55 protein-coding genes, 1 tRNA gene and 1 pseudogene (1 of these 57 cut by a window edge) are annotated in these 55,006 nt (G+C 65.4%); 29 read left to right on the forward strand and 28 right to left on the reverse strand.

The genetic code is table 11. The annotated features are described in order from the left end of the window. From ACFPFW_RS03865 to ACFPFW_RS03880, 4 genes and pseudogenes are all read right to left on the reverse strand, one after another. A pseudogene (locus ACFPFW_RS03865) lies at nt 1–177 on the reverse strand (tripartite tricarboxylate transporter substrate binding protein); the annotation flags it as partial. Between the two features lie 299 nt (nt 178–476). Next, nucleotides 477–1,484 (reverse strand): NAD(P)H-quinone oxidoreductase, encoded by a 1,008-nt coding sequence (locus ACFPFW_RS03870; RefSeq protein WP_114957227.1) that lies wholly within the window; start codon nt 1,482–1,484, stop codon nt 477–479. Between the two features lie 174 nt (nt 1,485–1,658). Next, nucleotides 1,659–3,689, reverse strand: coding sequence for a penicillin-binding protein 1C (pbpC, locus tag ACFPFW_RS03875; RefSeq protein WP_114957226.1), 2,031 nt, complete (start codon nt 3,687–3,689; stop codon nt 1,659–1,661). Nucleotides 3,690–3,784: 95 nt separating this feature from the next. Then, a complete protein-coding gene (locus tag ACFPFW_RS03880; RefSeq protein ID WP_114957225.1) occupies nt 3,785–8,968 on the reverse strand; it encodes an alpha-2-macroglobulin family protein in 5,184 nt (1,727 codons plus the stop codon). A gap of 201 nt (nt 8,969–9,169) precedes the next feature. Here ACFPFW_RS03880 and ACFPFW_RS03885 point away from each other — a divergent pair. Continuing rightward, nucleotides 9,170–9,246: transfer RNA gene (locus ACFPFW_RS03885), tRNA-Pro, on the forward strand. Nucleotides 9,247–9,338: 92 nt separating this feature from the next. Here the strand turns inward: ACFPFW_RS03885 and ACFPFW_RS03890 are convergent. Genes ACFPFW_RS03890 through ACFPFW_RS03925 form a run of 8 tightly spaced genes read right to left on the reverse strand, consistent with a single transcriptional unit; the run spans nt 9,339 to nt 16,209 of the window. Continuing rightward, nucleotides 9,339–10,655 (reverse strand): MSMEG_0569 family flavin-dependent oxidoreductase, encoded by a 1,317-nt coding sequence (locus ACFPFW_RS03890; RefSeq protein ID WP_114957224.1) that lies wholly within the window; start codon nt 10,653–10,655, stop codon nt 9,339–9,341. Between the two features lie 10 nt (nt 10,656–10,665). Next, nucleotides 10,666–10,953: an MSMEG_0570 family nitrogen starvation response protein gene (locus ACFPFW_RS03895; protein ID WP_114957223.1), complete on the reverse strand. Its 288-nt coding sequence runs from the start codon at nt 10,951–10,953 to the stop codon at nt 10,666–10,668. Further along, the gene (locus ACFPFW_RS03900; RefSeq protein ID WP_114957222.1) at nt 10,946–12,103 is read right to left on the reverse strand and encodes an MSMEG_0565 family glycosyltransferase; all 1,158 of its coding nucleotides are present in this window, start codon (nt 12,101–12,103) and stop codon (nt 10,946–10,948) included. The genes ACFPFW_RS03895 and ACFPFW_RS03900 overlap by 8 nt, the downstream gene beginning before the upstream one ends. After that, nucleotides 12,100–13,074, reverse strand: a complete 975-nt coding sequence (locus ACFPFW_RS03905) for a sll0787 family AIR synthase-like protein (protein ID WP_114957221.1) — start codon at nt 13,072–13,074, stop codon at nt 12,100–12,102. The genes ACFPFW_RS03900 and ACFPFW_RS03905 overlap by 4 nt, the downstream gene beginning before the upstream one ends. Nucleotides 13,075–13,076: 2 nt before the next feature. After that, nucleotides 13,077–13,619 (reverse strand): MSMEG_0567/Sll0786 family nitrogen starvation N-acetyltransferase, encoded by a 543-nt coding sequence (locus tag ACFPFW_RS03910; RefSeq protein ID WP_379769509.1) that lies wholly within the window; start codon nt 13,617–13,619, stop codon nt 13,077–13,079. Continuing rightward, complete coding sequence (locus tag ACFPFW_RS03915; RefSeq protein WP_114957220.1) at nt 13,616–14,740, reverse strand: MSMEG_0568 family radical SAM protein; 1,125 nt, start codon at nt 14,738–14,740, stop codon at nt 13,616–13,618. The genes ACFPFW_RS03910 and ACFPFW_RS03915 overlap by 4 nt, the downstream gene beginning before the upstream one ends. Then, entirely contained in the window at nt 14,661–15,704 is a 1,044-nt protein-coding gene (locus ACFPFW_RS03920) for a Nit6803 family nitrilase (protein WP_114957219.1), read from the reverse strand. Before ACFPFW_RS03920 ends, ACFPFW_RS03915 begins: the two co-directional genes overlap by 80 nt. Nucleotides 15,705–15,726: 22 nt before the next feature. Then, complete coding sequence (locus ACFPFW_RS03925) at nt 15,727–16,209, reverse strand: MSMEG_0572/Sll0783 family nitrogen starvation response protein (RefSeq protein WP_114957218.1); 483 nt, start codon at nt 16,207–16,209, stop codon at nt 15,727–15,729. 230 nt (nt 16,210–16,439) lie between these two features. On the opposite strand from ACFPFW_RS03925, the gene ACFPFW_RS03930 reads away from it, so the two are divergent. Together ACFPFW_RS03930 and ACFPFW_RS03935 are read left to right on the forward strand one after the other, a co-directional pair. Next, a complete protein-coding gene (locus ACFPFW_RS03930; protein WP_114957217.1) occupies nt 16,440–17,822 on the forward strand; it encodes an aminotransferase-like domain-containing protein in 1,383 nt (460 codons plus the stop codon). A gap of 619 nt (nt 17,823–18,441) precedes the next feature. Beyond that, nucleotides 18,442–18,573, forward strand: a complete 132-nt coding sequence (locus tag ACFPFW_RS03935) for a hypothetical protein (protein ID WP_379769514.1) — start codon at nt 18,442–18,444, stop codon at nt 18,571–18,573. A 3-nt stretch (nt 18,574–18,576) separates the two neighbouring features. Here the strand turns inward: ACFPFW_RS03935 and ACFPFW_RS03940 are convergent, their stop codons facing one another. After that, a complete protein-coding gene (locus tag ACFPFW_RS03940) occupies nt 18,577–19,179 on the reverse strand; it encodes a LysE/ArgO family amino acid transporter (RefSeq protein WP_114957216.1) in 603 nt (200 codons plus the stop codon). Nucleotides 19,180–19,260: 81 nt separating this feature from the next. Here ACFPFW_RS03940 and ACFPFW_RS03945 point away from each other — a divergent pair, with 81 nt between their 5' ends. After that, entirely contained in the window at nt 19,261–20,145 is an 885-nt protein-coding gene (locus tag ACFPFW_RS03945; protein WP_114957215.1) for a LysR family transcriptional regulator ArgP, read from the forward strand. Between the two features lie 15 nt (nt 20,146–20,160). Here ACFPFW_RS03945 and ACFPFW_RS03950 read toward each other — a convergent pair whose 3' ends face one another. From ACFPFW_RS03950 to ACFPFW_RS03960, 3 genes are all read right to left on the reverse strand, one after another. Beyond that, complete coding sequence (locus ACFPFW_RS03950) at nt 20,161–20,760, reverse strand: cysteine hydrolase family protein (RefSeq protein ID WP_114957214.1); 600 nt, start codon at nt 20,758–20,760, stop codon at nt 20,161–20,163. A 15-nt stretch (nt 20,761–20,775) separates the two neighbouring features. Next, a complete protein-coding gene (locus tag ACFPFW_RS03955; RefSeq protein WP_162799690.1) occupies nt 20,776–20,946 on the reverse strand; it encodes a hypothetical protein in 171 nt (56 codons plus the stop codon). 105 nt (nt 20,947–21,051) lie between these two features. After that, entirely contained in the window at nt 21,052–21,273 is a 222-nt protein-coding gene (locus ACFPFW_RS03960; RefSeq protein ID WP_114957212.1) for a hypothetical protein, read from the reverse strand. A 139-nt stretch (nt 21,274–21,412) separates the two neighbouring features. On the opposite strand from ACFPFW_RS03960, the gene ACFPFW_RS03965 reads away from it, so the two are divergent. The 3 genes from ACFPFW_RS03965 to ACFPFW_RS03975 are packed head-to-tail and all read left to right on the forward strand — an operon-like array spanning nt 21,413 to nt 23,372. Further along, a complete protein-coding gene (locus tag ACFPFW_RS03965; RefSeq protein WP_114957211.1) occupies nt 21,413–22,153 on the forward strand; it encodes a glycosyltransferase family 2 protein in 741 nt (246 codons plus the stop codon). Next, on the forward strand, nt 22,150–22,467 hold the full coding sequence (locus ACFPFW_RS03970; protein WP_114957210.1) for a lipid-A-disaccharide synthase N-terminal domain-containing protein: 318 nt from the start codon (nt 22,150–22,152) through the stop codon (nt 22,465–22,467). The genes ACFPFW_RS03965 and ACFPFW_RS03970 overlap by 4 nt, the downstream gene beginning before the upstream one ends. Then, nucleotides 22,464–23,372, forward strand: coding sequence for an MBL fold metallo-hydrolase (locus ACFPFW_RS03975; protein ID WP_114957209.1), 909 nt, complete (start codon nt 22,464–22,466; stop codon nt 23,370–23,372). Before ACFPFW_RS03970 ends, ACFPFW_RS03975 begins: the two co-directional genes overlap by 4 nt. A gap of 47 nt (nt 23,373–23,419) precedes the next feature. On the opposite strand, the gene ACFPFW_RS03980 is transcribed toward ACFPFW_RS03975, so the two are convergent. After that, nucleotides 23,420–24,172: a DUF1499 domain-containing protein gene (locus ACFPFW_RS03980; protein WP_114957208.1), complete on the reverse strand. Its 753-nt coding sequence runs from the start codon at nt 24,170–24,172 to the stop codon at nt 23,420–23,422. 109 nt (nt 24,173–24,281) lie between these two features. On the opposite strand from ACFPFW_RS03980, the gene ACFPFW_RS03985 reads away from it, so the two are divergent. Together ACFPFW_RS03985 and ACFPFW_RS03990 are read left to right on the forward strand one after the other, a co-directional pair. After that, nucleotides 24,282–25,115, forward strand: a complete 834-nt coding sequence (locus ACFPFW_RS03985) for an aldo/keto reductase (RefSeq protein ID WP_114957207.1) — start codon at nt 24,282–24,284, stop codon at nt 25,113–25,115. A gap of 59 nt (nt 25,116–25,174) precedes the next feature. Next, entirely contained in the window at nt 25,175–26,161 is a 987-nt protein-coding gene (locus ACFPFW_RS03990) for a class I SAM-dependent RNA methyltransferase (RefSeq protein ID WP_114957206.1), read from the forward strand. Between the two features lie 362 nt (nt 26,162–26,523). On the opposite strand, the gene ACFPFW_RS03995 is transcribed toward ACFPFW_RS03990, so the two are convergent. Next, entirely contained in the window at nt 26,524–27,111 is a 588-nt protein-coding gene (locus ACFPFW_RS03995) for a histidine phosphatase family protein (RefSeq protein ID WP_114957205.1), read from the reverse strand. A gap of 89 nt (nt 27,112–27,200) precedes the next feature. Between ACFPFW_RS03995 and ACFPFW_RS04000 the strand changes: the two genes are divergently transcribed. The 3 genes from ACFPFW_RS04000 to ACFPFW_RS04010 all read left to right on the forward strand — a co-directional run bounded on the left by ACFPFW_RS04000 (nt 27,201) and on the right by ACFPFW_RS04010 (nt 30,275). Continuing rightward, nucleotides 27,201–28,178, forward strand: a complete 978-nt coding sequence (locus tag ACFPFW_RS04000; RefSeq protein ID WP_114957204.1) for a GlxA family transcriptional regulator — start codon at nt 27,201–27,203, stop codon at nt 28,176–28,178. A gap of 142 nt (nt 28,179–28,320) precedes the next feature. Continuing rightward, entirely contained in the window at nt 28,321–29,574 is a 1,254-nt protein-coding gene (gene frc, locus ACFPFW_RS04005) for a formyl-CoA transferase (protein WP_114957203.1), read from the forward strand. A gap of 62 nt (nt 29,575–29,636) precedes the next feature. Beyond that, the gene (locus ACFPFW_RS04010; RefSeq protein ID WP_114957244.1) at nt 29,637–30,275 is read left to right on the forward strand and encodes an HD domain-containing protein; all 639 of its coding nucleotides are present in this window, start codon (nt 29,637–29,639) and stop codon (nt 30,273–30,275) included. Nucleotides 30,276–30,461: 186 nt separating this feature from the next. Here the strand turns inward: ACFPFW_RS04010 and fabI are convergent, their stop codons facing one another. The 3 genes from fabI to ACFPFW_RS04025 all read right to left on the reverse strand — a co-directional run bounded on the left by fabI (nt 30,462) and on the right by ACFPFW_RS04025 (nt 32,900). Next, the gene (fabI, locus tag ACFPFW_RS04015; RefSeq protein WP_114957202.1) at nt 30,462–31,283 is read right to left on the reverse strand and encodes an enoyl-ACP reductase FabI; all 822 of its coding nucleotides are present in this window, start codon (nt 31,281–31,283) and stop codon (nt 30,462–30,464) included. An 85-nt stretch (nt 31,284–31,368) separates the two neighbouring features. Then, nucleotides 31,369–32,331, reverse strand: a complete 963-nt coding sequence (locus tag ACFPFW_RS04020) for a DnaJ C-terminal domain-containing protein (RefSeq protein WP_114957201.1) — start codon at nt 32,329–32,331, stop codon at nt 31,369–31,371. Between the two features lie 80 nt (nt 32,332–32,411). Beyond that, nucleotides 32,412–32,900: an RT0821/Lpp0805 family surface protein gene (locus ACFPFW_RS04025; RefSeq protein WP_114957200.1), complete on the reverse strand. Its 489-nt coding sequence runs from the start codon at nt 32,898–32,900 to the stop codon at nt 32,412–32,414. A gap of 42 nt (nt 32,901–32,942) precedes the next feature. Between ACFPFW_RS04025 and pdxH the strand changes: the two genes are divergently transcribed. Beyond that, on the forward strand, nt 32,943–33,584 hold the full coding sequence (pdxH, locus tag ACFPFW_RS04030) for a pyridoxamine 5'-phosphate oxidase (protein ID WP_114957199.1): 642 nt from the start codon (nt 32,943–32,945) through the stop codon (nt 33,582–33,584). After that, entirely contained in the window at nt 33,581–34,327 is a 747-nt protein-coding gene (locus tag ACFPFW_RS04035; protein ID WP_114957198.1) for an SDR family NAD(P)-dependent oxidoreductase, read from the forward strand. The genes pdxH and ACFPFW_RS04035 overlap by 4 nt, the downstream gene beginning before the upstream one ends. A gap of 38 nt (nt 34,328–34,365) precedes the next feature. Here ACFPFW_RS04035 and ACFPFW_RS04040 read toward each other — a convergent pair whose 3' ends face one another. From ACFPFW_RS04040 to ACFPFW_RS04055, 4 genes are all read right to left on the reverse strand, one after another. Further along, a complete protein-coding gene (locus ACFPFW_RS04040) occupies nt 34,366–36,741 on the reverse strand; it encodes a bifunctional diguanylate cyclase/phosphodiesterase (protein ID WP_114957197.1) in 2,376 nt (791 codons plus the stop codon). Nucleotides 36,742–36,864: 123 nt separating this feature from the next. Continuing rightward, the gene (locus tag ACFPFW_RS04045; RefSeq protein ID WP_114957196.1) at nt 36,865–37,842 is read right to left on the reverse strand and encodes a magnesium transporter CorA family protein; all 978 of its coding nucleotides are present in this window, start codon (nt 37,840–37,842) and stop codon (nt 36,865–36,867) included. A gap of 4 nt (nt 37,843–37,846) precedes the next feature. After that, the gene (locus ACFPFW_RS04050; protein ID WP_379769530.1) at nt 37,847–38,095 is read right to left on the reverse strand and encodes an exodeoxyribonuclease VII small subunit; all 249 of its coding nucleotides are present in this window, start codon (nt 38,093–38,095) and stop codon (nt 37,847–37,849) included. A gap of 3 nt (nt 38,096–38,098) precedes the next feature. Next, nucleotides 38,099–39,025 (reverse strand): histone deacetylase family protein, encoded by a 927-nt coding sequence (locus tag ACFPFW_RS04055; RefSeq protein WP_114957195.1) that lies wholly within the window; start codon nt 39,023–39,025, stop codon nt 38,099–38,101. A gap of 154 nt (nt 39,026–39,179) precedes the next feature. On the opposite strand from ACFPFW_RS04055, the gene ACFPFW_RS04060 reads away from it, so the two are divergent. From ACFPFW_RS04060 to ACFPFW_RS04085, 6 genes are all read left to right on the forward strand, one after another. Next, entirely contained in the window at nt 39,180–40,157 is a 978-nt protein-coding gene (locus tag ACFPFW_RS04060) for an L-threonylcarbamoyladenylate synthase (RefSeq protein WP_379769534.1), read from the forward strand. Between the two features lie 491 nt (nt 40,158–40,648). Continuing rightward, complete coding sequence (locus tag ACFPFW_RS04065) at nt 40,649–42,058, forward strand: FAD-binding oxidoreductase (protein WP_114957193.1); 1,410 nt, start codon at nt 40,649–40,651, stop codon at nt 42,056–42,058. 62 nt (nt 42,059–42,120) lie between these two features. Further along, entirely contained in the window at nt 42,121–42,642 is a 522-nt protein-coding gene (locus ACFPFW_RS04070) for a hypothetical protein (RefSeq protein WP_114957192.1), read from the forward strand. 20 nt (nt 42,643–42,662) lie between these two features. After that, a complete protein-coding gene (locus ACFPFW_RS04075; protein ID WP_114957191.1) occupies nt 42,663–43,073 on the forward strand; it encodes an NUDIX hydrolase in 411 nt (136 codons plus the stop codon). Nucleotides 43,074–43,084: 11 nt separating this feature from the next. Continuing rightward, nucleotides 43,085–43,621 (forward strand): TIGR02301 family protein, encoded by a 537-nt coding sequence (locus ACFPFW_RS04080; protein ID WP_114957190.1) that lies wholly within the window; start codon nt 43,085–43,087, stop codon nt 43,619–43,621. Between the two features lie 99 nt (nt 43,622–43,720). Then, nucleotides 43,721–43,984, forward strand: coding sequence for a hypothetical protein (locus tag ACFPFW_RS04085; RefSeq protein ID WP_114957189.1), 264 nt, complete (start codon nt 43,721–43,723; stop codon nt 43,982–43,984). A 3-nt stretch (nt 43,985–43,987) separates the two neighbouring features. Here the strand turns inward: ACFPFW_RS04085 and ACFPFW_RS04090 are convergent, their stop codons facing one another. Beyond that, entirely contained in the window at nt 43,988–44,626 is a 639-nt protein-coding gene (locus tag ACFPFW_RS04090; RefSeq protein WP_162799689.1) for a LysE family translocator, read from the reverse strand. A 137-nt stretch (nt 44,627–44,763) separates the two neighbouring features. On the opposite strand from ACFPFW_RS04090, the gene ACFPFW_RS04095 reads away from it, so the two are divergent. From ACFPFW_RS04095 to ACFPFW_RS04125, 7 genes are all read left to right on the forward strand, one after another. Then, the gene (locus ACFPFW_RS04095; RefSeq protein ID WP_114957187.1) at nt 44,764–45,357 is read left to right on the forward strand and encodes a hypothetical protein; all 594 of its coding nucleotides are present in this window, start codon (nt 44,764–44,766) and stop codon (nt 45,355–45,357) included. A gap of 87 nt (nt 45,358–45,444) precedes the next feature. Then, on the forward strand, nt 45,445–46,182 hold the full coding sequence (locus ACFPFW_RS04100) for a sensor histidine kinase (protein WP_114957186.1): 738 nt from the start codon (nt 45,445–45,447) through the stop codon (nt 46,180–46,182). A 127-nt stretch (nt 46,183–46,309) separates the two neighbouring features. Further along, a complete protein-coding gene (gene ygfZ, locus ACFPFW_RS04105) occupies nt 46,310–47,188 on the forward strand; it encodes a CAF17-like 4Fe-4S cluster assembly/insertion protein YgfZ (protein WP_114957185.1) in 879 nt (292 codons plus the stop codon). Beyond that, nucleotides 47,185–47,787, forward strand: coding sequence for a DNA-3-methyladenine glycosylase I (locus ACFPFW_RS04110; RefSeq protein WP_114957184.1), 603 nt, complete (start codon nt 47,185–47,187; stop codon nt 47,785–47,787). The genes ygfZ and ACFPFW_RS04110 overlap by 4 nt, the downstream gene beginning before the upstream one ends. After that, nucleotides 47,787–48,380, forward strand: coding sequence for an HD domain-containing protein (locus ACFPFW_RS04115; RefSeq protein WP_379769543.1), 594 nt, complete (start codon nt 47,787–47,789; stop codon nt 48,378–48,380). The genes ACFPFW_RS04110 and ACFPFW_RS04115 overlap by 1 nt, the downstream gene beginning before the upstream one ends. Before the next feature lie 156 nt (nt 48,381–48,536). After that, nucleotides 48,537–49,508 (forward strand): NUDIX hydrolase, encoded by a 972-nt coding sequence (locus ACFPFW_RS04120; RefSeq protein WP_114957183.1) that lies wholly within the window; start codon nt 48,537–48,539, stop codon nt 49,506–49,508. A gap of 96 nt (nt 49,509–49,604) precedes the next feature. Continuing rightward, nucleotides 49,605–52,283, forward strand: a complete 2,679-nt coding sequence (locus tag ACFPFW_RS04125; RefSeq protein ID WP_114957182.1) for a DUF2339 domain-containing protein — start codon at nt 49,605–49,607, stop codon at nt 52,281–52,283. Between the two features lie 48 nt (nt 52,284–52,331). Here ACFPFW_RS04125 and ACFPFW_RS04130 read toward each other — a convergent pair whose 3' ends face one another. After that, on the reverse strand, nt 52,332–52,757 hold the full coding sequence (locus ACFPFW_RS04130) for a DoxX family protein (RefSeq protein WP_114957181.1): 426 nt from the start codon (nt 52,755–52,757) through the stop codon (nt 52,332–52,334). A gap of 213 nt (nt 52,758–52,970) precedes the next feature. Between ACFPFW_RS04130 and ACFPFW_RS04135 the strand changes: the two genes are divergently transcribed. Together ACFPFW_RS04135 and ACFPFW_RS04140 are read left to right on the forward strand one after the other, a co-directional pair. Further along, the gene (locus ACFPFW_RS04135; protein WP_114957180.1) at nt 52,971–53,885 is read left to right on the forward strand and encodes a manganese catalase family protein; all 915 of its coding nucleotides are present in this window, start codon (nt 52,971–52,973) and stop codon (nt 53,883–53,885) included. A gap of 130 nt (nt 53,886–54,015) precedes the next feature. Continuing rightward, nucleotides 54,016–54,897 (forward strand): LysR family transcriptional regulator, encoded by an 882-nt coding sequence (locus ACFPFW_RS04140; RefSeq protein ID WP_114957179.1) that lies wholly within the window; start codon nt 54,016–54,018, stop codon nt 54,895–54,897. Here the strand turns inward: ACFPFW_RS04140 and ACFPFW_RS04145 are convergent. Further along, on the reverse strand, nt 54,894–55,006 hold the final stretch of the coding sequence (locus tag ACFPFW_RS04145) for a YdcF family protein (RefSeq protein WP_162799688.1). 475 nt of this gene lie beyond the right edge of the window; the window shows 113 of its 588 coding nt (coding positions 476–588); its start codon lies off the right edge, out of view; the stop codon is at nt 54,894–54,896. The genes ACFPFW_RS04140 and ACFPFW_RS04145 overlap by 4 nt on opposite strands.

Consider the following 55,006-nt stretch of genomic DNA (forward strand, 5'->3'; position numbering starts at 1 on the left):
CACGCCCTGAAGCATCCGCGCCATCTGGTCCGCGCCGCCGCCCGTCCCAGCCGGTACTATAAACTCAACCGTCTTCGTCGGCTCCCAGGCCAATGCGGCCACAGGCCCATAGGCCAAACCAGCCGCGGCCGCCGCTACCAGAAAACGGCCCGCAATACGCCCCTTGGTGCTATTCATAAGCGTCTCTCCCACCTGAACTCCGCATTATTGTTTCGCGTTTTAACGCGGAGCGGATTGTCCAATTTCGCGGCCGATGAAACCGGCAGCTGGCACTCAGTATATTGGCAGCGGCAAAGAAGGCAACATCTAGAGCGCCCAAATTATGAGCGTCCCAGAAAGCCAAGAACCTCATGGATTCAGAAGCTTAACGGAAGAGGCTGGCCTTGGTTTCAGCCCGCTTGGGTGCGGTGATCCGCCGCCCAAGCGGTGAAAATGGAGCAATTTCCCATTTTTGATCGTCGGCCGGATTCGAACCCTCAATCCCGGACCTTGAGCGCGATCTTGCCGATGTGCTGGCTCGACTCCATCAGCGCATGGGCGCCTGCCGCATCCTCGAACGGAAACACCTCGTAGATGCGAGGTTCGATCTTCCGGCTCGACAGCAGCGGCCAGACCTTTTCACGGAGCTGATCGGCGATCGCCTTCTTGTCGGCGACCGGACGTGACCGCAGCGTCGACGCCGTCAATGTCAGCCGCTTCAACATCACCGGGAAGAAGTTCAGCGTCACCTTCGGGCTCTGCAGGAAGGCGATGGACACGTGCCGGCCCTCGGTCGCCATGATCGAAACGGTCCGCGGAATGTAATCGCCGCCGACCATGTCGAGGACGACGTCGACGCCACGTCCGTTCGTCTCGGCCTTGATGACCTCGACGAAATCCTCGTCCTTGTAGTTGATCGCGCGGTCGGCGCCGAGCTCGACGCAGGCGGCGCATTTGTCGGCGCTGCCGGCCGTCGTGAACACCTTCGCGCCGAACGCCTTGGCGAGCGGGATCGCCGTCGTGCCGATACCCGACGAGCCGCCGTGGACGAGGAAGGTCTCGCCGGCCTTCAGGCGGCCGCGATCGAAGACATTGCTCCAGACGGTGAAGAAGGTCTCCGGAAGCACCGCGGCCTCGACCATGGACAGGCCTTCCGGGATCGGCAGGCACTGCTCCGCCGGGACCGTGGCGTACTGGGCATAGCCGCCGCCGGCCAGCAGGGCACAGACCTCGTCGCCGACCTTCCAGTCGGAGACGCCCTCGCCGAGCGCCGCAACCACACCCGCGACTTCGAGGCCGGGGATGTCGGATGCGCCGGGCGGCGGATCGTACTTACCCATGCGCTGCAGGACATCGGGACGGTTCACGCCGGCCGCATGGACCTCGATCAGGAGTTCGCCCTTGGCCGGAGCCGGCACCGGCCGCTCGGCGGGCTTCAGGGCTTCCGGACCGCCGGGAGCCGAAATCTCGATCGCGGTCATGGTGGTGGGCAGCGCCATAATCATCTCCGATGTGATGTCGGAGTGTCCGCTACAGGGATTTGGCGCGGATGGGAACCCGCTTCCGCTCCCTCATGTCTGGGCTTCACCCGGCAATCCAGCGGCAGCGCGCTGAATCGGCTTCTGGATGCCCGGGTCAAGCCCGGGCCTGAGAGAAGGACAGGTTGGTAGCAGGAGAATTCAATCGATCCTGACCATCGCCGTTGCGCTGCGCCCCTGCCCGTCGAGCACCGTCAGCCGGGTGAAGCCACGGCCGGGCGGCATCCACGACGACTCGCGGCGGCGCTGGCCCTGTACGATCGGGCGACCGTCCACCATCCAGGTGAAAGGCGGCGTGCCTCCGGCGGCCTTCAGTGCAAGCGGAGAGATGCCGGAGCCGCCGCCGAGATCGACCTTCACACCGTCCGCCGGATAGGCGATCGAGAGCGGGATATCTCCCGCCACGAGTTGGGGCAGGATCTCGCCGTGCGGCTGGAAACGGGCAAGCGCGGGCGGAAGCTCTTTCGGAATGAGGGTCGCCTCATAGGGCGCGGGCGGAAGCGGCTGCGGGCGCTGCTCGATCCGGCCGAAGGCATCGAACAGGATCGGCGCGGCGGAATTCCGACCAACAAGGCCGGGGCTCGGCGTTCCGTCGGGACGGCCGGTCCAGACCGCGACGACATAGCGGCCGTCGAAGCCGACGGCCCAGGCATCGCGGAAGCCGTAGGAGGTGCCGGTCTTGTAGGCGATGCGGCCGGGTTCGGCGCCGACCGGAGCCGGCGTTCCAAGCAGGATCTGTGCGATCTGCCAGGCCGCGACGGGATCGAGGAGGCGATGTCCCTCCCCGGCTTGAGGCTCGCGTTCGTAAAGCGGGACGACCTCGCCGCCACGCGCCAGACCGGTATAGAGCGTCGCGAGATCGAACAGGGTCGTGCCGACGCCGCCGAGGCCGATCGCGAGACCGGGAGCTTCGTTCAGGGGAAGTTTGAGATTGGCCCCGACGGCATGGATCCGAGCGGCAAGACGGGCCGGGCCGACCGCTTCCAGCACCGCGACGGCGGGCACATTGAGCGACATCTGCAGCGCCTGCTCGACATTGACCGTGCCCTTGTAATCCTCGCCGAAATTCTTCGGCGCATAGCGGCCGAAGCGGGTCGGACGGTCCTCGATGACCGTCTTCGGATGGGCGATGCCGTCTTCGAACGCCATGCCGTAGATGAAGGGCTTCAAGGTCGATCCGGGCGAGCGGACGGCGCGGGCCTGATCGACATGGCCGGCGCGGGTGCCGTCGAAATAATCGGCCGAGCCGACATGGGCGCGGACGGCGCCGGTAGCGTGCTCGACGACGAGGATCGCCATCGAATGGGCGGGGCCGAGATTGCGCGAGCGTTCCTTGGCGAGAAGCTCAAGCGCCGCCTGGGCGTCCCGGTCGATGGTCAGGCCGACGACGTTGTTCTGAGGCGTAGCGGCCTTGGCGGCGTCCTCGGAGGCGTGGGCGGCAAAAGCCGGGAAGGCGATGCGGCCTTGCGGAACGTCCTCGTCCTTTGCGTGCGCGATCTCCTCGCCAGTCAGCACGCCCTGCGACCCGAGCCTGTCTAGGACGCGATCACGCGCGGCGCGGGCGGATTTCGGATCGCGGTCCGGGCGGCGGGCTTCCGGGGATTGCGGCAGCGCGACGAGGAGCGCCGCCTCGCCGTTCGAGAGGCGCTGCGGCTCCTTGCCGAAATAGGCGAGCGAGGCCGCCCTCACCCCTTCGAGATTGCCGCCATAGGGCGCAAGGGTGAGGTAGAGGTCGAGGACGCGGTCCTTGCCGACCGCGCGTTCCAGCGCGACGGCGGAGCCTATCTCCTTGATCTTTCTGGTCAGGGTTCGCGAGCGGTCGGGTTCCAGCAGGCGCGCGGTCTGCATCGTCAGCGTCGAGCCGCCGGAGACGATGCGGCCGCTCTCCAGCGCCTGCCAGGCGGCGCGGACGAGGGCCATGGGATCGACGCCCCGATGGCCGCCGAACCGGCGATCCTCGTAAGCTCTTAGGAATTCGAGATATTTCGGATCGACTTCGGTCGCTTTCACCGGCAGCCGCCATAGGCCGTCCGGGGTTGTGAAGGGGCGGAGCAGCTTGCCGTTGCGGTCGACGACGAGGGTCGAATGGCTTTCGGCACGGGCGAGCGACGGCGGGTCGAAGGAGGCCAGCCAGACCGTTCCTGATGCGAACGCCAATGTGAACAGCGACATGAACGCAAGTGCACTTCGGCGCACTTTGTGCCCAAGGCGCCGTCGCGGCGGTTCGGCCGCGACGGTTTTTTCTTCGGGTTCGCGGTTTTGGTCGCTCACTTCGGCGCACCCACCTCGATCTTGCCGCTGGCCGTCCGGCCATAACGATCCGGACGGTACATGTCCTCGGCGGTCGCCGGACCTTGGACATAATGCCCGGGCGAGACGGCGCGGACCATATAGGCGGTGACCATCGGGTCGTCGGCCTGCTCGCCGCGCTCGAACGAGGCCACGAACTTGTCGTCGCGGAACTCAGTGTGGGTCGGCACCTCTTCCTGGTTCAGCCAGGAGAAGGTCGTGAGTTCCGCGGAGGAGACGAGACGCGGATTGTCGATCTCGAAGCCGGCCGGCAGGTGGTCGACGATCAGGATGCGGCCCGACTGGGCTTCCTTCTCGGTGACTTTGAGGGTGACGACCAGACGGGTGTTCTGGGCGATCTGGGCGGGATCGACCTCGGTGCCGTCGAGCTTGAAGTAGTGGCGCTCGATGGTCAGGCCGTGAGCTTCCTCGGCGGGAGCCTCGACCGGCGAGCCGCGGACGGTGATCGATGCCGAGATCTGGCCGTCGGAACCGTTCGAGACGGTGACCGGCTGCTTCAGTTCGTCGGCGCGGAGCGTCCGGTTATAGGCGCCCTTGTTCGGCTGGCCGTTGACGACGAGCGAGAGCTTGGAGGCCTCGACCTTCAGCGCCTGGCTGGCACGGAGCAGCCAGGCATTCTCCTGCGTCGACAGATGGCTCTTGTCGCCGCGCGCGGTCTCGACCTTTCGCGCCACCGCCGGGATGACCGACGCGACGGAGCTCTCGGCGGCGAGCGCGAGCACGCCGGCGGAGTCACGGAGACGGGTGCCGTAGTCGACGCGGGTCAGTTCGTCGATCTGCGGCTCCTTCAGCGCCTCGTCGGCGGCGGCGAAGACCTTGGTCGCGCGGGCCTGGTCGCCGGCGAAGGCGAGCGCCGCCGCGATCTGGGCGCGGGCAAGCGGCGAATTGATCTCCTGGATCTTGGATTCGCCGAGATAGCGCAGGTCGCCGATCATCGGACGGCCGTTGCGGGCCAGAACGTAATGGGCGTAGGCCGCCTCGTTCATTTCCTGATCGTCGTCCGGTTCGCCCCGGATCGCCAGAGTGTTGCGGATGCGGGTCAGCGCCTGCGACACGGCAAGCTCCGGCACCTGATAACCCTTCTCGCGGGCGCGGGTCAGGACGTCGGAGACGTAGGCGTCGAGCCATAGGTCGTCGTCGGACGGCGACCAGAGGCCGAAGCCGCCGGCCGAAGTCTGGCGCGACAGGATGCGCGCGATCATCTGCTGGGCACGGCCACGAGCGTCGTCGGCGAGCTTCACACCAAAATCATCGGCGAGGAGGATCGCGACGAGGCGGCTCGAAAGCTGCTCGGAGCACCCGTAGGGATAGGTTTCGAGCGCGCCGATGATGGAGGCCGGATCGAAGGTCGCGTTCGGACCGACGGCCAGCGAGATCGAGCCGGTGCCGGGAACGAAGTTCTTCAGCATGTCGGCCGAGACTGTCACGCTGCCGCTCTTCGGCGCGAGCTTCACCACCGTGCGGCTCGCCACCTCCGGATACGCCGGGCTGACATTGATGTCGAAGCTCTGACTGAGCGTCTGCCCGTCCGGCGTCTTCAGCGAGACGTCGATCGAGGAATGGCCGACGGCCGATGCCGTCAGCGGAACGTCGACCGCCAAGCGTTGTCCCTTGGTCAGTGCTAGCTTCTGGCCAGCGGTTCCGAGCTTCACTGCCCTGTCGGAGGTCGCGACCGTCAGTTCGTAATCGCCGGCGACACCCTCGACATTGTTGACGTCGAGGCGCAGGCGCGAGGCGTCGCCGAATGACAGGAAGCGCGGCAGCGAGCCCATCACCACCACCGGATCGGCGACGATGACGTCCTTCTCGGCATGGCCGAGCTTGCCCTTCGACCAGGCCATCGCCATCACGCGGATCTTGCCGTTGAAGGCAGGGAGATCGAGCGGAATCTCGGCATTGCCGTCGGCGCCGACCTTCACGATGCCTGAGAACAGAGCGAGCGGAGGCTGGGTCGGCGGTTCACCCATGCCGAGGCCCGAACCGTCGCCGCCGGTGCGAATCTTGCCGCGCGTCGCGCGCATGCCGTCGATGAGCTGGCTATAGAGATCGCGGACCTCCGCGCTCAGCTTGCGCTGGGCGAAGGCATCCTCATCCGGGGCCGGAGTCTTGAAATTGGTCAGGTTGAGGATGCCGACATCGACCGCCGCGACGATGAGGTTGGCCTCTTCGCCAGCCGCGATATTGGCGACCTTCACCGGGACGCGGAGCGTGCCGCGCGGCGCGGCCTTCGCGGGAGTCTGGAGAGCGACCGGCAGGACGTGCGGCGCCGGGTCGATGGTTGCATGCGCGACGCCGATGGCGCGGCCGGGCATGCGGCTCGCCTGGGCGTCGAGCGGACGGTAGACGAAGCCGAGCACATAGGCACCCGGACGCCAGTCCTCGGTGATGTCGAGCTCGACATTGTTCTCGCCCTGGACAACGTCCAGCGCGCGGGTCTGCAGCACATTGTTGGCGACGACCGCGACGGTTGCCTTGCCGGCAAAGCGTGCGTCGATGCGGAGCTTGGCCTTCTCGCCGGGCTGATACATCGGCTTGTCGAGCGCGATGTCGAGCGTGTCCGGGGTATCGGCGTCCTCATCCGAATACCAGCCTGAATCGAAGACGACGCTGGTGGCTGGGCCGGTGGCATCAGCGCTCGTCACGTCGAGGCGATAGCGGCCGTAATCCAGCTTGTGGGCGATCTTCGCCGGCTGGGCGGCGGCAACGTCGATCGTGCCGTCGCCGATCCGGCTCGCGGTGGTGACCGCCTCGTGCTGCCAGCCCGAACCTTCCGAATACCATTGATAGTCGGTACGCAAGCGCGACAGCTCCCATTTCAGGCCCTTGCCGTCGACCGGCTTGCCGTCTGCTCCGAGAAGGATGACCTCGAAATTCGCGGTCTCGCCTTCGCCGAGCGTGTCGAACAGCGGCTTCACGCCGATGCGCGGACGCGCGGAGTCGACCGGGAGCTTGAGGCTACGCTCAAGCGTGCGGCCGCCGGGCTCGCGCAGGCTGACCGAGATGCGGGCCTGGAGCGGCCGCTCGGTGTCGGGAAGCGTCGGGCGCGGAATGTCGACCGTCGCCTTACCCTGTTCGTCGGTGCGGGTCAGGCCATCGACCGGAACGCGGACCGGCGAGATTTCCTCGTCGGCGAGGCCGAACTTGTAGCCGGGGAAGCCGGGCAGATCGGAGCTCGTGGTCTGGATCGTGACTTCGCCTTCGAGCGCGAGATCGGCCGCCGGAGCGCCATAGAGCCAGCGTCCGTCGACGGCGAGCGGAAGGCCAGCTTCGGTGAAGGTCTTGGCTTCGGTCGCGACCGTCATTTCGAGCTTCTGCGGCATGTAGTCTTCGACGAGGAAGACCGCCTCACCGACAGGCGAGCCCTTCGGGTCTGCATAGGCTTCGACGCGCCAGGTGCCGGTGGTCGCGGTGTCGAGGATCGGCAGGTCGAGCGTGCGGCCGCCCGCGCCCTGATCGGCGACAACGATACGGCGGTCCTCGGCGCCGTCGGGGCGCTTGAGGATGAAGGTCAGCGGCATGGACGCGATGCCCATTCCGTCCTGGTCGCGCAGCAAAGTGGTCAAATGGACGGTTTCGCCGGGGCGGTAGACGCCGCGCTCGGTATAGACCAGCGCATCGAGCGGGCCCGGAGGCTGGCGGCCGTCGACGCCGCGATCCGACAGGTCATAGCCGGGCTGGTTGACCAGCAGGAAGCCGTAATCGCCCTTGGACGAGGCAGTGATGAAGGCAGGTGCGAGACCGCCCTCGCCCTTCGCTAGACCTGCATCGAAGCGGACATAGCCCGCTCTGTCGGACTTCGCGGTGGCCAGCACCTCATTGTTGCGGGCGACGAGCTTAACCTCCGCATCGGCGATCGGATCGGCCGAGGCGAGCGAACGGACGAAGGCGTGGATGCCGTCGCCGGCCGACAGTTCCGAAAGCCCGATATCGGAAACGACGAACCATTGCGTCGCCCGGTTCTCGTAATCCTCGTCCGGCTTGTCCGGGTTCCTGGCGACCATAACGTAGACGCCCGGTTCAAGCGTCTTGACGGTCTCGTCGATCGGGAAAGCGGTCGTAACTTCCTCGTTGAGCTTGCGCGAGACGTCGATCTGACCGGCGAATATCTCAGCGCCGGCATCCTGCTTGAGCTTGGCGATCTGATCGCCATCGAGCTGCTGCTGGAAATCGCCGTCGGTGATCTGCGGGCCAAGGCCGCGATCGCCGACGCGATAGATCTCGACACCGACGCGATCGAGATTGACCGAGACGAACGGGATGCCCTGCTGGCCGGTGCGCGGCAGAACGTAATTGCGGCCGGTGAAGCGGACCATCGGGTCGCGGTCGCGGACATAGACCGAGATCTCGTGGGGCTCCATCGTGTCCTCGCCGACAGAGGACGGCACGCCGGCGCGCACGGTGACGTTATAGGTCTCGCCGTGCTTCAGGCCGTCGATGCAGATCTGGTCGCCGGACCCCGTGACGGCCGGCTTCTCGATGCCCGAGACGGAGACGAAGGGCGCGTAGTCGATGCGGCCGCGCGGCAGATATTCGGAGAATTCGATGCAGGCGCGCGGCGAGGTCGCGTCCGATTCGACGTTGTAGTCGGTGACGCGGAAGCCGTGCTCGCGGCGCATCTCGGTATAGGCGTCGCGCACGTCCTGGCGGTCATCGAGACGCAAGCTCTCGGCATAGGCGTTGAGGCCCGGACGCCATTCGGAGCGGCGGCCATAGGCGTCGGCGAGGACGGCGAGCGCTCGGGCCTCAGACTTCGCGTCCTTCGACAGCATGTATGCCTGATAGGCGGCCGACTTGGCGCGGCGCGGGAACTCGTATTTCTCGTCGTCGCGCGGATCGATCTTGAGCAGCGAGACCGCATAGTTGCGCCAGGCCTGCTCGCTCGACGGATCGGCGGCGATGGCGGCGCCGAAAGCGGCGGCCGCGGCACGCCAGTCTTCCTTCTTCACTGCGGCGATGCCGTCCTTGATCCAGTCGGCGGCAGGCCGGTTGGCGGTCGAGACGTTGCCGGTGATCTGTCGCTCCAGCCTGGCCGCCTCCTGCGACATGCTCAGGAACTCGAAGGGTTTGGCATTCGCGACCGAGGCCAAGCCGATAAGGGCGAGTGCGGAGGCGGCGAAGAGGATGCGGCGCAGAAACGTCATGACTGCTCCCTAGGGGGTGTTGCTCGGTCCGGCGCCGCCCGCTCTTTCGGCAGGGGTCGCCTTGTTGGGCGGGAGCCTTAGACGAGCTTGATTTCACCCGTGTTTCGCCAACATTGCGTGCGGCGATCATGTCGCGAGAATGGCGAAAGGTTTCGGTTGCGGCTGTCCGCGCACCCCTCTATATGAGCCATCCACTGGCGACGGAGTGTAGCGCAGCCTGGTAGCGCACCACGTTCGGGACGTGGGGGTCGCAGGTTCAAATCCTGCCACTCCGACCAGCTGGTCTAGAGGGGGATGCCCGAGTCCCCCACCTACCTCTCTCCAGAATCAGCAACGATAGCCGCCGTCGTGGCCTCGGCGATACGCAGCGCTAGGCGACGGCGGAGGCGAGATTGTAGCCGTCGAGGCCGTGCCATGGGCGAGTTTCCTTGCGGCTCGCAACCGGAACCGCCGTCTTCTCGCGGCTCACGTCCGCGACATGATCGGCGATATAGGCTGCATCGCGCCCGACGCCGACGAAGCGGCCAGAACCCCATGTGTAGAGCCACGGCAGGCCCACGACGTACAGGCCCGGCTCCGGCGTGATGCCGCGCTCGTGCTTCGGGTAATTGTTCTCGAACACCGGCAGATCGACCCACGACCAATCGGAGGTGAAGCCGGTCGCCCAGACGATCGAGGTGATGCCGGCCTGAACCGAATCGAAGCTCTCGGCTCCGATCTCCGGCTGCCAGACCGGCCTGTAGTGCGCCTGCCCGGGCGCCTCGATGCCCTGACTTTCGATGTGCTTGTCGATCATCGTGCAGATGCCGTTGTAGACGGCGTCGGCGGCGTCGAGATTCTTCGTGAGGTCGTCGCCGAAAACTAGGCGGCCGTCTTCCAGACCCAGCAGTCGGCCGTGCAGAATCATGCCCTCCAGCGCGAACCTGCGCAGATCGATGTCGCGCCCGCCGTCGCGGCCGGTGAGATAATGATTGGCCTTGCCTCGCACGCCATCCTTCAGCGGGTGCTTGTCGACCGGCAGATCGTATTGGCCGAGATCGTCGAGCCAGTCGACCGCATCGCGGCCGCGATAGACGCGGGGGCAGCGAGGTGCGCTGCCGACGACGAGATGAACCTTGCGGCCGGCGAGATGCAGGTCCTCGGCGATCTGGCAGCCCGACTGGCCGGACCCGACGACCATGACCGCGCCCTCAGGCAACTGGCCGGGATTGCGGTATTCGGATGAATGGATCTGTTTGATCGAGGCAGACAGATCGTTAGCGAGCGCTGGAATCTTCGGCTTGTGATAGGCGCTGACGGCGAGCACAACCTGATCTGCGGTGACGGTGCCCTCCTGCGTCTCGACGCGGTAGCCGGAACCGTTCCTCGATAGCTTTTTGACGGCGACGCCCTCGCGGACCGGCGCATCGATCTTTTTCGCATAGTCCTCGATGTAGGAGACGATCTCGTCCTTCGGCATGAAGCCGTGCGGCTCCTTGCCGGGATAATGGTGGCCGGGCAGCCGGCATTGCCAGTTCGGCGTGACGAGGCAGAACGCGTCCCAGCGCTGGGTGCGCCATGAATGGGCGATGCGGTTCTTCTCGAAGATCACATGACTGACGGCGCGCTCCTTCAGTTCGTGGCTCATCGCAAGCCCGGCCTGACCGCCGCCGATCACGACGACGGGCCAATGTTCGGTCGCTCTCATAGCGTCCTCCTCATTCTTCGAAATTGCAGATGGTGACCCGGGCGTCCGGCTGGTTCGCGAAGGCCTTGCCGGTCGTCTCGATGCGGGCAAGTTGGTCCATCGCCGCCGAGCAGGCGAAGCCGTATTTCGCCCGGACGCGCTCGCTCGCGATCTCCAGCGCCTCGCGCGACTTGGCGAGGAAGTCGCCGAGCGGCACGGTCTGCCCCTCGGCGAAATAGTCCTTGATAACGAGCGAGGGCGAATAGCAGAGCTCCTCGCTGGCGTCCGGCCAGCGGACGCGAAAGCGCATTTCAGGCATTGGCGAACTCCAGAAGGCCGGCATAGACGGCCAGATGCTTCTCAGCGGTGCGGCTCCAGTCGTGCCGCGCGGCAACCTCGTGGCCCTTCGCGATCAGCCGCCCGCGCATCGGCACGGAAAGCGTGAGCGCGGTGGCATCGGCGATCGAGGAAGGGCTGGCCGGATCGCACCAGGCGACGTCGTCCGGGCCGAGGTATTCGGTGAAGGGCGCGATGCTCGACGTGACGACCGGAACGCCGCTGGCCATCGCCTCGAGCACGCAGAGGCCGAAGCCTTCCTTGAGCGATGGGAACAGAAGAGTCGTCGCAATGCGATAAAGCGCCGGCATGTCCTCGTCGGCGATCCTGCCGGCGAGGATCACGGCATCCCGCGGCAGGCCGGATGCCGATAGCGCGGTGTCGAAGGCCTTCCTGTAGGCCTCGTGGTCGAGCAGCGAGACACCGCCGGCAATGACGAGCTGCGCGCCCGGATAGAGGCTGTGCACTTGCCGGAATGCTTCCAGAATTCCGAGCGCATTCTTGCGCTCCTCGACCCCGCCGATCGACAGGAACACCGGCCCGCCGCGAAGGCCGAGCTTCGCCCTGAGCGCGTCTTCGCGGCCGTCGTAATCCGGAACGTAGCGGAGCGTATCGACGCCGTTGCCGACCACGGTCGAGTCGAGGCCCCAGTCGAAGGCCAATGTCTCACGCCAGAATTCGCTGACCACGACATGCCGGTCGGCCTCCCGGATCGCCCGTGCCTGAAGGACGGTAACGCGCGGGTCGGCGAAGGTATCGATGTGGTGGACGGTGCGAACGAAGTTCGGGATCAGCCCGCGCGCCTTCAGCGAGGCGAGAGCATTGCCCGAAATACCGTCCTGCGCATGAAAGATGTCGAAGCGACGGTTATCGGCATGCTCGAAATAGCGGAGATAGTCGGCGACACGGGTCTCGACCATGGACGCCGTGTCGTGGGCGTCGACGGCCGAGGCCGGGACGCTGACCGTCTCCGCGAGAGTCGGGCGGAAGAACCCCCTGCCCGCCTGATCGGGTGCATGGACCGTCACGTGATTGCCCAGCCGGACCAGCGCGTCGGCCAGGCCGAGCGTATGCACCACACCGCCGCGCGGATTGGTGGAATGCGCGAGAAGCGCAATGCGGAGACCGCTCATGTCAGCGCCCCGGTCGAGGCGCAGCCGATCAAGGGCGAGGTCGAGAAGTCCCAGATCGTCTCGGTGTCGGCGCCGTCGGTGACGTCGACCCTGGTGCCGGGACGGAAGGCGCCGATATCGGCGGCGGCGATGCCGCGCTTGCGGAAGCGGTCGAGCACCTTGCCGACATTGGGCGGCGAGACCGACAGCAGATAGCCGAAGCTCGGGAACGAGCGCAGCCAGCGGTCGAGCGACACGCCCTCCGGCTTCGGCACCGCATTGACGTCGATCCGGACGCCGACCTTGGAGCATTCGGCGAGCATCGCGGCGGTGCCGACCACGCCGCCCTGGCTGATATCCTTCGCCGCGACCGACAGTCCAGCCTCCGCGATCTCGGGCAGGATGCAGAGATCGCCCTGCAGCCGTTCGGGCGCGGCGCGGGTCGCGGCTTCCCAGTTGAGGAACGGCTCGCGATAGCGGCCGCGCAGGTCGACGGCGGCGATCAGCCGATCGTCCGGCGAGGCGTCGAAGCTCGTCAGCAACCTCCGCGCCCGGCCGAGAACCGCGACGGAAAGCTGGCCGCGATCGGTCTTCAGATTGCTGTGCCCACCGACGATCGGAATGCCATAGGCCTCGCTCGCCCCGCGCAGGCCTCGCAGCACCGGGTCGGCCGCATCCGCGCCGTCGGCCCAGATCGCGTTGACGACCGCGATCGGCCGTCCGCCCATCGCCGCCACGTCGGAGAGATTGACCATCACCCCGCACCAGCCGGCGAACCACGGATCGCCCTTCACGAACTCGTTCATGAAGCCTTCGATGGCGAGCAGCAGGAAGCCGTCATGGTCCGGGATCGCCGCGCAATCATCGCCCACCGCGATGACCGAGGAACCGGACAGGCCAAGCCGGTCGGCGACCGCCGCAATGTCCGCCTTCGCATGCATACCGCGATCGGCGCGAAGCACATCGGCGAGCTGGGCGAGACCGGCGCTCATCGTCAGGCTGCCTTTCGTGAAACGGCGTGGAAGCCCGTTTCGGCGTCCATGATCGGGGGATACCAGGCGAGGTCCGCTTCCATGTGATGATGGGCGCGACCGTGCAGGTCGAATTCGTGCAGCGTCTTCCAGTGCATCCGGCGGAACAGTAGCGCGTTCTGGCTCTGCACATTGGCGAGGAATTTGGTGCAGCCGCGCGCATGGGCGGACGACACCGCGAGCTTGATCAGAGATGCACCGAGCGCGCCGATCCGGCGGTAATCCGGCGCGACCGCCAGCCGCGAGCCCCACCACAGGCCAGGCTCCGCCTCGTGAATGCGCACGGTGCCGACGACGTCGTCGGCGACGACGCCCCAGAGCGACACGGCGACGATCGGGATCGCGATCTCATCGATCTCGTCCCGGTCATCGTCCGCGAACACGCCCTGCTCCTCGCAGAACACTTCGCGGCGAAGGCGCGCGGCGCCACGGCGCTCCCAGTCTTCGGTCGCGTATTTGACCTGGAAGCCCGAGGCGACGAACGGCTTGAACGGCTCGAAGATCACGAGGCGAGCCTCCGTTCGTAGGTCGAGAGCGCCGAGCAGGCACCGCATTTGCCGCAGCCGGCCTTGATGTCGGTGGCGCGCAATCCGCCACGCATGACCATCATCGACAGTGGCTTCAGGATCTCGTCCATGAAGGCCGGGCTCGGCGTCGGATGACTTTCGAGCGGCGTACCGGAGATCGGCACGAACGGGACGACGAAGGGATAGACGCCGATGGCAACGAGGCGCTCGGCCATGTCGAGCACGGCCTCCTTGGTGTCGCCGAGACCGGCGAGGATGTAGGTCGAGACCTGACCCTTGCCGAACACCGGGACGGCCGCTTCGAATGCGGAGAAGTAGCGCTCCAGCGGAACGCTCGCCTTGCCGGGCATGATCCTGTGCCGGACCTCCGGCGTCACCGCCTCGAGATGCATGCCGAGCGCATCGACGCCCGCATCCTTCATCCGCTGGAACCAGATATCATCGTCCGGCGGCTCGCACTGCGCCTGGATCGGCAGGTCGACCGCCGCCTTCACCGCGGCGGCGCTCTCGCAGAGGATCGCCGCGCCGCGATCCTTGCCGGGCGGGGTGCCGGTCGTCATCACCATATGCTTGACGCCATCGAGCTCGACGGCCGCCCTGGCGACCTCGGCGAGCTGGGCCGGCGTCTTCCTCTCGATGGTGCGGCCGGCCGCGAGCGACTGGCCGATCGAGCAGAACTGGCAGGTCTTGGTGCGGCTCTGATAGCGGATGCAGGTCTGCAGCACGGTCGTCGCCAGCACGTCGCGGCCGTGCAGGACGGCGATCTTCGAATAGGGAATGCCGTCCGCCGTGCTGCGCTCGTAGAAGCGCGGCCGGAGCGGGAACGAGACCTCGCCGAGATTGAGCCCCTCGCGGGTGATGCGGCTGCGCCCTTCGGCGTCCGGCCTCTCGATGACGTATGGGCTCTCGAAGGCCGGCGCGGTGTGCACCGGCACCATCACCGTCATGCCGTCGAGCGTCATCGCCTTGTGGTCGGACGGACCGGCCCCGCCGCGACGGCTCTGGACACCGATACCGGTGTCAGCGAGCCGTGCTCCGTAGGACTGCAATTCGTTGATCAGCTGCTCGGTCGGCATCGCCGTCGGCATTGTCTGTTTCATCGGGCACGCTCCCAAAGGCGGGATCAGGGAAAGCGCCGGCCTGCATCGGGGCGGTGGCGCGGTTGTCGAGATTCAAGCTGAGCAGTTCGGGCCGGGCGTAATGGCCGACCGAATCCATCATCCGCTTGCGCTTGACGATGAGGCTCATATCCAGGTCGGCGATGAGGATGCCCTCACCCTCGGTGAGCGGCGGCACGATATGCGAACCCTCGGGCGAAATGATCGCCGTCATGCAGCCGCCGCGCAGGCCCTTCCGCAGCTTCTCGTCGGGCGAGATCTTCGCGATCTGCTCCTCTGTCAGCCAGCCGGTCGAGTTGACGACGAAGCAGCCGGATTCCAGCGCGTGGTGGCGGATCGTCACCTCGATCTGATCGGCGAAGATCGGCCCGACCAGCGAGCCGGGGAATTGGGCGATGTGGATTTCCTCGTGCTGCGCCATCAGGGCGTAGCGGGCGAGCGGATTGTAATGCTCCCAGCAGGCGAGCGCGCCGACGCGGCCGACGGCAGTGTCGACCACTTTCAGCCCGGCGCCGTCGCCCTGCCCCCAGATCATCCGCTCGTGGAACGTCGGGGTGAGCTTGCGGCGCTTCAGCAGGATCGAGCCGTCGGCGTCGAAGACGATCTGGGCGTTGTAGAGCGAGCCGTGGTCGCGCTCGTTGACGCCGAGGACGACGACCATCCCGTGCCGCCTCGCGGCGGCGGCCACCGCCTCGGTCACCGGACCCGGCACCGTGACGGCGTTCTCGTAGAGGCGGATGTGCTCCCCGCCGGTCAGGACCGGCGGGTGCACGAACGAGAAATAGGGATACCAGGGCACGAAGGTCTCGGGGAACACGGCAAGCTGCGCCCCCTTGCCGGCGGCATCCGCCATCGCCGCGAGGACGCGGTCGAGCGTCCCCGTCGGCGTTTCGAGGTCGGGCGCGATCTGAACCGCGGCGACCCGGACCATGCGCTTGTCGCTCATGTCGTCCCTCCGTGCCGTCCGATCACACCGTCCAGGTGTGCATCATGAAGGCATCGTCCTTGCGGTGGAGCAGGATGAGATCGAGCACGTCGAGCGGGCTGATTGGCACGATGCCGGGGATCAGCGAGCCCTCGCCGTGGCCGTACAGCGCCTGCAGCGCAAAGCGACATGCATAGACCTTGCCGCCCTCCTCCATGAACTTGGTCAGGGTGTTGTTCATGTTCTGGTGGCCGGGGAAGGCCTCGTCGCCGAGCTTCGGGAAACCGCGCTGCACGCCGAGCGTGACGCCCGGGCCGTAGAGCAGGACCGAGGTCTCGAAACCCTTGCGGAGCAGGCGGGTGGCCTGCAGCAGGTTCACGAAGCCGATCGAGCCCTCGAAGGCGACGGTATGGAACGTGACGAGCGCTTTTTCGCCCGGTTTTGCCTTTACGTCTTCAAAGACCTTTTCTTCGTAGTCGACGAGAAAATCGCCTTTCTGGCGGGCTGGCACGGTAACGGCAGGCATCGAAACTCTCCCTCGCTTCATCCGAGCCGACGCTCGGAACACGCGAAAGAGAGGTGCAATCAATGTGCCAACATCGACTGCTTCTATATGCAGTCAAATATCCTATCAATTATCGAGATCAGCGCTCATGAAGCGGGCATCTGGCTGCTGAAAATTCACTCACGCGCGCTCTGGCGAAGCGGCGTGCAACAAATATACAGTCAATTACTGACTGGATTGATTGCACACATATGACGCTCACCGACTGGCTTCCCGACATCGCCGGAAGCGACCGCCCCCGCTACATCGCCATCGCCGACGCCATTGAAAGCGACATCGCTCATGGCAGGTTGCAAACAGCGGACCGTTTGCCGCCGCAGCGCAAACTGGCCGACCGGCTGAGCATCGATTTCACCACCGTCGCGCGCGGCTATGTCGAGGCGCAGAAGCGCGGACTGGTCGAATCCCGCGTCGGCCAGGGCACTTTCGTCGTCGAGCGGAACGTCGCGTCGAACCGCCCGGCCCGGCCCGAACGTGTCGACCTGTCGATGAACCTGCCGCCCGAGCCGACCGATCCGGGTCTTCTCGCCCGCATGCGGGCCGGCCTCGACGATATGAAGCCGGACCTCGTCTCACTGCTCCGTTATCAAGGTTTCGGCGGCGCGCCGGCAGACAAGGACGCGGCCTCGAACTGGCTCGGCCGCCGCGCGCTGGTGCCGGCGCAGGAGCGCATCTTCATCACCCCCGGCGCGCATCCGGCCTTGCTCGCGATCTTCACCATCCTCGCCAGACCGGGCGACGTCATCCTCTGCGAGGCGATCACCTATCCCGGCGCACGCGCAATCGCGGCGCAGCTCGGGATCAGGCTCGTCGGCCTGCCGATGGACGAGAAGGGCATCGACCCGGACGCCTTCGCCGACGCCGTGGCAAAGCATCGGCCGAAGGCGCTCTACCTGAACCCGACTTTGCAGAACCCGACCACGATCACCGTGCCGGAGGAGCGTCGAGCGGCGATCGCTTCCGTCGCGCGCCGCCTCGGCGTGCAGATCGTCGAGGACGACGCCTATGGTTTCATCCCCGCGCATGGGCCGCATCCGTTCGCCGCCATCGCTCCGGACCTGACCTGGCATGTAGCCGGCCTCGCCAAATGCGTCGGCGCGGGGCTGCGCGCTGCCTATGTCGTCGCGCCCGACGTCAAATCGAGCTGGCCGTTCTCTGCTGCGCTGCGGGCGGCGAATGTGATGGCGTCGCCGCTGACGGTCGCACTGGTCACCCGCTGGATCGAGGACGGCACCGCCGACATGATCCTGCGCTTCATCCGCACCGAGACGGCCGCAAGACAGGCCATGGCGCGCGAGATCCTGCCTGCGAATTCCTATTGGGCTGATCCGATGAGCTTCAATCTCTGGGTCCCGCTGCCGGAGCCGTGGACCCGCTCGGCCTTCGTCGGCCATATGCGCGGCATGGGCATCGGCATCGTCGCGAGCGACGTCTTCGCCGTCGACGGCACGCCGCCGGAAGCGGTGCGGGTCTGCCTCGGAGGTCCGGCCAAGCGGGAAGCGGTGCGCGGCGCGCTGGAATTCATGGCGCACGCGCTCTCGACCTCGCCGGCGATGGCGCTCACGGCACTTTGATCACGGCACTTTGATCGACTGGCCGAACCTCGGCGGAATGCTCGGCTCCTCTCGGGAAGCCGCTCAGGAAACCGTGTTTCGTGGACGACAAAAATGAAGAAATAGACGAGCAACGATTGAGGTGTATCGCCACTCCTGCCGGGCACCGTCGCGACACGGGAGCCCTGCTTACCCCCCATGAGTCAGGAGTGGGTCATGTCCAGTATCCAGTATGCTTACGTCGCGACTGTTCTCGGAAGCCTGTGCGCGGCAATGGCCGTCGCCCTCGCCGCCGTATGAAAGGCCCTTCCCGGGGCTGCTGTCGGCCCCGGATATTCCGCGTTCATCCAAACGATGAGAATTCGGGCAGATGCGATCACACTTTGGCCTCGCCCCCGCCGCCGACTCAGTGTTCAATCTTGGTTACGGACGGCTGGCCCGGGCTACGCAGTGGCGGGGTCACAACGAATTCCTCAGGGCCGCCGTCCGCCCAATCTTCCCATCGCTGAACCTGAAACCGTCCGGCCGCGACCAATGCCCGGGTGTCGTTCGCGAAAATTCTATAGCGACCATTACAATTATCGGTAACGACCCTATCTAGCGGCCAGCACTTACCAAACACGGCAACGGAGGAACGACGATGCTGATGAGAATAATCGTTCTGTCGACGCTGGCGATCGCGTTGAACTTCTATGTGACCGGGGGCTCTGCCCCCGCCCGCGCGGCCAAATCCGCCCCTGTGACCGAAGCCTCGGTCACGATCGTCCCGTAACGCCTACGAACGTGCGACCAGGCTGGCGGCCAGCGCGATCATCGTCGCTCCGATGACGAGGTCGAGCAGCCGCCAGGCCGCGGGCCTCGCGAACAGTGGCCGCAGCAGCGCCGCTCCATATCCCAGCGCGAAGAAGAAGCCGAACGACGCCGTCATCGCTCCCGCCGCGAACGATATGCGGGCGCCATCGTACTGCGTCGAGACCGAACCAAGCAGCACTACCGTGTCCAGATAGACGTGCGGGTTGAGCCAGGTGCAGGCCAGCACGACGAGGAAAGTCTGCATCAGGCTCGGCGGTGGACCATCAGCCGGTGTCAGCGCCGATTGGCTTTTCAGCGCCGACCACAGGCTCTTCATTCCGTACACCGCGAGGAATGCCGCTCCACCCCAGCGGGCGATGTTCTCGATCTCGGGAAACGTCGTCATCAGCGCGCCGAAGCCGCTGACGCCAGCCGCGATCAGCACCGCATCCGATAAAGCGCAGGTCAATACAACCGGAAAAACGTGCTCGCGCCGGAGCCCCTGGCGCAGGACGAACGCGTTCTGCGCGCCGATCGCGACGATGAGGCTGAGACCAAGCAGAAATCCTGAACCGAAAGCGAACATGTCCTCTCCTTATCCATGGGACATGGACGCTTTCATTTGATTAGGAAAGCTAAACTTCCTTCTGCTAGATTAGCGCTCCTAATGATTGACTATGCCCAGCTCGCCGCGCTTGCGGCCGTCGTCCGGACCGGCAGTTTCGAAAAGGCCGCCGAGCATCTGAACGTCACCCCCTCGGCGATCTCGCAACGGGTGAAACTGCTCGAGGAGCGTTCAGGACAGGTTCTCGTGATCAGGGGTCAGCCCTGTACCGCGACACCGGCGGGAGCACGGCTGTGCCGGCACGCGCAGGAGGTCAGCCTGCTGGAGCATGGGCTGCGCGACGACCTTCGCGGGGTCGTCTCCGGCGATACACCCGTCACCATTCGTATCGCAGTGAATGCTGACAGTCTGGCGACCTGGTTCATCCCGGCGATGGCGGCGGTGGACGGCCTCTTGTTCGACGTCGTGCTCGACGACCAGGATCACAGCGCCGAATGGTTGAAACGCGGCGATGTGAGCGCGGCTTTGACCTCGGTCTCCCATCCGATCCAGGGCTGCGGCAGCCGCTCCCTCGGAGCGCTGCGGTACCGGGCGACCGCCAATCCGGATTTCGTCCGGCGCTGGTTTCCGGAGGGCGTTACCGAAGACGCGCTCCGCCGCGCGCCCTGCCTCAGCTTCAACGAGAAGGACGAATTGCAGGCGCGCTGGCTGAAGCAGGTATTCGGCCGGCGGATCACCACGCCCGTCCACTGGCTGCCGTCTTCCCAGGCTTTCGTTGATGCGGCACTGGCGGGCCTGGGCTGGGGCATGAACCCGGAACATCTGGCCGGGCGTCATCTCCGGGCCGGGGATCTGGTCGAGATCGTCCCGGGCCAGCCGCAGGATGTCGGCCTGTTCTGGCAATGGTCGCGCGCGGTCGAGCCGGCCGTGAAGCCATTGACGGAAGCGGTCGTCGCAGCCGCGAGGGCGGCATTGGTGCAGGTCTAGGTCCGGCGCTCCCGATCACCAGAGGTCGAGCAAGGCTTCGCTGTCGACGGTCTCGACCTGTTCGGCATAGCGGCGGTTATAGAGGTCGAGAAGATTGTCGTGGCCTTCGTCCGATGCGCTGGCGAGAGCATCGGCCACCACGATCACGCGCCAGCCGAGATCCACGGCGGAGAGCACGGTCGAGAGGACGCAGACATCGGTCTCCGAGCCGGTGACGACCAGCCCGTCGACCTGCCGCTCGCGAAGCCACGCATCGAGGCCTGTCCCGGCGAACGCGGAATAGAAGCTCTTGTCGAGCACCGTCGCCGGAGGAACGAATTTGGCCAGTTCGGGCATCAGGTCGAGGAGATCGGCCGGGAGTTCCGCGCGCGTCGCCTGATGCCATTTGCGATAATAGAGCTGCCAGGTGCCGGGAAGGTCGTCGGCATCTCGGGGCGTGATAAAGCGCGTAAAGACGGTGCGCTCCGGATGCCGCTCGGCGATCCGGACGACCGTCGGTAGAACGCGCTCCATCCAGGGCGTGGGCCAAATCCCCCGGGACGAAAAGATGCGCTGCATGTCCACGCATAGATGAACCATGCGCGCGCCCAGGGGGCGCTTCAGCCTGTCCGCCATGCCGCTAATCGAGGATCATGGCCACCACGTATTGGGGCATGGCCGTTCGCGGGTCACCGTCGTCGGCGACCACGCACAAGACTTCAGGTCCTGCGTCATTTCCATGAGCGCCTGCTCCATCACAGTCTCGACGGAACGGGCCTTTTGCTGCGTCTTCTCGGTCTTCCGCTTTGTCGATTTCTTCATGCTCGACCTCCCTGCGCGGAAGCTAGAGCGCGCCGGAACCGGGGCGAGGTAGCGAGCCATGAAAATTACGATCGGTACGAAACCATGCCATGCGCGACTTGAGGTTCAGCTCTTCGCCGGCGCCTTGTTCTCGGCGTGGTCGCGCATCTGGTCGGTCTGGACCTGCTTGCTGTCGAGGCCGCGACCACCGGAATGTTGGCTCTTGTCGCGGTTCGACAGGACCATGTTCTCGGCAATGTCTTCGGGATTGAGGTCGGTCATCGCTCCGGTGCCGTCGCCCTTCCCCTGTGTTCCCTTGCCCATATGCTTGCGATCGGCATTGGCCATTGGAGTCCTCCCCTTCCGCTTGTCTCCTCTGAACAACGCCCCGTGCGCTCTCGGGTTCGCCGCCGAAGCGGCAATTGACGATCCCGCCCGGAAGTGACACATCCCTCGCGGCCCCGGGGAGGGTCGCAGGCCGGATGTCATGCAGCCCTCAGATTTCAATCTTGTTTCCGTCATCATTCCCGCGCGGAACGAGGCCGAGAACCTCGACTTCCTGATCGAGGAGATCGCCGGAGCTCTCAGCGGAAGAGCGTATGAGATCGTGGTCGTCGACGAGGCCTCCACCGACGACACGCCGGGCCTTCTGGCGCGCAAGGCGCGGGCAGGCCTTCCCGTCCGTCACATCCGCCACGAACGCGGCATGGGCCAGAGCGGCGCTATCCGCACCGGCGTGATCCATGCGCGTGGCTCGATCTTCGTGACCATCGACGGCGATGGCCAGAACAACCCGTCCTACATCCCAGCCCTCGTCACGACGCTCGAAGGTGCGAGCGCCGATGTCGGCATGGTGGCCGGCCAGCGGCGCGGCCGGACCGACGGCACGCTGAAGAAATACGCCTCGCGTTTCGCCAACAATCTGCGACGCTCGCTGCTGAACGACGACAACGAGGATTCCGGCTGCGGGTTGAAAGCGGTCAGGGCCGACATCTTTCGCATCCTGCCCTATTTCGACGGCTGGCACCGGTTCATGCCAGCCTTGATCACGCGCGAGGGCTACAAGATCCTGAGGCTCGACGTGGTCGACCGCCCCCGGCGGTTCGGCCGGTCGAACTACGGCATCCTCGACCGCGGCCTGCGCGGCGTGCTCGACCTGTTCGGCGTGTGGTGGCTGATGAAGCGCTTCCGCGGCCGGGCGGTCGCGACGGAGATCGAGACGAAATGATCGACACGTTGAGTCGCTGGGCCCACGAGGTCTTCGTCGGCAATTTCGACGCATGGGTCGTGCTGGGCTTCTTCGCCCAGGGCATGTTCATGATGCGCTTTGTCGTCCAGTGGATCGCCAGCGAGCGGGCGCGCCGCTCCGTGGTGCCGATCGCGTTCTGGTTCTTCTCGCTCGGCGGCGGCGTCCTGTTGCTGATCTACTCGATCCAGCGCGGCGACCCCGTCTATATCCTCGGCCAGGCGCTCGGCCTCATCATCTACATCCGCAATCTCTGGCTGATCGCCAAGCATAAGCGGTCAGACAAGGTGCTATGACCGAGACGTTGCGGTTTGATAGATCGCATCCGGGGCATTACGGCGCCTCGATCACGCTCTCTCCGCTCGTACGCCGCGTCGTCGCCAACAATCCCGGGCCCTTCACCTTCACAGGAACGGTGAGCCATATCGTTGGACGCGGACAGGTCGCCGTGATCGATCCCGGCCCGGACGATCCGGACCACATCGCGGCGCTCCTGGCGGCGACCGCCGGCGAGACGATCACGCATATCGTCGTCACCCACACCCATCGCGACCATACCGACGGCGTCGAGGCGCTGCGCGCGGTGACGGGAGCGACCGTCGTCGGCTGTGCCCAGCATCAGGCTGCCCGGCCGCTGCTTCCCGGCGAGGCCAATGCCCTCGATGCCAGCGCCGACAGAGGTTACCGGCCGGACCGCATATTGGGCGAGGGCGATGTCGTCTCCGATCCCAGCTGGACGCTTGAAGCCGTCCCGACGCCCGGCCACACCGCAAACCACCTCGCTTTCGCGCTTCGGGAGGAGAACGCGCTCTTTCCGGGCGACCATGTGATGGCGTGGTCGACGACGATCGTCGCGCCGCCGGACGGCTCGATGGCCGACTACAAGGCCTCGCTGCGCAGGCTGATCGCACGGAGCGAAGACATCTATTACCCGGCGCATGGCCCGAGCCTGACCAATGGCCGCCGGCACGCCGAGGCGCTTCTGAAGCACCGCGAACTCCGCGAGGACCAGATCCTCGACGCGCTGTCGGCAGGCCCGCGCACGATCCCCGACCTCGTCGCCTCCATCTATGTCGCCCTGTCGCCCAACATGTTCGGCGCGGCCGGCCTTTCGGTACAGGCGCATCTGGAGGAACTGGTGGGCCGTGGCGTGGTGCGGATGGATGCTGGGCCGAAGGTGCCGGTGTTCAGCCTGGCGTGAGCCGTCTCCCGGACCAGCGTGCGCTTCGCGCACTTGTCCGGGGAACGTCAGCGCGCCGCGGCGGCCAGGTCGGTCAGGAAACTCCGCACCCGCCGTGCATTCGAGCCGAGATCGGCCGAGCCCACCCGCGATGCCGAGCGCATGTCGACGCGAACGCCACCGCCTTCGGGGCGGATGTCGATGGCAATGTCTTCCGAGAAGCGGAGCAGCGGCGTCAGTGCCACGGCTTCGATATGGCGGCGGCCACGATTGTTGGCGCCGGAAACGAGAATGCGCCAGCCGCGCGTCTCGACGAGTTGGAGCGCCAGCGCATAGACCTCATCGACAGGCTGGGAGACGCGGAGCGGCGCGATGTCCGGATAGCCGGACAGCTGGGCCATCGCGGCCTTCTCTCCCGGATAGGCCAGCGGATTGTCGGTCGGACGGCGCTCGGCCGCGGCGAAGACGAATGCGGGTGGATCGCCCGGATCGGTCGCGACGTCGGTGATCTGCGGCAGGCCCCAGCCCATTACGAGATAGCCGAGCGGCACCGAGATGACCGCGAGTCCTGCGATGATGCCGATGGCGGCGGCTCCCGCGCCGCGATTGCCGCGCACCCAGATGACCGCGAAGGCGATCAGGCCGAGCAGGACGGCGAGGACGGCGAGGATCGCGCCGGCGCCGAGGCTGGCGACGCCCGAGTTGAAATCGAGCTGGCCGGAGCGTTGCGCGACGACGGCGATGATCGACACCGGAATCGCGAACAGCCCAAGCCGTCGCGACCACAGCGCGCTCGATGCGTAGGGTTCGTGCTCGATCATGCCGTTTCCGGTTTGGCCCATTCGCCGCGCCGCCGCAAGCGGATGGGTGCTTGCGCTACGAGTTTTGCGATGGCTTTAAAGCGTCACGCCTTTCGATACGGAGACAAGCATGAAGACCGTCGTTCTACCCGGTGGCGAAACCGTTCCCGCGCTTGGCCAGGGCACCTGGTACATGGGCGAGCGGTCGAGCAGCCGCGCGGCCGAGGTGGCGGCGATCCGCGAAGGCGTCGAGCTTGGCATGACGCTCGTCGACACCGCCGAGATGTATGCCGACGGCGGCGCCGAGGAGATGCTGTCCGAGGCGCTGAACGGTATCCGCGACAAGGTCTTCCTCGTCTCCAAGGTCTATCCGCACAATGCGAGCTCCAAGGGCGTGCAGGCCGCCTGCGAGCGCAGCCTGGAGCGCATGGAGACCGATGTGATCGACCTCTATCTGCTGCACTGGCGCGGCGGCGTACCGTTCGAGGACACGGTGCGCGGCTTCGAGGCACTGCAGAAGGACGGCAAGATAAGGCATTGGGGCGTCAGCAATCTCGACACCGACGACATGGAGGAGCTCCTCGACGTCGACGGCGGCGAGAACTGCCAGGTCAACCAGGTGCTCTACAATCTCAGCCGCCGCGGTCCGGAATACGATCTCCTGCCCTTCCTCGCGAAGAACGAGATCCCGGCGATGGCCTACAGCCCGATCGAGCAGGCGCGGCTGCCGAAGACCGGCGCGCTGGGTGACATCGCCCGAAAGTACGGCGTCGAGCCGTTCACCGTGGCTCTTGCCTGGCTGCTGCGCCGTTCCGACGTGATCGCAATTCCCAAGGCGGCGCGGATCGAGCATGTTCGCGAGAACCGCAAGGCGGCCGACATCGAGCTCGACGCCGAAGACCTCGCGGCGCTCGACCGCGCCTTCCCCCCGCCCACCCGTAAACGCCCGTTGGAAATGCTCTGAGCAACACCCTGAAGATCAACGAGATCAGCGCAGCGACGCCTGTCGCCGAACAATTGGCTATGAAGCGCGACGCGCTGGCCGAGGAATTGCGGCTGGCCGGCATCGAGGCGGAAGTCGAACCCTGCGTGGACGCGCAGGGCGCAGGCAGGCGTCGGGCGACGTTCCACGCACGGCGCGGCGAGGACGGCGTCCTGCGCGTCGGCTTCATGCAGCCGAAGACCCACAACGTGCTCGACCTCGCCGAACATCCCGAGCCGATCCTGTCCGAGGCGATCCAGAAATCGGTCGAGCCGGTGCGGACCCTGGCGCGGCTCCTGCTCGGACTGAAGAAGCCGGTCGACGCCGTGGTGACCTCGACGCTTTCCGGGCTCGATATCGACCTGCGCGGCGCCGGCAAGGTGCCGGAGAAGGTGCGGCTCGCGCTCGCCGAGACGGCGCAGCGGCTCGATCTGGCGCGGCTATCGCTGCACGGCGATCTCGTCGTCGAGGCCCGGCCGCCCATCGTCCGGTTCGGACGTGCCGAGGTGATCCTGCCGCCCGGCGGTTTCCTGCAGGCGACAGAAGCCGGCGAGGCCGCGCTCGCGGGGCTGGTGACAGAGGGCGTCGGGTCGGCGAAGCGCGTGGCCGACCTCTTCGCGGGCGTGGGAACGTTCGCGCTGCGCTTGGCCGAGAAGGCCTTGGTTCTCGCGGTCGAGCAGGATCGCACCGCGCTCGCCGCGCTCGACCGCGCGTGGCGGAAGACGCAGGGGCTGAAGCAGATCACGCAGGAAGCACGCGACCTGTTCCGTCGCCCGATGCTCGCCGCCGAGCTGAAGGACATGGACGTCGTGGTCTTCGACCCGCCGCGCGCGGGGGCCGATCACCAGGCACGGAACATCGCCGCTTCAAGGGTCAAGCGCGTGGTCGCCGTCTCGTGCAACGCGCAGACTTTTGCGCGCGACCTGAAGATTCTCGTCGATGGCGGCTTCCGGGTCGAGAAGGTCACGCCGGTCGACCAGTTCCGAAATTCGCCCCACACCGAAGCGGTCGCGGTGCTCGGCCGTTAAGGATTGGAGCGGAGCGGGAACGAACGCGGCACGAATCGCTGATTTGGCGATGTTCTTGTTGTGGTCCGTAGGGCACCTCCCGAAGCCTGAGCGAGACCCGCCCTGAATTCTGCTGGTTTGGAAGCGTTCGGCGGTTAAAAGCCTGCCCCAAATCGGGACGGCGCGCGTGTTCCGGGGCCGCGACGCGGAGCCCGGAACCCATATCCCGCAGTCTCCCGACTTCATCATCAGCACAGGGGCTATGGATCCCGGGCTCGGCTCCGCCGCCCCGGGATACCCTCAATCCGTCGACCAGTTCAGGAATTGGCCCCCGCCTACGTCGTCATCCTCCGGCTCGACCGGAGGATGACGGCGCCACAGCGCTAAATCCACCGTGCCTTGCCATCCTCGAACATCAGCGCCCTGCCCTGCTTGATGTCCTCGACCGGCAGATCGACCTGCGCCATTCCGGTCAGAAGGCCCAGCAGGACACGCGCGACCCCGCCGTGGGTGACCGCAAGCGTCGGCTTTTTCACATCCACAAGCCAATCGGCGATGCGGTCGGAAAGCATGGAATAGCTCTCGCCGCCCGGCGGGCAGAAGGCCCATTTGTCGGCTTTGCGCTTGGCCGCGAGGTCCGGGAAACTCCGCTTCACGTCGTCCCAGGTCGAGCATTCCCAGGAACCGAAGGTCAGCTCCTTGAGGCGCGGATCGAGGCGGTAATCCTTCGGGTCGACGCCCATCGCCGCGCGCATCAGCTCCATCGTGTCGCGGGTGCGGATCAAGGGGCTTGCGACGAAATCCCAGCCGAGCACTTCGGGGGCGTGCTGGAGAAGGAGACGGCCGACCGCCTCCGCCTGGTCGCGGCCGCGGCCGTTCATCCGGACGTCCTGCTGCCCCTGGAGCCTGCCCTCGAGGTTCCAGTCGGTCTCGCCATGCCGGACGATGCAGAGCGGATAATCGAGCGGCATGAAGCTTTTGACCTGCGGCGCGGGAAAATTACGGCGCCTGTCAAAGCACGGGACTTGCGGGAGGTACAGTCTCCGGGCGATCTGAATGCATGCGAAGTGTCGCGATTGTCGTTTTTCCCGGAGTCCAGGCACTCGATGTCGCCGGACCCGTCGACGTATTCGCCGAGGCCAACGGGTTCCTGCCCAAAGGCGACGGCTATGCGGTGACTCTCGTCGGCACCGAGGCCGGCCCGTTCCGCGCCTCGAACGGAATGCAGTTCGTGGCCGACATCACGCTCGACCAGACCGCCGAACGCTACGACTACGTCTTCGTCGCGGGCGGTCCGCTTCTGCCGGTGCAGCCGGCGAACTCCCTATTGTCGCGGTGGCTGGTCGTGATGGCGCGGCGCGCCGACGCGATCGGCTCGATCTGCACCGGAGCCTTCGCGCTCGGTCATGCCGGCCTGCTGAACGGAAAGCGGGTGACGACGCACTGGCAGAACGCGCCCGTCCTGGCGGAGCAGTTTCCGGATGCGAGCGTCGAATACGACCGCATCTTCCTGCGCGACGGGACATTGGTGACGTCCGCCGGCGTCACCGCCGGCATCGACCTCGCGCTCGCGCTCGTGGCCGAGGACCATGGCTCGAACATCGCGCTCCTCGTTGCCAAGCGGCTCGTCGTCGTCGCCCAGCGACAGGGTGGGCAGTCGCAGTTCAGCCCATACCTCAACGCCGCCGAGCCGGGATCGCCGATCGCTAAGGTGCAGGCGCATGTCATGGCGAACATCTCCGAGAGCTTCACCGTCGAGCGGCTGGCATCGGTGGCGGGGATGAGCGAGCGCAACTTCGCTCGGCAGTTCGCGCAGGCGGCGAAGATGACGCCGCATGAATTCGTCGAGGGCGCGCGCATTGACGCCGCGCGCAATCTGCTCGAAGGCACCGACAAGCCGCTGAAGACCATCGCCTTCGATTGCGGTTTCGGCTCGCCGGACCGGATGCGGCTCGTTTTCCTGAAGCGGATGGGACTGACGCCGGCGCAATACCGGGCGAGCTTCCACGCCGACGAGACGCCGTTTCCCGGCGCCTGAGCGCGCCGCACCCGTCGCTTTCTGCCAAACGCGCGCGCTTTACCGCCAACCGCGCGAGCGCGCCTTGAGAGCTCGTCATACGCGAGCGACCTGTCTCCCACGCCGCGACCACATCTGAGACGCGGCGGTGAGGAGCACTTCCATGACCAAGCCGCTCGAAGGCATCAAGATCATCGATTTCACCCACGTACAGGCAGGACCGGCCGCGACGCAGATGCTCGCTTGGTTCGGCGCCGACGTGATCAAGGTCGAGCGTCCCGGTTCCGGCGACGTGACGCGCTCGCAGCTTCGCCACATCAAGGATGCGGACGCGCTCTATTTCACGATGCTGAACTCGAACAAGAAGTCGCTGACGCTCGATACCAAGACCCAGAAGGGCAAGAAGGTCCTGGAGCGGCTGATCAGGGAATCCGACGTGCTTGTCGAGAACTTCGCGCCCGGCGCGCTCGACCGCATGGGCTTCACCTGGGAGCACATCCACGAGCTGAACCCGGGCATGATCGTCGCCTCGGTGAAGGGCTTCTCGGACGGCCACCATTTCGAGGACCTGAAGGTCTACGAGAACGTGGCGCAGGCGGCCGGCGGCGCGGCCTCGACTACCGGTTTCTGGGACGGCCCGCCCACCGTGAGCGGCGCGGCACTCGGCGATTCCAACACCGGCATGCACCTCGTCATCGGCATCCTGACGGCGCTGCATGCGCGCGACAAGAATGGCGGCAAGGGTCAGAAGGTCTCGGTGTCGATGCAGGACGCGGTGATCAATCTCGTCCGCGTCAAGCTGCGCGACCAGCAGCGGCTCGATGCGACCGGCATCCTCGAGGAATACCCGCAATATCCGCACGGTCAGTTCACCGATGTGGTGCCGCGCGGGGGCAATGCGGGCGGCGGCGGCCAGCCGGGCTGGGTGCTGAAATGCAAAGGCTGGGAGACAGACCCGAACGCCTATATCTACTTCACCATCCAGGGCCACGCCTGGCCGAAGGTGGCGGAAGCGATCGGCAAGCCGGAATGGATCGACGATCCGGCCTACAACACGGCCCTGGCGCGGCAGGACAAGATCTTCGACATCTTCTCCTACATCGAGGAATGGCTGTCGGACAAAACCAAGTTCGAGGCCGTCGACATCCTGCGCAAGTTCGACATTCCCTGCGCGCCAGTGCTGTCGATGAAGGAGATCGCCAACGATCCGTCGCTCCGCAAGAGCGGCACGATCGTCGAGGTGAACCATCCGGTCATCGGCAAGTACCTGACCGTCGGCAGCCCGATCAAATTCTCCGATCTCGACATCGACATCACGGCGTCGCCGCTGCTCGGCCAGCACACCAATGACGTGCTGAAGGACCTCGGCTACTCGCAGGAAGAGATCTCCGAACTGCACGACGAAAAAGCGGTCTGACCGCGCCAATCCAGGCGGTCGCGACGATGCGGCCGCCTCTCCTTCCCAAAGGAATCAACGAGATGACTTCGACCATTGGCGGGGTGAGCATCCCCGACAGCAAACTGGCGCGCGACGTGACGGAATTCGTCCGTGACAACGCCACGCCGCTCCTCTTCCACCATTCGAGCCGCGTCTATTATTTCGGCGCGCTCGCCGGAAAGCACCGCAGCCTGAAATTCGATCCAGAACTGCTCTATGCGGGCGCGATGTTCCACGACATGGGGCTGATGCATACGCATTCGAGCGCGCATGAGCGCTTCGAGGTCGACGGCGCCAATGCGGCGCGGGACTTCCTCAAATGGCAGGGCATCGCGCAGTCCGACATCGACACCGTGTGGACCGCGATCGCGCTGCACACGACGCCCGGCATTCCGCAGCACATGCATCCGGTCGTCGCGCTGGTGACGGCCGGCGTCGAGATGGACGTGCTGGGGCTGACATATCCGGACTATTCGGACGAGGAACGCGAGGCCGTGGTGCACGCGCATCCGCGCACGCCGCACTTCAAGGAAGACATCATCCAGGCCTTCTACGACGGCATCAAGCACAAGCCGGAAACGACCTTTGGCAACGTCAAGGCCGATGTGCTGGCGGAGAAGGACCCGCACTTCCATCGCGGGAATTTCTGCAGCGTGATCAGAGGGTCCGCGTGGAGGTGATTGAGTTCGTGTCCCGGTCCGGGTGCGGCAAAGCTGCGTCCCGAGAACCGGACCCAGCGTACCTCGCGGCGAAGCCGCACTGAATCTTGGTGCCTCTCCCAGCCGCTAAGCAGAAATAGCTGAAGCGCTTCGCGAGTATGCGCCGGGTTCTCGCGATGCGCCTCGCGTACGCGGACCGGGACACGGTTATTCCCTCACCGCGACCGAAATATCAGGCGCGTCGGGATGCTTCATGCCAACGATGTGGTAGCCGGCGTCGACATGATGGATCTCTCCAGTCACGCCGCGGCTGAAATCCGACAGGAAATAGAGTGCGGCATCGCCGACCTCGTCGATCGTGACCGTGCGGCGGAGCGGCGAGTTCAGCTCGTTCCACTTCAGGATGTAACGGAAATCGCCGATTCCCGACGCAGCCAGCGTCTTGATCGGGCCGGCGGAGAGCGCGTTGACGCGGATCTTCTTCTCGCCGAGATCGGCCGCGAGATAGCGTACGCTCGCCTCGAGCGCGGCCTTGGCGACGCCCATGACGTTGTAGTGCGGCATCCACTTCTCGGCGCCGTAATAGGTGAGCGTCAGCAGCGAGCCGCCGGTCGTCATCAGCTTCTCCGCCCGCTGGGCGATGGCCGTGAACGAATAGCAGGAGATGTTGAGCGTGCGGTCGAAGTTCGCGGACGTCGTATCAACGTAGCGGCCGTCGAGTTCGTCCTTGTCGGAGAAGGCCACGGCGTGGACGACGAAATCGAGCCCGCCCCAGGCCTTATCGATCTCGGCGAAGACGGCGTCGATCGAGGCGGGGTCGGTGACGTCGCAATGACCAGCGAGGAGCGCGCCGAGCTCCGCGGCAAGCGGCTCGACGCGTTTCTTCAGGGCGTCGCCCTGCCAGGTAAGAGCAAGCTGGGCACCCTGGCCGGCGCAGGCCTTGGCGATGCCCCAGGCAATCGAGCGGTTGTTGGCGACACCGAGAACGAGGCCTCGTTTGCCGGCCATCAGGCCCTGCGCGCTGGTCATAATGTCCGGTCCTCTTGGGGATGTTTCGCCCCTCATGGCACGGCAGGGATGGGGCTTCAAGCCGCGCTCGCGGACTTATACGGGGTTAGCTTGCCTTGCGCGGGTCATAGGGCGCGCCGTCACGCATGCGCTTGGCGAGCTTCTCCAGCTCGGCGTCCGGACCAGGCGGCAGGACGACGCGGAGCGACACCAGGAGGTCGCCCGTGCCGGCTATACCCTTGCCCTTCAGGCGCATGGTCCTGGCGCCCGTGGAATTCGGCGGGACCGTCAGTTCGACGGAGCCATCGAGCGTCGGCACGCGGATCTTGCCGCCGAGCACCGCCTCGTAAAGCGTGATCGGTACCTCCACCCGAACATTGTGACCGTCGGCGCGGAAATGCGGATGCGAGGCGATGTGGACGGTGACCAGAAGGTCGCCCGGCTCGCCACCCAGAGGCGAGGAATTACCCTGCCCCTTCAGGCGGATCGTCTTGCCTTCCTGGATGCCCGCTGGAATAGAGAATTCGAGTTCGCGGCCGGTCGGCAGCACGACGCGCGCCTTGCCGCCGATTGCCCAATCGGTGAACGGCACAGTGACCTCGGCGGAGAGATCGTCGCCCTTCGGCGCGCTCTGGGTGCGCCCCGCGGTTCCCGCGCCTGCGGCGAAGCCCGCGCGGCCACGGCCCCCGAGACCGGCGAACAGATCGGAGAAGATGTCCTCGGCCGAGAAGCCGCTGGACCGGCCGCTGCCGCCACTGCCGCCGGTCCAGGTATATTGCTCGAAGCCGCCGGCACCCGCCCCCGTTCCACGGCTGCCGCCGAACCCGCCGAAGCCCGAGAATTTCGGCTTGCCCTCGGCGTCGATCTCGCCGCGATCGAACTGGCCCCGCTTCTCGCTGTCGGACAGGAGATCATAGGCGTGCGAGAGCTCCGAGAAGCGCTCCTTCGCCTTCGGATCGTTCGGATTGCGATCGGGATGGTGCGTCTTGGCGAGCTTGCGGAACGCCTTCTTGATCTCGGCGTCGCTCGCGCCCTTCGGCACGTTCAGAACGTCATATGGGTCGCGCATCAGGCCAGTTCCCCGCCGCCCGTCTTATTCGTAGTCATATGTGCGCGATGTGGGAAACCTGTTGCCAAAATGCAACGGGTTTAGAGAGTGGTCTTGTTGGTCTGGGCGATGTCCCATTGACCATCGGCGGTCCTGCAGGCGCGACCGTTCAGACGAACTTCCTTGCCGTTCTCCAGGCGGGTCGCGACAAAGTCGCGGCAGGTCTGGCCGGAAGCGGTGATCGCCGGAGCGCTCGGGGCGAAATTGCCGCGTGCACCCGTCTCGGGATTGGCCCACGGAACCGGCGGACCGTCGGAGGTGCTGGTCAGGGCAAGACCCAGCGCTCCGCGCGCATAGTTCCAATCGGTGTTGTTGAGATCGGTCGTGCCGGCGCTGGCAACCTGGGTGCCGCTGACCGCCGCGCGGCCGGTCGCCGGGGTCGCGACGCTGCCGGTAACCTCGGGCTTCTCGGATTCGCCGGTCAGCGAACCCATCCGCATGCTGCATCCGGCTGAGAGGAGGCAGGCGAGAACGAGAACCGTTCCCTTCGCCGTCCAACCGGGACGGGACGACCGTGATGGTCTATACATGCGATCCGCCGCCAAGGGACACTCCAACCACTAGTCCGCACAATGCACGAACTTAATTCAAATGGAAGCCCGGAATCATTAAAGAATGGTGACTTTACTGAGGCGAATGACCCAATCGGGCTTTTTTCTGAGTGGTTAGCCGAAGCAAGCTTGAGCGAGATCAACGATCCGAACGCAATGGCTTTAGCAACAGCTGACTCTGACCTTATGCCGAACGTTAGAATGGTTTTGCTTAAAGGTTTCGACGGTGAAGGCTTCGTGTTTTACACGAACTCGCAGAGTGCAAAGGGTGAAGAACTTGCGGCAAATGCCAAGGCTGCGCTCGTCTTTCACTGGAAGAGCATTCGCCGCCAGGTGCGGGTGCGCGGCACGGTCGAGATGGTCACGACCGAGGAAGCCGACGCATATTTCGCGACCCGTCCCCTGCAAAGCCGCATCGCCGCGTCCGCCTCGCGGCAATCGCGTCCGCTCGACAGCCGTGCCGTCTTCGAACGCGCAATGGAAGAGGTCAAGGAACGCTTCCCGGGTGAGGATATTCCCAGGCCGTCGCACTGGAACGGCTATCGTGTCGTCCCGATATCCATCGAGTTCTGGCACGACCGGCCGTATCGCATGCACGACCGAATCGCCTTCACCCGCCCCACCCGCGACGCGGCCTGGGCAAAGACCCGGCTTTATCCATGAGTTTGAAACCGAATGATCGCCGCACGCTGCTCCTGACCGGGGCCTCGCGGGGCATCGGGCACGCCACGGTTAAGCGCTTCTCGGCCGCCGGCTGGCGGGTCATCACCGCCTCGCGGCACGCCTTTCCGGAGAACTGCCCGTGGGCGGCCGGGCCGGAGGACCATCTCCAGATCGACCTGGCCGACCCGGAGAATACAGAACAGGCGATCAGGGACGTCCGCAGCCGGCTGGACGGCGGGATGCTGCATGCGCTGGTCAACAATGCCGCGATTTCTCCGAAGGGTCCGGGCGGCTCGCGGCTCGGCACGATGGAGACGAGCTTCGCGGACTGGATGACGGTGTTCCAGGTCAACTTCTTCGCGCCGGTCATGCTGGCGCGCGGGCTGTGCGAGGAGTTGAAGGCCGCGGGCGGCGCGGTGGTGAACGTGTCGTCGATTGCCGGATCGCGCGTGCACCCGTTCGCCGGAGCGGCCTATTCGACATCGAAGGCGGCGCTGGCCGCGCTGACCCGCGAAATGGCGGCGGATTTCGGCCCACTCGGCATCCGCGTTAACGCGATCGCACCGGGCGAGATCGACACCTCGATCCTCTCACCGGGAACAGAGAAGCTGGTCGAGCAGATCCCCCTCAGGAGGCTCGGCCGGCCGGAAGAGGTCGCAAGCGCGATCTATTTCCTGTGCTCGGAGCAGTCGACCTATGTGAACGGCGCCGAGATCCACATTAACGGCGGTCAGCACGTCTGATCGCGGGGGAGTGCCTCCCGCTCAACGGGAGGTACGCCTCAAGCCACTTTCTGCGCGGCCTTCTTCAGGCCGACCAGCGCCCGGAAATTGCCGATCGGCTCGGGCTTGCCGATGAGGAAGCCCTGGATATCCGTGCAGTCGAGCGCGGCGAGGAAAGCGTGCTGCTCCTCGGTTTCCACACCCTCGGCGGTGATCGGGACATTCAGGCCGCGGCCGAGGCCGACGATGGCGCGAATGATCGCCTCGGACTGTCGGTTGCCATCAAGGCTCGCGACGAACGACCGGTCGATCTTGATGCGATCGAACGGGAACGCCTGCAGATAGGCGAGCGAGGAATAACCGGTGCCGAAATCATCCATCGCGATGCAGACGCCGAGCGCCTTGATCTCTTCGAGCACTTTCAGGGCGCGCGCGAAATCGTGGATCAGAACGCCTTCGGTGATCTCCAGTTCGAGCCGCTTCGGATCGAGACCGGTCTCGGCGAGCACCTGCCGGACGAGAGCGGGAAGGTCGCCATGCTCGAACTGGACCGGCGAGAGATTGACGGCCACCGTCAGCGGATTGGCCCAGGTCACCGCCTCGGCGCAGGCCGTGCGCAGCACAAATTCGCCGAGTTCGACGATGAGGCCGTTCTCCTCGGCGAGCGGCACGAATTCGGAGGGCTGGACGGAACCGCGCTTCGGGCTTTCCCACCGGAGCAGGGCCTCGAAGCCCGAAACCACACCGGTCGCGGTCTCAGCCTGCGGCTGATAGTGGAGGCAGAACTCTCCACGCGGCAGCGCATCGCGCATTTCGGCCTGCATCGCACGGCGTTCGCGCAGCCGCAGATCCATTTCCGGCTCGAAGAAGCGGTAGGCGCCGCGGCCGTCCTGCTTGGCGCGATAGAGCGCCGCGTCGGCATTGGGATGCAGCGTGTCGACGTCGCGCCCGTCCCTCGGGAATACGGCAATGCCGATCGAGGTCGCGGCGCGGAAGGTGTTCCCGTCGACGTCGACGTCACGGCACACTGCGGCGATGAGGCGTTCGGCTAGATCCTGCGCGCCCTCCGGCTGGACAACGCCGGACTGCACGACCACGAATTCGTCGCCACCGATACGCGCGAGCATCTCGGTCGGACGAAGGGCGGCGCTCATCGCGCTCGCGAGATTGCGCAGCAGGGCATCGCCCGCATGGTGGCCGAAGATGTCGTTGACCTGCTTGAACCGGTCGAGATCGAGCGCGAGCAGCGCCAGCTGTCCCCCGCTCCTTTCCGCCGCATCGAGCCGCTCGCGGAGCACCTCGGCGAGACGCGCCCGGTTCGGCAGACCGGTCAGGAGGTCGTGATAGGCCATGTGGTGGATCCGCTTCTCGGCGGCGCGGCGCTCGCTGAGATCGCGGATCGCATAGACGCGGCTCGTCATGCCCTGAAGGCCGATCCGGCGCACCACGATCTCGGCCGGCACCACCTTGCCGGATTTGGCGATCAGGTCGACCTCGGTCGGGCAATTGTCGTCCAGGGAAGCAAGCGTCTTGCGGCCGGTCGTGCGGATCAGTTCGAGCTTGCGTCCTGTGACCTCGGCCACCGAATAGCCGAGCAGCGCCTCGAAGCTTGCATTGGCATCCCTGATGATCTCGTTCTCGACGATCAGCAAGCCTTCGACCGCCGCGTCGGCGAGGCTCTTCAGCCGCCTGGCTTCCTCCACCTTCCGCTCGCCGAGCCGCCGATCGAAGATGACGCAGAGAAGTGCGAGGCTGAAGATCATCAGCGACGCCATCACGACTCCGATCGCCAGAACATCGTCCGAGATCGCGCTCGGCGCGACGATACGGGCCGGATCCGGCGTCAGCGTGACCGCGCTCATGGCCGTGAAATGAAGCGCAACGATGCCGAGGACGAGAAGGCCCGCCGCGGCCAGAAGGCCGCGATCGCCCTGCATCCTGCGGCTCGCGAACAGGGCCGCCGTCGCGAAGATTGCCGACGATACGATCGAGGCGATGACGAGCGCCGTATCCCAGCTGATGAGCCCCGGGAGCACGAGCCCGCTCATGCCGACATAGTGCATGATTGCGACCCCGTAGCCGAGCGTCGAGCCACCCAGGGCCAGCCGCCATTTGCCGCCCGCGGCGGCGAGCGTGAAGCCCGCGCCGGACAGGGCTATCGCGATAATGAGCGACAGTAATGTGCGCTGGATATCGAAATGGATGTCGACCGGGGTCTTGTAGGCCAGGATGGCGATGAAATGGGTCGACCAGACCGCACAGCCTCCCGCCAGTGCGGCGGTGCCAAGCCAGATGACGCGCTCTGAACCGCCAGTCGCCTGCGCCCGCTGAAAGACGCGCATCGCTGTGATCGATCCGAGCACGCACATGAAGGCCGCGACGAGGACCAGCCATGGGTCGTGCTCGAAAGCCAGGCAACTGAGGATGCGGTACATTAGTCAGCCCCAAAAATGCAGTCTGGCATGTACATTGCGCCAGACTGACGGGGCATTAACGTAAGCCGCCCAAGTCTTATATTCTGATATAAAGGTGAACTTTGGCCTAATATTCGAGCAATACTAAAGCCATCTCTTCAACCTAAAGATGAGGTACGGTACAACCGCAGAGAGAAGCATCGCGATCAACGCGATCGGATAGCCCCAAGGATGGCTGAGCTCGGGCATGTACTCGAAGTTCATCCCGTAAGTCGACGCGATCAGTGTCGGCGGCATCAGGATCACGGCGACAACCGAGAATAGCTTCACGAGATCGTTCTGCTCGATCGTCACCATGCCGACCGTTGCGTCGAGCAGGAAGGTAATCTTGTCGCCGAGATAGGATGTGTGGTCGCGCAGGCTTTCGGCGTCGCGGCGCATCACGGACAGCTGGGCGCTGGCCTGTTTCGAGACTTTCTGCCCACCGGCATCGACCGAGAGGAAGCCGACCATGCGCGACAGCGAAACCAGGCTTTCCCGCGCCATCGAGAGAAGGTCGCCCTTGCGACCGATGGTCCGCAGGATCGCCATATAATCCTTCTTCTGCCGGATGCCCTTCTCCGGGCGGGCGAAGATGCGGTGCGAGACCATGTCGATGTCCGAACCGGCCCGCTCGAGTATATCGGCGGTTCGATCGATGATCGCTTCGAGCAGGCCGAGCAGGATCGCCTCGCCCGTCTGCGGCGCGTCCTGCTGCTTGCACACGCGCTGGATGTAGAGCTCGACCGAGCGAGGCTCGCCACGGCGGACGGTGATCAATCGATTACCGGCGAGAATGAAGCCGACATTGACGAGTCCCGGCTTGTCGGACTTCACGCCTGCCAACACCGATGCCGTCATGTAGCGCGCGCCATCCTCGAAGTAGAGGCGGCTCGACGCCTCTATCTCCTGCATGTCCTCTTCCGTGGGCACTGCCACGCCGACGCAGGCTTCGACAGCCTTGTCCTCCTCCGGAGTCGGATGGAGCATGTCGAGCCAGACGGCGTTGTCGGGCAATGTCTCGCCCGGCTGATGCGGTCGCCGATCGAGGGCGCCGCCCGTCGCCAGATAAAGGGTCAGCATCGTCTCAGGCGGGGTCGAGCGGCATTGTCCCGGTAGGGTTGCCGGAGGCGTCTGTGGTGATCTTCTCGACACGCGCCTCGGCCGCCTTCAGCAGGCGGTCGCAATGGCGCTTCAGGGCGTCGCCGCGCTCGTAGAGCGTGATCGACTTCTCGAGCGGGACATCGCCGCGCTCGAGATCGGCGACGATTTTTTCAAGCTCGGCCAAAGCCTGCTCGAACGGCATCGCCTGGATATCGGACGGAATCTCGGCCACGCCTCAGCCCTTCTGCAATTCGCTGACATGGGCTTTCACCGAGCCCGACAGACCCTGGAGGTCATAGCCCCCTTCGAGAACGGAAACGAGCCGGCCGCCGCAGAGTTTCTCCGCCGATTCCATCAACTTTCGGGTAACCCACGCGAAATCCTCCTCAACCATGCGGAGCGAGGCGAGCGGATCGCGCTCATGCGCGTCGAAGCCGGCCGAGACGATGATCAGTTCCGGTCCGAACGTTTCGAGCGCCGGCAGGATGTGGTCGTTGAACGCTTCGCGCAGCTTCACGCCGCCATCGCCGGGCGCGAGGGGGGCATTGAAGATGTTGCCGGTGCCGGTCTCGCTCATCGCGCCGGTGCCCGGATAGAGCGGCATCTGGTGCGTCGAGGCGTAGAGGACCGACGGATCGGAATAGAAGATCTCCTGCGTGCCATTGCCGTGATGGACGTCGAAATCGACGATCGCGACCTTCTTCAGCCCATGCTTCTTCTGCGCATGGCGAGCGCCGATGCCGATATTGTTGAACAGGCAGAAGCCCATAGCCCGCTCGCTCTCGGCATGGTGGCCCGGCGGACGGCAGGCGACGAAGGCGTTCTGTGCCTCGCCGTCGAGCACCGCATCGACCGCGCGAAGCGTACCGCCGACACCGCGCAGCACGACTTCCCATGTCGACGGCTCCATCATCGTGTCGCCGTCGAGATAGACGTAGCCCTCGTTCGGGCGGGCCTCTTCAAGCGCGTCGACGTAGCGGTCGGTATGGACATAACGCGTCACCGCGACATCGGCGACCTCGGCCCGCTCGCGCAGCAGCGCATCGAACTCCGGCTGACCCAGCACCGCCTCGACCGCCCGATAACGATCCGGCCGCTCGGGATGGCCGGCGGAGGTCTTGTGAAGGGCAAAGTGCGGATGGTGCAAAAGCAGCGTGGCCAAAGGCATCTCTCAGGCTGGATGGGGATTTGCGGCGGAGGAGACACCCGCGCGGGCAGGAAGGCAAGGCTTGATCCATTTGAAAATGATAGCCGTGGGGACCTCAACTCCCGCACGGGCGTTCTCAGAACACCCCCAGCATGGTAGCCAGCGCCGCGTGAGCACAGAAACCACCGTTTCCCCCAAAATCCTGACGCCCGACACCAATGCGATCGGCAAAGCCGTCTGGGCGCTCGCGTCCGGCGAACTGGTCGCGTTTCCGACCGAGACGGTCTACGGGCTCGGCGCCGATGCCAGGAACGGACGGGCGATAGCCTCGATCTACGAGACGAAGGGCCGGCCGAGCTTCAATCCTCTCATCGCCCACGTCACCGGGATCGATGCGGCGCGCGAGGCTGGCGGCATGTTCGACGAGCGCGCGGTCAAGCTGGCAAAGGCGTTCTGGCCGGGGCCGCTGACCCTCGTCGTGCCCTGCACGGCCGATTGCGCGGTGCATGAACTGGCGCGGGCCGGACTCGACACCCTGGCGCTTCGCGCTCCCGCGCATCCCGTTGCCCAGAAGCTTCTGGACGAATTCGGGGCACCGGTCGTTGCTCCCTCGGCGAACAAATCCGGCCATGTCAGCCCGACGCGGGCCGAGCATGTGGCGAGCGACCTGACCGAGGGCGTCAGCATCATCCTCGACGGCGGACCGACCGAAGTCGGTGTCGAATCCACCGTCGTCGCCTGCCTGCCGGGCGAGCCGGTACGGCTGCTCCGGCCGGGTGGCGTTACTCGCGAAGAGATCGAGCGCGTGACCGGCGAGGTTCTGGGCGAGGCCAGCGAGGCTGTGCAGTCGCCGGGCATGCTGGCGCAGCATTACGCGCCGCGCGCGGCCGTGCGGCTGAACGCGACCGAGATCGCGGGCGGCGAGGCCTGGCTGGGCTTCGGCGAGATCGCGCCGCTCGGCGGACGCGGCATCGCCCATCTCAATCTCAGCCCGACGGGCGATCTGGCCGAGGCGGCGGCCAACCTGTTCGCTTACCTGCGCGAGCTCGATGCATTGGCTCCGACAGCGATCGCGGTAGCCGCGGTCCCGGATACCGGGTTGGGCGAGGCGATCAACGATCGGTTGAGGCGGGCTGCGACGCGGTGAGCGCTTTCCGGGGCGGCGAAGCCGAGCCCGGAATCCATAATCCCGGCGCCGATGGGATCGTCATGCTCCGGGGCGTGGAACCGCGGTCACCGCCGTCCCTGTCCCGGTCCGCGTGGGCGAAGGCCATCGCGGAACCGGGACCCAGCGCGTACTAGCGAAGCCCTTAAGCTATAAAGCGCCTGCGGCGCGCTCAAACGCAGGGTCCCGGATCTGCGCGCGGTCGCGCACTTGTCCGGGGAACGTTCGGTGGGAACCGGCCGAGCCGAGTGAGGGGGACGGACGCCAAGGGCGTTCCGAACCACGGCACAGCCTCTCCTCCGTCATGCCAAGGCTTGGCCTTGGCATCCACGAGTTCACGGCATGTCGAGAGGAACAGGACGTGGATGGCCGGGACGACGCGCCTCCACCCTCTCCCGAGGGGAGAGGGAAACCAAGCAGAAGAGTGAAACGCCACAGATGCATCCCTTCATTCCCTCGCCTATCATTCCTCCATGAACTCCCTCCCTGATCGCCTCGCCCAAATCGTCGGCCCCTCGAACGTCATCCCCACGCCCGAACCGGCCTCGCCCTACCTCAATGAACGGCGTGGCCTATTTCATGGGCGTGCGGCGGCGGTGGTGCGGCCGGGATCGACGGAAGAGGTCGCGGCCGTCGTACGGCTGGCACGGGAAACCGGCGCACCCATCGTTCCGCAGGGCGGCAATACCGGACTCGTCGGCGGCGGTGTGCCGGACGAACAGGGCGGCGCGATCCTGCTCTCGCTGACCCGTATGAACCGCATCCGCGCGGTCGATCCCGAGGGCAACACGTTGGTGCTCGACGCGGGAGCGACGCTTGCCCAGGCGCGCCGCGCGGCGGAGGACGTGGACCGGCTGTTTCCGCTGAGCCTTGCCCCCGAGGAAACCTGCACGATCGGCGGCAATCTCGCCTCCAATGCGGGCGGACTCGCGGTTCTGGCGTATGGCTCGATGCGCGACTTCGTGCTCGGCCTCGAAGTCGTGCTGGCCGACGGGCGGATCTGGAACGGGCTCCGTACGCTCCGGAAGGACAATACCGGCTACGACCTCAAGCACGTCTTCACCGGCTCGGAAGGCACGCTCGGCATCATCACCGGTGCGGCGCTGAAACTGTTCGCCCGACCGCGCGCGGTGGCCACCGGCCTTGCGGGCGTGGCCACGCCGGAAACGGCGCTTGCCCTGTTCCGACGGGCTCGCGCCGAAGCGGGGCCGATGGTGACGGCCGCCGAGATCATCCCCGCCTTCGGCATGGAACTGGCCGCGATGAAGCTCGGCCGCGAACTGCCGCTCCCCTCCGCGCCCGCTTGGTATGTCCTGCTGGAGTTCTCTTCCGTCTCGCCAGCGGCACTGACCGACGTGATGCAGCGCGTGCTGGAGGACGCCATCGAGGAGCGTGAGGCCTCCGATTTCGTCGTGGCCAACTCGGAATCGAGCAGGAAGACGCTCTGGGCGTTCCGAGAGGCGATGTCTGATTCGCAGGGGCTCGCGGGAGCGTCCATCAAACACGACGTCGCGGTTCCGGTCGCCGATGTGCCGGCCTTCATCCGGCAGGCACACGAGGCGGCGCTCGCCTGCGTGCCGGGATGCCGCCCCTGCCCGTTCGGCCATCTCGGCGACGGCAACATCCATTTCAACATCAGCCAGCCCGAAGACATGGCGCCCGAGGCGTTCATCGACAGATGGGAAGAGATGAATGCGGTGGTCCATGGTGTGGTCGCGCGCTTTAACGGCTCGATCGCGGCCGAACACGGCGTGGGGCGGCTGAAGCGCGATCTTTTGACGAGCGTCAAAAGCGAGGTGGAGCTTGATCTTATGCGGCGGCTGAAAAGCGCGCTCGACCCCGAGGGTCTGCTCAATCCAGGTGTGATTCTTCCGCCGCGTTAACCCCTCGGCAAGCGTGATCGCACAACGTTGAGACGCAATTGCCGCCGCGATCCCGAGACAGAATGTCCATAGCCGCGCCCGCCCTCGATGCAGTCCACGCCAAGAGCCTGTCGGAGATGCACGATGTTCTCGTCGCCGCGAACATCAATCCGCGCACGGGGTTGTCGACGGACTACCTGAACCATTTCAATGAAATGGTGATGCTGCTCGACCTGCTGGCAATGGATTCGGAGGTCGCCGAGGAGATACTGACCTGGCGACCCGTGGATTACCGTCATCATTTCGAGCATTCCGGCTTCCGCGCCAAATCGCTCGCTCTGCTTGGCTATGAGCTTTGCCCGGCGACCACCAAGCGCCAGCTCGAAGTCATGGTTGCCGAGATCGACACTGTGCTGATCGAGGCCCAGCGCTTCGTCGGCGAGGCGCCCGAATCAGAAGAGACCTTCATCGTCGTCCAGCAATCGAAAGACGCGGTCGAGGACCTGATCGCCCGCGCGAGCGCCCTCATCAACGGCCACGCGATAGAGGAGCCGGTCGCCGTCGACGACGCCCAGGTTGCCGTCGACGCCTTGTTCGAGGGCTGAAGCCAGTTTATTCGGGGTATATGCCACCACGCCCCGAAGTTGGCGTCTCGACCGCGGTGTTCCGCGACGGGCGCGTTCTCCTCGCCCAGCGCGCCCGCGGAGCCCTCACAGGCTTATGGTCCCTGCCCGGCGGCCGTGTAGAGCATGGCGAGCGGTTGCGCGAGGCGGCTCTTCGCGAGCTCCAGGAGGAGGTCGGCGTCGAGGCCGAAATCGTCGATCTCGCCGGCGTCGTCGAAGTCCTTCCACGCGGCGAGCGCATGGATTTCCATTTCGTCGTGCTGGCCTTCGCCGCCAACTGGGTCTCCGGGGAACCGCAGATCGGGCCGGAAGCCGCGGATATCCGCTGGGCCGACCCGAAGACGCTCGACAACCTTCCGGTGACGGACGACCTTCACCGCATCGTGTCGCTGGCCTCCGCGCTGGTCGGGTAGACTGAACATCGATGAGCAGCCGTCTCGCAATCGTCTCGATCCTGGCCGTCCTTCTGACGGTGCCCGCCGTTGCGCGCGAACGCGACAACAGCGATCCCTGGTACGGCGGCCGACCGATAAACCCGCCCCGGCCGACGCAACCGGCCCCTCCCGCCGCTCCTCCGGCGGCGGCCCCTCCTGCCGCAGCAACGACCGCCCCGAAGCCGGCGCCGGTCGCGGTCGCACCGCCGCCGAAGCCGACAGGTCCGGCACCCTATGAGGCCGACATTCAGAGGCTCGGCGAGATTCTCGGCGCGCTGCACTATCTGCGTCCGCTCTGCGGCGCAGCCGACGGGCCGGTCTGGCGCGAGAAGATGCAGGCGATCATGGATTCGGAAGGCGGTCCGACCGACCGCAAGGAACGTTTCGCCGGCGCCTTCAACAACGGCTACAGCAGCTTCCAGACGACCTACCGCACCTGCACGCCGGCGGCCGACGTGGCGGTCAATCGCTATCTGACTGAAGGCGCAAAGCTTTCTCGCGACATTGCCACGCGTTACGGCAATTGAGGCGCGGACATTAACCCTTTCTTTAAGATCGGCATGCGCCACGCAATGTGCGTGGTAGGGTTTCGATTGCGGCCAGGGGGCGTGCCGCGTTGGACAGCCATGACCTCTCAATTCCCGCCGAACGTCAGCGATCGTGAGAAGCACTCCGAGGAGCGCTTCGCTGCTCTGTCCTATGTCGACGAGGCGTGGGAAGATGCGGTGATGGACGGCCTGCCGTCCGAGTGCGTGGCCCAGGCAGCCCTGTTCCGGGCGTTCGTCGAGCTCGTCGATGCATTCGGCGAGGAAGCGACCGCGGCTTTTGCCGAAGGCCTGCCGGACCGTCTGCGTCGCGGCGAATTCACGGTGGCGATCTCCCACCAGTGACGGTCAGAGCCCGTAGAGGGCGATGTCGCAGAGTATGATGACGCCGAACGCGCCGAAGACGAGGCCCGCGGCGATGTTCATGATCCTGATCCAGCGCGCTGTCAGATAGGTCCGGAAACGGGCGATCAACGACGCGATCAGAAGCCACCAGGCGAAGCTGCCCGCAAGCGACGCTGCCGCCAGGATGCCCGCCGAAACGAAATCGTCCGGACCGCGTCCGAATTTGTCGAGGCCGGTGAAGAAGGCCGCGAAGCCGAGCAGAATTCCGGGATTGGCGACGACCAGGAAGAAGGCGAGCACGGCCGCGCCGACATGGCTTCGCCGGGAGTCCTTCTCGACACCGCGCTCCGGATGCGGATTGTGAATGATGATGATGAGCCCGAAGGCGATGAGCAGCACGCCGCCGACGAGCTTGATCAGCCCGATATGGTCCTCGATGGCATCCGACACCGCCGTGACGCCGAAGGCCGCGATCGCCGCGTAGAGGCCGTCGCCCGCCATGGCTCCAAGGCCAGCGACAAAAGCGCCCTTGAACCCACCTCGCACGCCGCGGTGGATCACGAGAATATTGGCCGGTCCCATCGGCGCCGCCATGGCGAGGCCGATTCCCAGGCCGATGCCGACCAGGTTCCAGTCGAGCAAGAAATTCTCCAGAAGCGGGGATGACATCCGAACAGGAAACGCGCGAGCCTCCTTATTGGAGTCGTGGAATCGCGGCAACCTCGCGTCGATACGGGGAAACCATTAGTCTTAGTTGTTGAGGGTACGGGGAGAAGCCGATGCGTGCGATCGCGACTGCCTTTGCGTTAGTCCTGGCTCTCGGTCTGAGCCCGGCGCTCGCCCAGAACGACGCAGCGTCCGAAGGCAGCCCGACGACTCCGTCGACGGACGTGAACCAGCGCGCACCGAAACCCGATGTGCTCTACGATCCCGGCCTCCTACCCGACGCGGTGCGGGAAACCCGCGACAAGATCCTCGAAGCAGCTTTGGCGGGCGATCTCGACAAGCTCCGCTCCATCATCAACAGCTTCCCGGAACCGCCGACCCTCACCTTCGGCGATCAGGGTGATGCGATCGAAGCGATGAAGAGCCAGTCGAACGACGGCAAGGGGCTGGAAGTCATGGCGATCCTGGCCGAGGTGCTGGAAGCGGGCTTCGTTCATGTCGACGCCGGCACGCCGCAGGATATGTATGTCTGGCCCTATTTCGCCCAGTACCCGATCGACCAGCTCACGGCATCACAGACGGTCGAACTGTTCAAGATCGTAACCTCCTATGAATTCAAGGAGATGCAGGAGTTCGGCGCCTACAATTTCTACCGCGTCGGCATCAGCGCGGACGGCGTCTGGCACTTCTTCGTCAGCGGCGACTAGAGTGCCGCTACCGAAATGTGACAACACAGGCGTTTACCTTCTCGTCCATGTTTGCAAACATGCGGTCGGCTAGGGAGGGCGCCGGGAATGGCCAATTCCGCACCTTCGGTGAAGGTTGTGACCGATAATCTCGGCCTCGAAGACTTGCGCGCCGTCATCGCCGCGAAAGACGAGGAACTTCGCCAGAAGGACCTCATGATGCGCGAGGTGAACCACCGCGTCGCGAATAGCCTGCAGCTCGCCTCCAGCATCCTGCGCATGCAGGCCTATCAGGAACCCGACGAGCATACCCGCGACCAACTGGAGAAAGCGGGCCTGCGGATCAGCTCGATCCAGCACGTCCATGACAGGCTCTATCGTTCGGGCGACATGCGCGGCGTCGAATTTGCGCTCTACCTGCGCGAACTCTGCAACGACCTCTCGACCTCGGTTCTTCAGGAGGAGAGCGGCGGGCGGAAGTTCGATGTCTCGGTCGAATGTGACCGCATTCGGCTTCCGACCGACTATGTGTCGAAGCTCGGCCTCGTCGTGAACGAGTTCGTCACCAACGCCTTCAAGCACGGCACGAAGCCCGGCAAGCCCTGCGAGATTCGAGTCAGGGGCGCGGTCGTCGGCGGCAAGCTGAACCTGTCGGTCGCCGACAGCGGCGCCGGCCTGCCGGAAGGCTTCGACATCGCCCGCATCAAGGGTCTCGGCATGCGGCTCGTGCGGTTCGTCGCCGGCAGCCTTTCGGGTGAGGCCGGCGCGATGAACAATGATCGCGGCGCGACCTTCTACGTCGAAATTCCGCTTCCGGTCGTTGAGCCGGACATCAAGGCGGTGTAACCGCCTTCTCCGGTGTCCTGCCGCCGGCGCATCCCCTCGGTTCTCCCCGCTTCACTTCCAACCCTTGTGAGCCCGCGTCACGGGCCTTACGTTCCGGCGCTCGCGGAGCTGCAAGGAGAATCGCGCGTTGGCCAAGGCCGCAATTCTGTCCGACCGGGCGGTGCTGAAGGTTTCCGGAGAGGACGCCGAGCACTTCCTGCATAACCTCGTGACCAATTCCATCGAAGGACTGCCGGCCGGAGAGGCTCGCTACGCGGCCCTTCTGAGCCCGCAGGGGAAGATCATCTCCGACTTCCTGGTTGTGGCGACCGAAGTCGGCTTCCTGCTCGACGTGCCGAAATCCCGGGTAGAGGAGCTGAAGAAGCGGCTGACGCTCTACAAGCTCAGAGCCAAGGTTACGTTAACCATAGAAGATGCTGTCGTCGCAGCGATTTTCGACGGCTCCGGAAGTGTCACGTTAACAGAAATGTTTGCCGATCCTAGAATTCCCGGCCTCGGTTTCCGCGTATTCCTGCCGTCCGAGACGGCGAGCGACGTGCTCGAACTGGCCGAACTTAAAGTTGTAGATGAAGATGAATACGCGTCGTTCCGGATCGCGCTCGGCGTACCGGAAAGCGGTCGCGACTTCGCTTTCGACGACGCCTTCCCGCACGAGGCCGACATGGACCAGCTCGCCGGCATCGACTTCCGCAAGGGCTGCTATATCGGGCAGGAAATCGTCAGCCGGATGCAGCATCGGGGCACCGCCCGGACGCGGCTCGTGCCGGTCAGGATATTGGGTTCGGCCGAACCCGGAGCCGAGGTCACGGCCGGCGGCAAACCGCTTGGGACGCTCGGCTCGGTCGATGGCGAACGCGGCATCGCGATGATCCGGATCGACCGCGCCGACGATGCTTTGGCTGCGGGCGAGCCGATCACGGCCGGAACGGCGACTTTGATAGTCGAACGGCCGAACTGGGCACGCTTCCGCTTCCCCGGCGACCCCCTGCCCGACGCCGCTTCATGAGCACGGCGGTCCTGCATGAAGACGGCAAGTTCCGCTGTCCCTGGCCGGGCAAGGACCCGTTCTACGTCGCCTATCACGACGAGGAATGGGGCGTGCCGGAATATGACGACCGGGCATTGTTCGAGAAGCTGATCCTCGACGGCTTCCAGGCCGGATTGGCCTGGATCACCATCCTTCGCAAGCGCGAGAACTTCCGGAAGGCCTTCGACGGTTTCAGGCCGGAGAAGATCGCCCGCTACGATGCGAGCAAGGTCGCCTCGTTGATGAACGACGCCGGCATCGTCCGTAACCGGATGAAGATCGAGGGCACGGTCCTTTCGGCGCAGGCCTGGCTTGAGATTCAGGAGAAGGGGCCGGGCTTCTCGGAGTTCATCTGGAACTTCGTCAACGGCAAGCCGGTGCAGAACCGCTTCGGCGATACGAGCGAGGTCCCGGCCGAGACCGATATGGCGAAGCGGATGTCGAAGGAACTCAAGACGCACGGCTTCAAGTTCTGCGGACCGACCATCGTCTACGCATTCGCGCAGGCGACCGGCATCGTCAACGACCACCTGATCCAGTGCTACCGGCACGAGGAAGTAAAGAAGCTGGCGCGCTGATGCCGCGAGACATCCCTCCCCGCGCCTGGCAGCGCATGCTGTCCGGCCGCAGGCTCGACCTCCTTGATCCATCGCCGCTCGACGTCGAGATCGACGACATCGCCCACGGCCTCGCCCGCGTGCCGCGCTGGAATGGGCAGACGCGCGGCGCGCACATTTTCTCCGTCGCGCAGCATTCGCTCCTCGTCGAGGAGATCGCGCAGGCGATCAAGCCGGACCTCGCCGATAAATGGCGCCTCGCCATCCTGTTGCACGACGCGCCGGAATATGTGGTCTCCGACATCATCAGTCCGTTCAAGGCGGTGCTCGGCGGCGAATACAAGGCCGTCGAGAACCGGTTGATGCGGGCCATCCATCTGCGCTTTGGTCTGCCGCCCGAACTTCCAGAAGTGCATCGTAAGGTGATGAAGCGGGCCGATCAGTCCGCCGCCTATATGGAGGCGACGCAGCTCGCCGGCTTCGAGCACGCCGAGGCGCTGAAATTCTTCGGCCGCCCTGTCGGCATCCCGGCCAATCTCGACATGACGCCGTGGCCGGCGGAGATCGCAGCGGAGCGGTTTCTGGCCCGATTCGGAGAGTTGAGGGCGTTCTGACTCGTTCCCCGGACAAATGCGCGAAGCGCACGCCGATCCGGGGCCAGCGCATGAGTGCGCCGCAGGCGCTCATAAGCTAAGGAGCTCCGCCCTCCCGGTTCTCGCGATGGGCTTCACCCACGCGGACCGGGACACGGTCGTGGTATCATCCTCAAAATGCTGTCCGTCTCCGCCACCCAGATCGAAATCAACCTCACCGCGGCAATCGTCGCGATCGAGGGGTTGACGCCGCTTATCCTCGCGACGCGAGGGGAAGACGGCGAACTGGTCGGCCTACCTTCTGGTCCGTTCGATCCCAGGAACCATCGCACGCTCGATATGGGCCTCAGATCCTGGGTTCAGGATCAGACCGGTCTCGGCGTCGGCTATGCCGAGCAGCTCTATACGTTCGGCGATCGCGGCCGGCACATGCATACGGGCGATGCCGGGCCGCATATCGTCTCCGTCGGCTATCTCGCGCTGACGCGACAGCCGGAGGAAGACGGCAGCCTGACCGATGCGGGCGCGCGTTTCCGGCCATGGTACGACTATTTCCCGTGGGAGGACTGGCGCACCGGGCGCCCGCCCATCCTCAACCACGCGATCATGCCTCTCCTGACTCAGTGGGCGAAGGCGGATGCCGGAATACGCCTCGGCATGAGCCGCAAGAGCAGACTCCGCTTCGCCTTCGGTGACGACGAGACTTGGGACGAGGAGAAGGTGCTCGACCGCTACGAGCTCCTCTATGAAGCGGGTCTCGTAGAGGAGGCGGCGCGCGATGGCCGCGAGGCCGCTCTGGCTCGTACCGACCGGCCGAAGCTCGGCAGCGCCATGCGCTTCGACCACCGCCGCATCCTGGCGACCGCGATGGGGCGGCTTCGCTCCAAGCTGAAATATCGTCCGGTCGTGTTCGAGATGATGCCCGACGAGTTCACGCTGACCGAACTGCAGCGCACTGTCGAGGCGATTTCCGGACGCCATCTGCACAAGCAGAACTTCCGCCGCCTGGTCGAGGCAGGCGCGCTGGTCGAGCCGACGGGCGAGACCTCGATCGCGACCGGCGGTCGCCCGGCGCAGCTTTTCCGTTTCCGCCGCGAAGTGGTCGCCGAGCGGCCCGCGGCGGGTCTCCGGCTCGGCGTCAGGGGCTGAATTTCCAGCCTTTTCGAACCTGTTCACCGGCACTCGCGACCAATGGTTGTTTTCGCTCTCCCGCGATAGCATTCGCGCGGGCCTGGGACCTCAATCATGGAATTCGTACTGATCGCGCTCTTGGTGCTGGCGCTTCCGATCTGCGCCATCGCGGGTATGAGCCTTGGCCTGCAGAACCGCACCACGATCCGGCTTCTCGAAGAACGCATCGCCGCTCTGGAGGGCGGCAAGGTCGCGGTCCAGGCCGCTGGCCCGGCGCCGGAGCCGACGCTTGCTGGCCCGCCGGTCGAGCAGGCCGCCGAGCCCGTCACCGAAGCGGAATCGGAAAAGACCGTTGAGCCCGAACTTCCGATCGCCGCCGCTGAGATGGCCGAGCAACCAGAGGCAGCCGCCACGGTTGCGCCCGTCGCCGAGGAGGTCAGGAAGGCCAGCCTGGAAGAACGGCTCGGCACGCGCTGGACCGTCTGGGTCGGCGGCCTGTCGCTCGCGCTCGGCGGCGTCTTCCTCGTCCGCTATTCCATCGAGGCCGGCCTGCTCGGACCGGGCATGCGCATCGCGCTCGGCGCGCTGTTCTCCGCAGCCTTGCTCGGCGCGGGCGAATGGTTCCGCCGCCGCCAGATCGCTTCGGGAATCGCAGGCGTTCCGTCCGCCCATATCCCGAGCGTCCTCACCGCCGCCGGCACGGTTGCGGCCTTCGCGACCGTTTTCGCCGCGCATTCGCTCTATAGCTTCATCGGCCCGGCTGCTGCCTTCATCATGCTGGCTGTCATCGCCATCGGCTGCATGTTCTCGGCCGCCCTGCACGGCCCGGCATTGGCGGGCCTCGGCCTCCTCGGCGCCGCGCTCGCGCCTTTGCTCGTCTCGTCGAGCGAGCCCAATCCCTGGGCGCTGTTCCTGCATCTCGTCGTCGTGGTTGCCGCCGCGCTCGGTCTTGCCCGTCTGCGCGAATGGGCATGGCTTGCCGTTTCGGCCGGCGTCATGGCGCTCGCCTGGGGCCTTGTCTACGTCATCGGCGCGAGCACGGCCGACGCCGCGCCGCTGGCCTTCCTCGTCTTCGCCGTCAGCAGCCTGTTCGTCGTCTATCACGCGATGGGAGATGACGACGGCAATACCGACAAGGTCACGGTCGGGATACTGTCGGCCTTTGCCGTGCTCGCGCTGGCGACCGTCATCTCGCAGGATCACGGCTCGGGCACCGTCGGCGTGTTCACCGCGCTGATCGTCCTGCACATCGCCGCCGCCTGGCGCTTCCCGTCGCTGACGCCCGTCCTCGGCTCGACGCTCGGCTTCGTGCTGCTGACCGCGCTGAGCTGGGAATTTCCGCTGGCGCGGCTGGTCGATCCGACCAATGTCTTTCCGGGACCGGGAGAGGCTCTGCCGATCCCGAACCGCATCTCGACCTATTTCACCTTCGCCGCGCTGCACGGAGCGCTGCTGCTCGCGGCCGGCACCGCCATGGCATTCGTCAGCCGGCATGCACGGTCGGCGCTGGTGTGGTCGGGAGTGGCCGCGGCGGCCCCGGTCGCACTGCTCGCGATCGTCTACTGGCGGGTCGCCGAACTCGCACCCGATCTCGGCTATGCGGCCGTGGCCGGCGTGCTGGCGGCGGGCTTTGCCTTCCTCGCCGAGCGTTCGCTTCGCCGCGAGGCGGAGGAGTCGGCGGCGGCAGGGCCAACCGGCCTATTCGCGGCGGCGGCTGCTTGTGCTCTGGCGCTTGGACTGTCGATGACGTTGCGCGAGGGCTATCTCACCATTTCGCTGTCACTCCTCGCAGCCGCTCTCGCCTGGGTCTATTCGGCCCGGCCGATCCCGGCGCTGCGTGTGCTGTCCGTCATCGCCGGCGTGATCGTGCTCGGCCTGACCGCCATCAATCCTCTGGTGATCGACAATCTCGGCACGACGCCGGTCTTCAATCCGCTGCTCTGGGGCTATGGCGTTCCAGCCCTCTCGTTCGGAGCCGCCGCCTGGCTGTTCCAACGTTCCGGCACTCCGCGGGCAGGCCAGGTATTCGAGGGTCTGGCCATGCTCTACACCGTGCTCCTCTTCGTCTTCGAGATCCGGCACTGGGCGCAGAACGGCGACATGACCGCCGGCGCGATGAGCATCTACGAGATCGGGCTCAACATTACGGTGCTGTTCCTGATCGCCGCCATCGTCCGCCGCCTCGACCTGCGAAACCACAGCAAGGTACTGGCGACAGCAGTGCCGGTGCTGAGCGCGATTGCAATCGCGATCAGCGTTGTCGGCGCGCTGACGACAGGAAACCCGTATTTCTCGGGCGAGACGATTGGCCATGGGCCGTTCCTCGCGGCGCTGTTCCTCGGCTATGCCGTCCCTGCTGCGGCGGCGACCTTTTTCGCTCTGGAAACGCGTAACACGCAGCCGAAATGGCAGGCACCCGCTGCGGCGAGCATCGCGCTCGCCCTGATCGTCGCCTATGCGACGCTCGAGGTCCGCTCCGCCTTCCACGGCCCGAACCTGAAATATTTCGAGGCGACGGACGTCGAAATCTACGCCTATTCGGTGGTGTGGCTCGTGCTCGGGATCGCGCTTCTGGTCGGCGGCATGCTGCTGAAATCGCGCGTGGTCCGCATGGGTTCTGCGGCCGTCATCCTGCTCGCTGTGCTGAAGGTCTTCCTCTACGACCTCAACGACCTCGAAGGCATCCTGCGCGCCCTCTCGTTCATGGGCCTCGGTCTGGTTCTGGTCGGAATCGGCGTCGTTTACCAGAAACTCCTGTTCGGGCCGAAACCGACGGACGAGGCTGCGGCCTGAACGCAAAAAGCCCGGGCAATGCCCGGGCTTTCCTTTGAGCGCGGATGCTCAGTTGGTGGCGAGGCGGCCGAGGACAGGCAGCGGATGCGAGCGGAGCGCCAGCGCACCGTCACCGATCAGGCCGTGGGCGAGCGAGGCCATCATGAGGAAGAGCGGATATTCCCAGCCGCCGTTCGGCGCCGAGAAAACCCAGCCATTGCCAATATGGGCCGACATAGCGCCGAGCATGACCGGAATCAGCAGAATCGAGACGTAGCGGCCATAGAAGCCCGTGAGGATGAGGACGCCGCCGATCAGTTCGGCCGCGATGACCGGACCGGCGAGGAAGCCCGGCATTCCGAGGCTCTGAAGGAAACCCGCAAAGCCCGGCACGGTGAAGACGATCAGCTTAAGCAGTGCGTGGGAAATCCACATCGTGCCGAGCGAGAGACGGAGAAGAAGCGCGCCGTAAGCGGCGGTGCGAAGATCGGCCATTGGTGTTGCCCTTTGAAGTTCGCCCCCAACGGGCGATTGGCCACGGACGTAAATCGCATCGTGTCGCACGACAATTCAGGCAAATGCTGATTTGAGTTTGCATTCTCGCAATGCAGAGTGGATGCCGGTCGGGCCCTCTTCAACACCGCCGAAATAAAGGAACGATCGGTTCGCGCGAACTGTTGAGCGTCATCCTACCAGAGGAGGCGCGCCATGTTCTTGCGCATCGACAGGTTGCAGACCGAATTGCCGATTCCAACGAAGCCGGACCCCAATGCCGCCGCCGCTCTCCAGGAACTTCTCGGCGGCAAATATGGAGAGATGTCGACGCTCGGAAACTACATGTTTCAGAGCTTCAACTTCCGAAGCAAATCCAAGCTTCGCCCGTTCTACAGCCTTGTCGCGGCGATCACCGCCGAGGAACTCGGGCACGTGGAGCTGGTCAGCAACGGCGTCGCTCTCCTGAATAATGGTCCCGGCGACCCGACGGAAAATGCCGATATCAGCGGTGCGCCGTTCGAAGACATGCAGGACATCCGCCTGGCGGCCTCCTTTCTGGCAAATGGTGGCGGGGCGATGCCGATGAACAGTAACGGCGCGTCATGGAACATGGATTTCGTGACGACGACCGGGAACGTCATCTTTGATCTGCTTCACAACTTTCACCTGGAATGTGGTGCCCGTCTCCACAAGCTGAGGGTGTACGAAACCATGACGGAGCCGACTGGTCGCGAAGTATGCGGGTATCTGCTCGTTCGTGGCGGTGTGCATGCCCACGCCTACGCCTTGGCTATCAAGAAGCTGACGGGTGTCGACATCGAGAAGATGCTCCCGGTGCCGAACATCAATCTCGACAAGATCCCGGAATCGCAAAAGTACTTGGCGGAAGGTTCGCACCGGCGCCTCTACCGCTTCAGTCCCGACGACTACAAGGAGATGGCGGGCATCTGGGGCAACGGTGAGATGGCCCTGCCCGGCGATCCTCCGGGCGAATTGGAAGTCGTCGACGGTATCCCGGAGGGCAGCAAGATACCGGAGCTCGAAGGGACCCCGTCTGCGTTCGCACCGGACTATGCTCCCGAGGAGTTCTACGAGATCGCGACGAAGCTGTACAAAGCGTCGCGCTGAACAATGAAAAGCCCGCCATTCCTGTGGCGGGCTTACCCTCGTCTCCGATCAATCACCGGACCGATCGCGCCTCGCACGACAATTCAGGCCAGCGCTGGTATGACATTGCATCTTTGCAATGGAGAAGCGGATGCTGGCCTGGGACGATTTCAAGCTGGTGAAGGCCGTCGCAGAAGCCCGCTCGCTCGCGGGCGCCAGCGAGAAGCTGCACGTGAACACCTCCACCGTCTTCCGCAGGCTCGGCACGCTTGAGGCGCGGCTGGGCGCTCGACTCTTCGAGAGAAAGCGCGGTGGCTACGCCCTCACGCCCGCCGGAGAGGAGATGGTAGAACTCGCGACCCGCATGTCGGGCGAGGTCGATGCCTTCGAGATCCGGATCGCCGGCCGCGACCTGAAGCCATCGGGAGAACTCCGCGTCGCCACCAATGACGCGATGATCGCCTACACGCTGTCGCCGATTCTCGCCCGCTTCCGGCTGGCCTATCCCGACATCAGGCTCGACATCGCCATCGGCAACGAGGCGATCAACCTGTCGCGCCGCGACGCCGACATCGCGATCCGCGCTACTGCGCAGCCGCCGGAGACCCTCGTCGGCCGCCGTATCGCGACGGTGATATGGGGGATCTATGGGCTCGACGATGACAGACCGGTCTCGTCGCTCGCCGAGCTTGCCGACCGCAAATGGGTGGTGCCGGGCGACTATCTCTCGTCTCTCAAGGTGATGCGCCATGTCCGGGAGGTTATTCCGCGCGAGAACATGGTCTATTCGCTGAATTCGGTGATGGGCTTGGCGGAGGCGGTGAAGGCAGGAATCGGGCTCGGCGTGATCCCTTCCTATATCGGCGATAAGAACGGGCTGAAGCGGCTGCTGCTTCTCCCCGAGAGCTCGGATACCGGCTTCTGGATCCTGACCCATCCGGATATTCGCGGCAGCGCGCGCGTTCGCGCCTTCCTTGATTTCGTCGGCGGCGAACTGGTCAAGCTTCGGCCCGCCTTTGAGGGAACCGCCTAGCAGTTCGTCGTCCAGCGGCAGCGCTGGGCGAAATAGGCCTCGCGGATGGCGAATTTCAGCCAGCTGTCCCAGGCGACATAGCGGGTCGTCGGCGTCGGCGACGGCTCCG

Origin of the sequence: Flaviflagellibacter deserti (assembly GCF_042652085.1) — a bacterium.
Taxonomy (GTDB): domain Bacteria; phylum Pseudomonadota; class Alphaproteobacteria; order Rhizobiales; family Methylopilaceae; genus Flaviflagellibacter; species Flaviflagellibacter deserti.

What these genes read in the sequence shown, in the direction of transcription:
- ACFPFW_RS04025 (WP_114957200.1), bottom strand. Translation starts at nt 32,900, where the DNA reads ATGTATAGACCATCACGGTCGTCCCGTCCCGGTTGGACGGCGAAGGGA.
- ACFPFW_RS03995 (WP_114957205.1), bottom strand. Translation starts at nt 27,111, where the DNA reads ATGCCGCTCGATTATCCGCTCTGCATCGTCCGGCATGGCGAGACCGAC.
- ACFPFW_RS04035 (WP_114957198.1), top strand. Translation starts at nt 33,581, where the DNA reads ATGAGTTTGAAACCGAATGATCGCCGCACGCTGCTCCTGACCGGGGCC.
- ACFPFW_RS04130 (WP_114957181.1), bottom strand. Translation starts at nt 52,757, where the DNA reads ATGGCCGATCTTCGCACCGCCGCTTACGGCGCGCTTCTTCTCCGTCTC.
- ACFPFW_RS03980 (WP_114957208.1), bottom strand. Translation starts at nt 24,172, where the DNA reads ATGATCGAGCACGAACCCTACGCATCGAGCGCGCTGTGGTCGCGACGG.
- ACFPFW_RS03915 (WP_114957220.1), bottom strand. Translation starts at nt 14,740, where the DNA reads ATGAAACAGACAATGCCGACGGCGATGCCGACCGAGCAGCTGATCAAC.
- ACFPFW_RS03965 (WP_114957211.1), top strand. Translation starts at nt 21,413, where the DNA reads ATGCAGCCCTCAGATTTCAATCTTGTTTCCGTCATCATTCCCGCGCGG.
- ACFPFW_RS03985 (WP_114957207.1), top strand. Translation starts at nt 24,282, where the DNA reads ATGAAGACCGTCGTTCTACCCGGTGGCGAAACCGTTCCCGCGCTTGGC.
- ACFPFW_RS04065 (WP_114957193.1), top strand. Translation starts at nt 40,649, where the DNA reads ATGAACTCCCTCCCTGATCGCCTCGCCCAAATCGTCGGCCCCTCGAAC.
- ACFPFW_RS03900 (WP_114957222.1), bottom strand. Translation starts at nt 12,103, where the DNA reads ATGAGCGGTCTCCGCATTGCGCTTCTCGCGCATTCCACCAATCCGCGC.
- ACFPFW_RS04100 (WP_114957186.1), top strand. Translation starts at nt 45,445, where the DNA reads ATGGCCAATTCCGCACCTTCGGTGAAGGTTGTGACCGATAATCTCGGC.
- ACFPFW_RS04135 (WP_114957180.1), top strand. Translation starts at nt 52,971, where the DNA reads ATGTTCTTGCGCATCGACAGGTTGCAGACCGAATTGCCGATTCCAACG.
- ACFPFW_RS04125 (WP_114957182.1), top strand. Translation starts at nt 49,605, where the DNA reads ATGGAATTCGTACTGATCGCGCTCTTGGTGCTGGCGCTTCCGATCTGC.
- ACFPFW_RS03870 (WP_114957227.1), bottom strand. Translation starts at nt 1,484, where the DNA reads ATGATTATGGCGCTGCCCACCACCATGACCGCGATCGAGATTTCGGCT.
- ACFPFW_RS03975 (WP_114957209.1), top strand. Translation starts at nt 22,464, where the DNA reads ATGACCGAGACGTTGCGGTTTGATAGATCGCATCCGGGGCATTACGGC.
- ACFPFW_RS04085 (WP_114957189.1), top strand. Translation starts at nt 43,721, where the DNA reads ATGACCTCTCAATTCCCGCCGAACGTCAGCGATCGTGAGAAGCACTCC.
- ACFPFW_RS04070 (WP_114957192.1), top strand. Translation starts at nt 42,121, where the DNA reads ATGTCCATAGCCGCGCCCGCCCTCGATGCAGTCCACGCCAAGAGCCTG.
- ACFPFW_RS03945 (WP_114957215.1), top strand. Translation starts at nt 19,261, where the DNA reads ATGATTGACTATGCCCAGCTCGCCGCGCTTGCGGCCGTCGTCCGGACC.
- ACFPFW_RS03930 (WP_114957217.1), top strand. Translation starts at nt 16,440, where the DNA reads ATGACGCTCACCGACTGGCTTCCCGACATCGCCGGAAGCGACCGCCCC.
- ACFPFW_RS04110 (WP_114957184.1), top strand. Translation starts at nt 47,185, where the DNA reads ATGAGCACGGCGGTCCTGCATGAAGACGGCAAGTTCCGCTGTCCCTGG.
- ACFPFW_RS04080 (WP_114957190.1), top strand. Translation starts at nt 43,085, where the DNA reads ATGAGCAGCCGTCTCGCAATCGTCTCGATCCTGGCCGTCCTTCTGACG.
- ACFPFW_RS04115 (WP_379769543.1), top strand. Translation starts at nt 47,787, where the DNA reads ATGCCGCGAGACATCCCTCCCCGCGCCTGGCAGCGCATGCTGTCCGGC.
- ACFPFW_RS03950 (WP_114957214.1), bottom strand. Translation starts at nt 20,760, where the DNA reads ATGGCGGACAGGCTGAAGCGCCCCCTGGGCGCGCGCATGGTTCATCTA.
- ACFPFW_RS04045 (WP_114957196.1), bottom strand. Translation starts at nt 37,842, where the DNA reads ATGCTGACCCTTTATCTGGCGACGGGCGGCGCCCTCGATCGGCGACCG.
- ACFPFW_RS03940 (WP_114957216.1), bottom strand. Translation starts at nt 19,179, where the DNA reads ATGTTCGCTTTCGGTTCAGGATTTCTGCTTGGTCTCAGCCTCATCGTC.
- ACFPFW_RS04000 (WP_114957204.1), top strand. Translation starts at nt 27,201, where the DNA reads ATGCGAAGTGTCGCGATTGTCGTTTTTCCCGGAGTCCAGGCACTCGAT.
- ACFPFW_RS04075 (WP_114957191.1), top strand. Translation starts at nt 42,663, where the DNA reads ATGCCACCACGCCCCGAAGTTGGCGTCTCGACCGCGGTGTTCCGCGAC.
- fabI (WP_114957202.1), bottom strand. Translation starts at nt 31,283, where the DNA reads ATGACCAGCGCGCAGGGCCTGATGGCCGGCAAACGAGGCCTCGTTCTC.
- ACFPFW_RS03890 (WP_114957224.1), bottom strand. Translation starts at nt 10,655, where the DNA reads ATGAGAGCGACCGAACATTGGCCCGTCGTCGTGATCGGCGGCGGTCAG.
- ACFPFW_RS03880 (WP_114957225.1), bottom strand. Translation starts at nt 8,968, where the DNA reads ATGACGTTTCTGCGCCGCATCCTCTTCGCCGCCTCCGCACTCGCCCTT.
- ACFPFW_RS04095 (WP_114957187.1), top strand. Translation starts at nt 44,764, where the DNA reads ATGCGTGCGATCGCGACTGCCTTTGCGTTAGTCCTGGCTCTCGGTCTG.
- ACFPFW_RS03960 (WP_114957212.1), bottom strand. Translation starts at nt 21,273, where the DNA reads ATGGCCAATGCCGATCGCAAGCATATGGGCAAGGGAACACAGGGGAAG.
- ACFPFW_RS03895 (WP_114957223.1), bottom strand. Translation starts at nt 10,953, where the DNA reads ATGCCTGAAATGCGCTTTCGCGTCCGCTGGCCGGACGCCAGCGAGGAG.
- ACFPFW_RS04010 (WP_114957244.1), top strand. Translation starts at nt 29,637, where the DNA reads ATGACTTCGACCATTGGCGGGGTGAGCATCCCCGACAGCAAACTGGCG.
- ACFPFW_RS04020 (WP_114957201.1), bottom strand. Translation starts at nt 32,331, where the DNA reads ATGCGCGACCCATATGACGTTCTGAACGTGCCGAAGGGCGCGAGCGAC.
- frc (WP_114957203.1), top strand. Translation starts at nt 28,321, where the DNA reads ATGACCAAGCCGCTCGAAGGCATCAAGATCATCGATTTCACCCACGTA.
- pbpC (WP_114957226.1), bottom strand. Translation starts at nt 3,689, where the DNA reads ATGTCGCTGTTCACATTGGCGTTCGCATCAGGAACGGTCTGGCTGGCC.
- ACFPFW_RS03905 (WP_114957221.1), bottom strand. Translation starts at nt 13,074, where the DNA reads ATGAGCGCCGGTCTCGCCCAGCTCGCCGATGTGCTTCGCGCCGATCGC.
- ACFPFW_RS03955 (WP_162799690.1), bottom strand. Translation starts at nt 20,946, where the DNA reads ATGAAGAAATCGACAAAGCGGAAGACCGAGAAGACGCAGCAAAAGGCC.
- ACFPFW_RS03935 (WP_379769514.1), top strand. Translation starts at nt 18,442, where the DNA reads ATGCTGATGAGAATAATCGTTCTGTCGACGCTGGCGATCGCGTTGAAC.
- ACFPFW_RS03920 (WP_114957219.1), bottom strand. Translation starts at nt 15,704, where the DNA reads ATGAGCGACAAGCGCATGGTCCGGGTCGCCGCGGTTCAGATCGCGCCC.
- pdxH (WP_114957199.1), top strand. Translation starts at nt 32,943, where the DNA reads ATGCACGAACTTAATTCAAATGGAAGCCCGGAATCATTAAAGAATGGT.
- ACFPFW_RS03990 (WP_114957206.1), top strand. Translation starts at nt 25,175, where the DNA reads ATGAAGCGCGACGCGCTGGCCGAGGAATTGCGGCTGGCCGGCATCGAG.
- ACFPFW_RS03970 (WP_114957210.1), top strand. Translation starts at nt 22,150, where the DNA reads ATGATCGACACGTTGAGTCGCTGGGCCCACGAGGTCTTCGTCGGCAAT.
- ACFPFW_RS04120 (WP_114957183.1), top strand. Translation starts at nt 48,537, where the DNA reads ATGCTGTCCGTCTCCGCCACCCAGATCGAAATCAACCTCACCGCGGCA.
- ACFPFW_RS04140 (WP_114957179.1), top strand. Translation starts at nt 54,016, where the DNA reads ATGCTGGCCTGGGACGATTTCAAGCTGGTGAAGGCCGTCGCAGAAGCC.
- ACFPFW_RS04040 (WP_114957197.1), bottom strand. Translation starts at nt 36,741, where the DNA reads ATGTACCGCATCCTCAGTTGCCTGGCTTTCGAGCACGACCCATGGCTG.
- ACFPFW_RS03925 (WP_114957218.1), bottom strand. Translation starts at nt 16,209, where the DNA reads ATGCCTGCCGTTACCGTGCCAGCCCGCCAGAAAGGCGATTTTCTCGTC.